Raw genomic sequence first — 53,452 nt, 5'->3', positions numbered from 1 at the left:
TCCATGGCGGTCACCAAGCGGCGCGACACTTCCTTGTTGGCATCTTCCAGCCGTTCGGCGCGGGCTTCGGAATTGTCGAGTTCCTGCGCCAGCCGTGAACGGTCGGCGTTCATGCGCTGCACCTCAGCCTCGGCTTCGGAATAGTCGCGCTCGTGCTCGAGCTTGGCCGCGACGGCGTTTTCCAGCCCCTCGATGGCCTTGCCCAGCCTGTGGATGACTTCCTTGAGTGTGGTTTCGCCGGTCATGGCCTTCGTCCTGTGCCCTGCCCATCACCGAATCGCTTCGCGTTCAGAACGCGTTAACAAGGAAACATTAGGCACCGGGTGAAGGCAACGTCAACAAAGCTCTCGCGACTGTCCCCCGCTAACGCTAATGTAGGTCGCCCCATAAGGTCTCAAAGCCATCACAAGACCGGCAAATGTGCAGCCGATTTGTTGACTAAAAGCCCGTGGCTGCTATGTGTCGCGCACTCTTTCCTGGGCTCTGCCAAGCCCACAAATCCCCACCCCGGAGGTACCATGACGTCGCGTGAACAACATGACCGGATGGCCAATGCGATCCGTTTTCTCTCCATGGACGCCGTCGAGAAGTCCCAGTCCGGCCATCCCGGCCTGCCCATGGGCTGCGCCGACATCGCCACAGTGCTGTTCACCCGCTTTCTGAAATATGATCCGAAGAACCCCCATTGGCCGGACCGAGACCGCTTCATCCTGTCGGCCGGCCACGGTTCTATGCTGCTCTACTCGCTGCTGCATCTGACCGGTTACGAGGACATGACCCTCGACCAGATCAAGCATTTCCGCCAGCTGGGTTCCAAGACTGCCGGCCATCCCGAATACGGCCATGCCACCGGCATCGAGACGACGACCGGCCCGCTCGGCCAGGGTCTCGCCAATTCGGTCGGCTTCGCGCTCGGCGAGCGCATCATGAACGCCGCCTTCGGCAACGACCTCGTCGACCACTACACCTATGTGCTGGCCGGCGACGGCTGCCTGATGGAAGGTGTTTCCCAGGAAGCCATCGCGCTGGCCGGCCACCTCAAGCTCAACAAGCTGATCGTCTTCTGGGACAACAACAACATCTCAATCGACGGTCCGGTTTCGCTTGCAGACAACACCGACCAGGTCGCCCGCTTCCAGGCCTCGGGCTGGAACGCCAGCCACATTGACGGCACCGACCCCGAGGCGATCGCCTACGCCATCGAAGCCGCCCGCCATTCCGACAAGCCGACGATGATCGCCTGCAAGACGACCATCGGCTTCGGCGCCCCGACCAAGGCCGGCACCAACAAGGCGCACGGTTCGCCGCTCGGCGCCGACGAGATCGCAGGCGCGCGGAAATTCTTCAACTGGGACTCGCCGCCCTTCGAAATTCCGGCCGACATTCTCGACTCCTGGCGCACCGCCGGCAAGGCCGGCGTCAAGCCGCGCACCGACTGGGAAGGCCGGCTCGCCAAGGCCAAGCCCGAGCTGAAGGCCGAGTTCGAGCGCCGCCTCGCCGGCAAGCTGCCGTCGAATTTCGATGCCGTCATTGCCGACTACAAGAAGAAGCTGTCGGCCGACAAGCCGAAGGTCGCCACCCGCAAATCGTCGGAAATGGCGCTGGAAGTCATCAACGGCGCGGTGCCGGAAACCATCGGCGGCTCTGCCGACCTGACGGGCTCCAACAACACCAAGACCAGCCAGACCAAGAACATCACGCCGGACGATTACGGCCAGCGCTATGTCCACTACGGCATCCGCGAGCATGGCATGGCGGCCGCCCTCAACGGCCTGACGCTGCATGGCGGCCTCATCGCCTACGGTGGCACCTTCATGTGCTTCTCCGACTATGCCCGTCCGTCGATGCGGCTGGCGTCGCTGATGGGCATCCGCTCGATCTTCGTCATGACCCATGATTCGATCGGTTTGGGCGAAGACGGCCCGACCCACCAGCCGGTCGAGCACCTGGCGGCGCTCCGCGCCATCCCCAACCACAATGTCTTCCGTCCGGCCGACGCGGTGGAAACCGCCGAATGCTGGCAGATTGCCATTGAATCGGAAAAGACCCCGTCCACCCTGGCGCTGACCCGCCAGAACCTGCCGACGGTGCGCACCGAGCACTCGGCCAGGAACCTCTCGAGCCAGGGCGCCTATGAACTGGCCGCGGCGAGCGGCGAAGCGGCGGTGACGATCTTCGCGACCGGCTCCGAGGTCGAGATCGCGCTCGGCGCCCGTGATTTGCTTGAAAAGCATGGGCACCCGACCCGCGTCGTCTCGGTGCCTTGCTTCGAACTGTTCGACCAGCAGAGCGACGCCTATCGCAAGGAGACGATCGGCAACGCGCCGATCAAGATGGCGATCGAGGCCGGCATCCGTCAGGGCTGGGATCACCTGATCGGCTCCGACGGCATCTTCATCGGCATGACCGGCTTCGGCGCTTCCGGCACCATCGAGCAGCTCTACCCGCATTTCGGCATCACCGCCGAAGCCGCGGCCAAGGCGGCGGAAGCCCGCCTGCACGGCAAGTAAGATCAGGGTCAGTCCCGCGCACCTCCAAGGCGGATTCGCGGGGCTGGACCAACCTAATCGATTTAAATTCGGCCTTCTGCGGCTGGATTCTTGTGCCATCCGCCGCTATGAAGCTGCGGACCCATCTGCCGCCTCCAGCTCCCAGGGAGAGTAAAATGACCGTCAGAGTTGCCATCAACGGATTTGGCCGCATCGGCCGCAACATCCTGCGCGCCATCCATGAATCCGGCCGCAAGGACATCGACGTCGTCGCCGTCAACGACCTCGGCCCGGTCGAGACCAACGCGCATCTGCTGCGCTATGACAGCGTGCACGGCCGCTTCCCGCACGAAGTGTCGGTCTCGGGCGACCAGATCACCGTCGGCAAGGAGACCTTCAAGGTCACCGCGATCAAGGACCCGGCGCAGCTGCCGTGGAAGGAGCTCGGCATCGACATCGCGCTCGAATGCACCGGCATCTTCACCGCCCGCGACAAGGCTGCCGCGCATTTGACCGCCGGCGCCAAGCGCGTCGTCGTCTCCGCGCCTGCCGAAGGTGCTGACCTCACCGTCGTCTACGGCATCAACCACGACAAGCTGACCAAGGACCACATCGTCATTTCGAATGCGTCCTGCACCACCAACTGCCTGGCGCCGCTGGCCGCAGTGCTGCACGAGACCGTCGGCATCGAAAAGGGCATGATGACGACGATCCACTCCTACACCGGCGACCAGCCGACGCTGGACACCATGCACAAGGATCTCTACCGCGGCCGCGCGGCTGCCCTGTCGCAAATCCCGACCTCGACCGGTGCGGCCAAGGCGATCGGCCTGGTGCTGCCCGACCTCAAGGGCAAGCTCGACGGCATCTCGATCCGCGTGCCGACCCCCAACGTCTCGGTTGTCGACTTCAAGTTCATCGCCAAGCGCGCCACCACCGTGCAGGAGGTAAACGAAGCGGTGATCGCTGCCTCCAACGGCAAGCTGAAGGGCATTCTCGGCGTCACCCATCATCCGAATGTGTCGATCGACTTCAACCACGATCCGCGCTCGTCGATCCTGGCGCTCGACCAGACCAAGGTCATGGACGGCAACTTCGTTTCGGTGCTGTCCTGGTACGACAATGAGTGGGGCTTCTCCAACCGCATGGCCGACACCTCGGTCGCCTTCGGCAAGACCATCGCCTGATCTGAAGGCATCGTCTCGCAGCTTCGAACGCCCGGCTGTGCCCGGGCGTTTTTCGTCAGCGCGCCGGGCAAGGCGCGCCGAGCCGCCAAACGCCGGAAAATCAGCGGCATAAGGCAAAAAGCCATCCTTGCGCCTTGCACCGGCCATTCCTTCGCCCCACTCTCCCGTGAATCGGTAGAAAGAGGAATTCGAGGGGCAAATCACGGATGGAGCATGCGATCTATCTCGTCACGCTGGTCGGCACAGCGCTAGTCGTCGCCGCAGCGTTCTCGAGCCTGATCGCCTTCCGCTTCGGCGCCCCTTTGCTGCTGCTCTTCCTCTGCATCGGCCTCGCCAGCGGCGTCGATGGTCTCGGTATCGAATTTGACAATGCGCGCGTGGCATATTTTGCCGGCTCACTGGCGCTGGCGGTCATCCTGTTCGATTCCGGTTTCGGCACGCCGCTCAACGCGCTGCGCCAGGCGGCCGGCCCGGCGCTGTCGCTGGCGACCTTTGGCGTAATCCTGACCACTGGCCTGTTCGGCGCCGCCGCCTATTACCTGCTCGACCTCAGCTGGCTGGAATCCTTCCTGCTTGGAGCTGCCGTCGCCTCGACCGATGCGGCTGCGGTGTTCTTCCTGCTGCGCGCCGGCGAAATCAATCTGCGCGAGCGCGTGCGCGCGACACTGGAAGTCGAATCCGGCACCAACGACCCGATCGCCATCTTCCTGACCATCACGCTGGTCGAGATCATCGCCGCCCACGCCAATCCCGAGACCCATGTGCTGGTCACCGACCTGATCCTCGGCTTCCTCCTCAATATGGGGCTCGGCGCCGTCGTCGGCGTGCTTGGCGGGCTCGGCATCGTGCGCCTCGTCGACCGGCTCAACCTCGACCATGGCTTGCTGCCGATCTTCGTGCTGACCCTGTCACTGATGGTGTTCGCCGCCGCCGGCGCCATTGGCGGCTCGGGCTTCCTGGCGGTCTATCTCGCCGGGCTGATTGCCGGCAACTCCGACATCCGCGCCGTCACCATCCTGAAGCGCTTCCAGGACGGCATGTCGTGGCTGGCACAGATCATCATGTTCCTGATCCTCGGCCTGTTCGCGACACCCTCGCAGTTTCCGGCGATCATGGTGCCGGCGGTGCTGCTCGGCCTGTTCCTGATGTTTGTCGCGCGCCCTGTCGCCGTCTGGCTCTGCCTGATCCCGTTCCGCCTGCCGCGTCCCGAGATCGCCTTCGTCTCCTGGGTCGGCCTGCGCGGCGCCGTGTCCATCCTGCTTGCCATCACCCCACTGCTCGGCGGACTGGAGAACGGCCGCACCATCTTCAACGTCGCCTTCATCATCGTGCTGGTATCGCTGGTGGTGCAGGGCTGGTCGGTCGGTCCGCTGGCGCGCCGGCTCGGCCTGATCGTGCCGGCGAGACTCGGGCCGCTCGACAAGGTCGAACTCGAACTGCCGGGCTCCGCCCACCACGAACTGCTCGCCTACCGCGTCGCGCCCGGCAGCCCGGTGGCGCGCGGCGAGCGCATCCCGCGCTGGGCACGGCCCTCGCTGGTGCTGCGCGACGGCCGCTCGATGCGTTTCCAGGACATGGGCCGGCTCGCGGCCGGCGACCAGGTCTACATCTTCGTGCCCGACCGCTATCCGCGCCTGCTTGACAAGCTGTTTGCCAGCCGCGCCGTAGTCGACCCCGAGGATGCCGACTTCTTCGGCGCCTTTGCCGTCGATCCCGCCCGCTCGGCCGCAGAGCTCGAGGCCGCATACACTCCGGGATTGAGCGAAGCCGAGCAGAAGCTCACCGTCGGCGCGCTGGTGACCGCGCGGCTCGGCGGCCATGCCGAATATGCCGACCGGGTGCTGATCGGCCCGATCGAATTGATCGTCCGCGACGTCGACGACAAGGGCAAGATCACCGGTCTCGGCCTGTCCTTCGAGCCGACCGCGCCGGTGGCGCGGGTTCCGGTGTTCCTGAGCGCCGGCGAGATCGGCGATCGGGTCTCCGCCTTCATCCGCAACTGGCACAAGCCGACCGAGACGCAGACTGCAGAGGCGATAGCCAATGAGAAGGCCCTTGAGCCGACGGCGGAAAAGATAACGACCGAAGGCTGACAAGCGATCGGTTCACGCTGACGTCCCGCATCATCACGACAGCCTTCGCCTTGATCTCAAAATTTAGCTCGCACCCCGGCTCAAGCCTTGCATCGTCATCGATGCGAGGTATGGTCCCGGCGATTTTCACGAAAGGTATCAGCATGGCCGCCTTCAAGACACTCGACGATATCGGCAATATCAGCGGCAAGCGCGTGCTGGTGCGCGTCGACCTCAACGTGCCCGTCGCCGACGGCAAGGTCACCGACGCCACCCGCATCGAACGCATCGCACCGACCATCGCCGAGCTGTCCGGGAAGGGCGCCAAGGTCATACTGCTCGCGCATTTCGGCCGCCCGAAGGATGGTCCCTCGCCCGAATTTTCGCTGGAGCCGATCGCCAAGGCTACCGCGGAGGTGCTTGGCCGCCCGGTCGGCTTTGCCGGCGATTGCGTCGGCGACACGGCGGGCAGTGCGGTCGCCGCCATGAACAAGGGCGATGTGCTGCTGCTGGAAAACACCCGCTTCCACAAGACCGAGGAGAAGAACGACCCTGATTTCACAGAGCGGCTCGCCGCCAATGGCGATATCTTCGTCAATGATGCCTTTTCCGCCGCCCACCGGGCGCACTCCTCGACCGAAGGCCTGGCGCGGCTGTTGCCGTCCTATGCCGGCCGCACCATGCAGGCCGAGCTCGAGGCGCTGGAGAAGGGGCTCGGCAATCCGGTCCGCCCTGTCGTCGCCATTGTCGGCGGCGCCAAGGTGTCGACCAAGATCGACCTGTTGATGAACCTGGTGAAGAAGGTCGACGCGCTGGTGATCGGCGGCGGCATGGCCAACACTTTTCTCGCCGCGCGTGGCACCGCTGTCGGCAAGTCGCTGTGCGAGCATGACCTTGCCGCGACCGCCAAGCAGATCATGATCGAGGCCGCCGAGGCAGGCTGCGCCATCATCCTGCCTGTCGACGGTGTCGTCGCCAAGGAATTCAAGGCGGGTGCGGCCAGCGAGACCGTTGCCATTTCGGATGTCCCGGCTGACGGCATGATCCTCGATGTCGGCGAAAAGACCGTGAAGACGATCCGCGAATGGATCGACCGCGCCGCGACCCTGGTCTGGAACGGCCCGCTCGGCGCCTTCGAGATCGAGCCTTTCGACCACGCCACGGTGGCTGCGGCAAAGCACGCGGCGTCCCGCACCAGGGCCGGCAAGCTGGTCTCGGTCGCCGGTGGCGGGGACACGGTGGCCGCCCTCAACCATGCCGGCGTCGCCGACGATTTCACCTATGTCTCGACCGCCGGCGGCGCTTTCCTCGAATGGATGGAAGGCAAGCCGCTGCCCGGCGTCGACGTGCTGAAGAAACAAGCCTGACCGGATTGGGGGGCACAAAAACGGACGCCAGGAACTTTCAACCGATTCGAGCTTTCCGATGCCATTCCTTTGGCGGTAGAGTTCCGTTAAGCGCGGAACAACGCCGTCAAGGAGAAGCAAAATGAGCGAACGTCTCGAAGACATTGCCGCCGCGATGGTGGCCGGCGGCAAGGGCCTGCTGGCCGCCGATGAGAGCTCCGGCACCATCAAGAAGCGCTTCGACGTCATCGGCGTCGAATCGACGGCCGACAGCCGCCGCGACTACCGCGAGATGATGTTCCGCGCCACGGACGCGATGACGAAGTACATCTCCGGCGTCATTCTCTACGACGAGACCATCCGTCAGAAGGCTGCCGACGGCACGCCTCTGGTCGACATCATCAAGGCGGCGGGCGCCATTCCCGGCATCAAGGTCGATGCCGGCGCCAAGCCACTCGCCGGCTTTCCCGGCGATACCGTTACCGAAGGCCTCGACGGCTTGCGCGAGCGGCTCGCAGATTATTACAAGCTCGGCGCCCGCTTTGCCAAATGGCGCGCGGTGATCGACATCGACACCGGCAAGGGCGTGCCCTCGGCCAATTCGATTGCCTCCAATGCCCATGCGCTGGCCCGCTATGCCGCACTTTGCCAAGAGGCCGGCATCGTGCCGATCGTCGAACCGGAAGTGCTGATGGACGGCGCGCACGACATTGACACCTGCTACGACATCTCGAAGGCAACGCTGATCAAGCTCTATGACGAGCTGCATGCGGCGCGCGTTTTGCTGGGAGGCACCATCCTGAAGCCGAACATGGTGCTGGCCGGCAGGAAGTCGGGCAAGGTGAGCAGCCCCGAAGAGGTCGCGGAAAAGACCATAAAACTGTTCCGCGAAACCGTACCGGCAGCGGTGCCGGGCATCGCCTTCCTTTCGGGCGGGCAGTCGGACGAGGAGGCTACCGCCAACCTCAACGCCATCAACGCCATCGGCCCGCATCCGTGGAAGCTGACCTTCTCCTATGGCCGCGCCTTGCAGGCCGCCCCGCAAAAGGCCTGGAGCGGCAAGGCATCGAACGTCGCCGCCGGCCAGGCCGCCTTCACCCATCGTGCCCACATGAACCATCTGGCGGCGCTGGGACAATGGACGGCGAGCCTCGAACAGGCCGCCTGAGCGCAGTCCTCCCGTTGTCATACAACCCGGGCCGATGCGCCCGGGTTTGTTTATGCAAAGCCCGGCTTGGACGGAGTTCGTCCATCCTTATCTCCTTTTCGGCAAAAGCTGACGGCGATGTCGGTTTCTGCCCACCCCAAACGTCCTTGGGTGAACAGACAGGGAGAACTTCATGACTCGCAGCAAGGTGGTTTCGCGTGAAGACTGGTTTGAGGCGCACAAGGCGCATCTGGCGCGCGAGAAGGAATTGACACGGTTGCGTGAGCGCATCGCCGCCGAGCGGCGTGAACTGCCCTGGATGAAAATCCGCAAGGACTATGTCTTCGAGACCGAGCAGGGTCCGAAGAACCTGGCCGGACTGTTCGGCGCCAACAGCCAACTGATCGTCTACCACTTCATGATGACGCCAGGATCGAACCACCGCTGCGAAGGCTGCTCCTTCCTTGCCGACCATATAGACGGCGCCGATCAGCATCTCAGGCACCACGACGTGTCGCTGGTGGTGGTTGCGCGCGCGCCGCTGGCGGAACTGCTGCCTTACAAGCAGCGTATGGGCTGGAAATTCGACTGGGTGTCGTCCTACGCCTCGGATTTCAACTTCGACATGCAGGTCTCCTTCACCGACAAGCAGATCGCGGGCGGCGACACCACCTACAATTTCGAGACGCGTCCGCGCACGTCAAAGGACCTTCCCGGCACCAGTGTTTTCTACAAGGAAGAGAACGGCGACATATTCCTTACCTTTATGTCGCGCGCCCGCGGCGGCGAGGCGCAGATCGGCACTTACGACTATCTCGACATGACACCGAAGGGCCGCGGCGAAAATGGCCCTTATCATAGCCTGATGGACTGGGTGCGGTTGCATGACGAATATCAGGACAAGCAGGCGGACAAGCCGAACTGCTGCGACTAGAAGCTCGTTCACCTCAGGCGAAACTTGCGCTAAGGCTGCCGTTAACCTCTAACGGTATTGCCATGCGCTTCCCGGCCCTTCTTACCTGGCTCGCCTACCCCGTCTATGTCTGGCAGGGCCTCGGCGTGCGCCGCCGCACCACCCGCATGCTGCCGGCACAAGGGCCGGTCATGCACGAAATATCGGGCAAGGCGCCGGCCATCTCGCTGCTGGTGCTGGGCGATTCCTCGGCCGCTTCCGTCGGCATCGGCAATTCCGAGAACGGGCTTGCCGCGCAGCTTGCCGTCATGATCGCGCAACGAACCGGCCTTGCCGTGCGCTGGCGCGCCGCTGGCTTCAACTCGGCAACGTCGGGCCAGATCCGCGACCATGTGCTGCCCAATCTGTCGGCCGATCCGTGGACGCATATCGTGCTCGCCATCGGCACCAACGACACCAAGAATTTCCACTCGGTACCGCGCTTCAAGAAGGAGTTCGGTGGCCTGCTCTACGCCTCGCGTGCCAAATGGCCGGAGGCGCGCGTGGTGTGGTCGCCGGTGCTGGAGTTCACCCGCGCGCCGGCCATGCCGCCGCTGCTCGGCAAGATTCTCGAAATCCGCGCTACCGCAATGAACCGCATGGGCGAGCGCCTCTGTTTCGAGCGCGGCGCCGTGCCGGCGCCACGGCTGCCGATCACCAACCCGGAGGCCGGCTTTGCCTCCGATGGCTTTCATGCCTCGGAAGCCGGTTACCGCGCCTGGGCCGAACATCTGGTCGGATGGGTGCTCGCCGATTGACCTGAGGGGGCACAAGCTCGGACTGGTGGGCTTCAGAGAACTGACATGAGTATTTCCAAATACTGTTGATTGCAGCCTGCTTCCAATGGATCTGAGCCAGAATATCATCCAGCAGCAATGGATGAGCTACGGCCTGGATTCCGAAACCGGCAACGACACCTGCACGCTGACCGGCAACCGCGCCGAATCGAGCAAGCATGTCATTCCGGCCGGCCCGGCCAACGCCACGCCTTTTATTGCGGCGAACCTGCCGGAATTCATGACAACGCGCGGTGGCGATTACTTCTTCGTGCCCAGCCTCAACGCCATCCGGATGATTGCCATGGGAACGGTGGACCCGACCTGACCCTCAAGGCTATGTCCAGTGCCCCAGCGCACCCGCCAGCGCGATGGCCGCCATGGCGATCAGGGCCAGCTTCCAGAAATCGCCGCGCCGCTTCAGGCCCGGCCAGCCGAGCGGCTTGATCAGCTGAATGGCCATCATGCCGATGATGACGAGCGCGAGGAGTTTCGACATGCCCGCCTTTGAGCAGCATCGCGACAGGCTGTCAAAGCGGTTCTTGCATGGTCTCGGTCGACTTGGCCATTCCTGACAAAAGGCTCGTTTCCGAACCGACCGCCAAGCACCTCGCAGCTTTCTTCAACGACCTGACATGCTCCTGACAGACTGCTGTCAGGAGGGGTATGCAATAGTGTCTCCATCAGAGAAGAGGAGATGGTCATGAACAGCTTTGGTATTTTGAACAGCGTACAGCACTATGTCGGCAAGATCCGCACGATGCGCAATGAAGTTCGTACCCAGCGCTTCCTGAACTCCTTGCCCGCGGACATCCGCAAGGACATTGGCTGGCCGGATATGTATGAGGGTCACAGCCGCATTCGCGAGATCTGAGGCGTTTTACATGACAATGCTTGGATGCGAACCCCGCAACGCCCGGATCATTAACATGGCCCCCCGGGCGGCGACCCCTCGGGCTGGCGCAAAAACTTTGGCGCCTGCTACGGACAATGCTGAAGGCTCCTGACAGAATGCTGTCAGGAGCACCATGCCATAAACGTGTCAGGAGACATGAATGGTGAAAAGCTGGAACGACAGGCTGAACACGCCGGGCGTCGGCGTGAAGCCGACGCCACGCACAATGGGCGACGTCGTCGAGGGCCAGCCGATGCTGGTGCCGACGGCCCGTCAGGTCGATGATTTCATCCGCACGATCCCCAACGGCCTCGAGATGGATGTACGCGCCTTGCGCACCGCGCTCGCCATCGAGCATGGGGCGCAAGTGACATGTCCGGTCACCATCGGCTATCATCCGCGAACCGTCGCCGAAGCCGCCAATGAGGATCTCGAACGCGGCATGACGCTGAACGATATCACGCCGTACTGGCGTGTGCTCGACGTGAACACGCCGACAACGAAGAAGTTGTCCTTCGGCGCGGAATTCGTCGCCGTGCAGCGCAAGCGCGAAGGACTTAAACCATAATGGGTGTCGCCCAAAAGTGCGCAGCGGTTTTTGGGAGAACGACAAGCATAAAACAGGACATGGATGTCACCCGGAACCGGTTTTGGGACCATGACATTCATAGACAAGCAGCCGAGGGACCATACTATGCGACGTGCCGACAGGCTCTTTCAGATCGTGCAGCACCTGCGTGGCGGCCGGCTGGTCACCGCCCAGAAGCTCGGCACATGGCTCGAGGTTTCCGAGCGGACCATCTACCGCGACATCGCCGATTTGCAGTCGACCGGAGTGCCGATCGACGGCGAGGCCGGCGTCGGCTACATGATGAGGGAGGGTTTCGACCTTCCGCCGCTGATGTTCACGCGTGACGAAATCGTCGCGCTGGTCGCCGGCGCCCGCATGGTGCGGGCCTTTGGCGGCGCGGCCATGGCGCGTGCGGCCGACGAGGCGCTGGTCAAGATCGGCGCCGTCCTGCCCGACGCCGAGAAGGACCGCATCGCCCGCACCGAGATCCACACGCCCATGTGGGTGGTGAGCGACGCCGCGCGTGAGGCGATCGACGTGATCGAGCGCGCTGTCGAGAAGCGACAGGTGCTGACCATCGACTACCGCGACGAGGCCGGCCGCGGCACCGGGCGTGACATCCGTCCGCTCGGTCTGTGGTTCTGGGGCAAGGTATGGACGCTGGTTGCCTGGTGCGAGATGCGCGACGATTTCCGCGCCTTCCGCATCGACCGCATCGCCTCGGTGGTCATTGCCGGCCGCATCTTCAAGCCTGAGCGCGGCAAGCAGCTCGCCGACTTCTACCGCGCGGTCGAGCGCAGCGAGGATTATGGCATGACGCCGGACCGGGCGGCGCGCAGCTGAGATTTCGACAATCAGTTAAAAAGCCCGCTCGAAGCGGGCTTTTTTGTTGAACTGTCGCAAATCTCACTCGTCGTCCGCATCTTCCTTCTTGGACTTGAGCGCCGAAAGCTTGGCGAACACGGCGTTTGCGTCGAGCTCGGCATCCTCGTCCTTCGGCTTCTCCGGCGCCGGCACCAGGCGCTCGGTCACGGCAGCCGGCAGCAGCGTGTCGCCGACAGGCTGCGCCTGCTCGCGGCCGCGCGAGGCGCGGTTGACTTCCATGTCGAGGTCGATCTGCGAAGCGAGACCCAGCGTCACCGGGTCCATCGGCTGCAGATTGGCCGAATTCCAGTGCTTGCGCTCGCGGATCTGTTCGATCGTCGACTTGGTCGTGCCGACCAGGCGCGAAATCTGCGCGTCCTTCAATTCCGGATGGTTGCGGACCAGCCACAGGATGGCGTTGGGCCGGTCCTGGCGCTTCGACAGCGGTGTGTAGCGGGGACCCTTGCGCTTGGATTCCGGCACCCGCACCTTGGGGTCGGACAGTTTCAGGCGCTGGTTCGGATCCTTCTCGGCGCGCGCGATCTCGTCGCGGGTCAGCTGTCCGGTCATGATCGGGTCCATGCCCTTGATGCCTTGCGCCGATTCGCCGTCGGCGATCGCCTTGACCTCGAGCGGATGCAACCCGCAGAACTGCGCGATCTGCTCGAAGGACAGCGCGGTGTTGTCGACCAGCCAGACGGCGGTCGCCTTGGGCATCAGCAGCGTATTGGCCATTTCAAAAATCCTTCTCGTTCGCCCGCGTTCCCGCGCGGGCGGTGGTTTAGAGCCACCAAAATGGGAAATTCGCGGCCTGTATAACCGCTCCGCTGCCGTTTCGCAATGTTTTTGGCGCAGGGCGCAGCCGCCGGACACCGGACAGCGGGGGAGGCCAGGAGGACCTCGGCTCCGGCGATCATTGATGCCGAGTTGTACAGGGGGTCCAAAACGACAAAACCCGCCGGACAGGGTCCAGCGGGCTCGGAACCGGCGACGGGATACCGTCTGCGGCGGCTCTTGCTTCTGCCGCGTGGTCAGGCCTCACTGGCCGACCATGCTTCGAATTAGATGGCCTTGCGGGCAATCCTCTCGATGTCGCCGCGGCTGATGCCGAGGTCGCTGAGCTGACGGGCGTTGAGCTTGTTCAGCTCGCGCACGGTTTCGTTGTACATACGCCAGTTACGGAAAGCGCGGATCGGGTTCATGGTTGTCCTCCAGTTGTTGGATCAAATCGTTTCGATGACGCTTAGATAGGCAGTGCTGCCCACGAATTGAACAGACGTCTTTGCATAGCCGCAATGCAAATGCTGCATTGCAGCATTAAGCTTCTGTTCATCTTGCCAACAGGCTGAGCGCGGAGCATGGGGCGAGATTCAGGCCAGGCCGAGCCGAGAATGGCGGCTCCCGAGAACCGGCCTACGCCGGCCGTAGCCTTAACTGCCGCAACCCTCATGAGGGCTTCGGCCGGCGAAGGCCGGAAGCGCAGGGAGCCGCCATTCGCAGGCCGGCCTCACCTGAATCTCGCCCCATCTAGCCGACGTCGAGAACGATCTTGCCTATATGCTCGCCCTCTTCCAGGCGCTCATGCGCCCGCCAGGCGTCGGTCAGCGGGAAGATCATGTCCATCACCGGCGCTACCTTCCGGGTGCCGAGCAGCGGCCACACCTGTGCTTCCAGTGCGGCGGCGAGCGCCGCCTTGAACTCGACCGTGCGAGGCCGCAGCGTCGAGCCGGTGTGGGTCAGCCGCTTGACCATGATTTTCGAGAAATCGGCGCTCGCCACCGCGCCGGCCTGGACGGCGATCTGGACGATCCTGCCCTCGACCGCGGCGGCCTCGTAGTTGCGCGCGATATAGTCGCCGCCGACCATGTCGAGAATGACGTCGGCCCCGTTGCCGCCGGTCGCATCCTTGACCGCCGCGACGAAATCCTCCTCGCGGTAGTTGATCGCCCGGTCGGCGCCGAGTTTCAGGCAGGCGTCGCATTTTTCCTTGCTGCCGGCGGTGGTGACGACATAGGCGCCGAAGGCCGACGCCAGCTGGATCGCCGTGGTGCCGATGCCCGATGAGCCGCCATGGACCAGCAGCGTCTCACCCTTTTTCAGGCCGCCGCGCTCGAACACATTGTGCCAGACGGTGAAATAGTTTTCCGGAACCGCGGCCGCCTCCGTGTGGGTGAAGCCGGCGGGCAGCGGCAGCACGCTGCCGGCATGAACCTTGACATATTCGGCATAACCGCCCCCCGGCGTCAGCGCGCAGACCCGGTCGCCGATGCGCCAGCGCGATATCTCGTCGCCAAGGGCGGCCACTTCGCCCGATGCCTCGAGACCGGGCAGGTCGGAAGCGCCGGGCGGCGCCGGATAGGCGCCCTTGCGCTGCTGCACGTCGGGGCGGTTGACGCCGGCCGCACGCACCCGGATCAGGATTTCGCCGGGACCAGGCACCGGCACGTCGCGCGTTTCCGGTTTCAGCACCCGCGGCCCGCCCGGTTGCGAGATTGCAATGGCCGTCATCGTGGCTGGAATTTTATGTCCGCCCGCCATGAAATTTCCCGTCTCGGTCCGCCGGTCTGTCGCCGGCTGCCAGCTTCTTGCCGGCTGTTTGCATCTACGCCCCTGCCCTATGTATGCTGATTGCCGGATCAGGCAAATGGCCAAATCAGCCCAATACTGAATAGGGAGGAGCGACGATGGCGATCTTCGACGACGAACCCAAAAAGAAAGCCCGCCCGCATGAGATCGGACAGGATCTGTCGCTGCTTTCGGTCGGTGACCTTACCGAACGGATCAGCATCCTGCGCGAGGAGATTGCCCGGCTCGAAGCCGAGCTCCAGACCAAGGGCAGCACCAAATCGGCGGCCGAAGCCCTGTTTCGCCGCGGCTAGTTTTCGCGTTAGTTTCGGCGTTGAGCATCCGCCGCCGAAAAGCCCGAATGCGCCTGTCTTCAGACCCCGCCACCGAATCTCCAGACGGATCAAACAATGTTTGCAAGCTACAGGCCGATCCTCTCGCTGCTTCGCGGCACCGCTTTCCTGCTCGCGGCTTCGGGATTGCACGGCCTGTTGTTGCCGTTGCGCGGCCAGCTCGAAGGGTTTTCGACCGCATCGCTCGGTCTGATGGGCACGGCCTGGGCCGGTGGCTTCGTCACCGGCTGCTTCTTCGCACCGCGCCTGGTGCGCCGCGCCGGCCACGTCCGGGCGTTCGGCGCCTTTGCCGCTTCGGGCGCCATCGTGGCGTTGCTTACCGGCCTGATCATCGACGAATATGTCTGGATCCTGCTGCGCGCCTTCACCGGCTTCACCATGGCCGGAGCCTTCATGGTCATCGAAAGCTGGCTGAACGAGAAGGCCACCAACGAGAACCGCGGCACCGTCTTCGGCCTCTACATGATGGTCACCTATGCCTCGATCATGGGCGGCCAGATGATCGTTGCCGGCGGCGACGTCAGATCGGCGTCGCTGTTCATGATCACCGGCATATTGTTCTGCCTGTCACTGATCCCGACCGCGGTGTCGTCGGCTTCGTCTCCCAAGCCGCTGCAGGACGTCAAGCTCGACGTCAAAGGTCTCTACGCCAACTCGCCGGTGTCGGCGATCGCCTGCCTGTTGGTCGGCATCGCCAATGGCGCCTGGGGCACGCTTGGCGCCGTCTACGGCGCCCGTATCGGCATCTCCACCGCCCAGATCGCACTGATGATGAGCCTTGTCGTTATTGCCGGCGCGGCCATGCAGCTTCCGGCCGGACGCCTCTCCGACAAGACCGACCGCCGTTTCGTGCTGGCGGGCGCGGCTTTCGGCGCCGCACTGTTCGCCATCCTGATCTTCCTGTTCGAACCGCGTTCCGCCGTCCTCGTCATTGTCTTCGCCGCCGCCTACGGCGCCTTTGCCTACACGCTCTATTCGATCGCCGTGGCGCATGCCAACGACCACGCCCGATCGGAGGATTTCGTCAAGGTCTCGGGCGGCCTGCTGCTTCTGTATGGCTTCGGAACCATGATCGGGCCCCTGCTGGCTGCCGCCCTGATGGGTTGGCTCCGCCCCGAAGGCCTGTTCCTGGCCACCGCGCTGGCGCATCTCAGCCTCGCCGCCTACACGTTGCTGCGCATCAGCCGCCGCGCGCCGGTGCCGATCGAAGACCGCGATGCCTTCAAGACCCAGCCGGCCGATCGCTCGGTCACCCCTGAAGCACTGCGGCTCAGAAAAGCGGAAGCCGACGGTTGAGATTTGAAAAGCTTTGCCCCACAAATATAGGCATGATCTTTTCTGACGCCTTCATGGCGATTGCCGACCCCAACCGGCGCTATCTTCTGGAAGAGCTCCGGCGTGGCCCGAAAACCGTCAACGAACTGGCTTCGGGCCTTCCAGTCTCCCGCCCGGCCGTGTCCCAGCATTTGAAAGTGTTGCTGGACGCCGGTCTGGTTCAGGCCAGGGCCGAGGGCACGAGGCGCGTCTATACAGTCAGCAGTGCCGGCTTCCTCAAGCTCAATATTTGGCTTGATCAGTTCTGGGAAGCATAGGCCGAGATTCCAGCTCGCCTCCCTGGCTTTCAAGTGTCCGTTGCCAGCGCCTTGCCCAGCGCATCGAGCAGGAATCGGGTACCATGCTCGCGCGATGACGGTGTGTCGTGCCCATCGAGAAACGCGCCCTGCTCGGTGAGCACCAGATGCGTGCCCGTGCCTTCCGGGCGAAGCTCAATTGTCGCCAGCGAAACCGAGATTCTGACATCACCGAACAGCATGTCGTAGCTGTAGACGATGCGCTGGTTGGGCACGATGTCCTGATAGGTGGCGGTATAGGTGTGGATCGGCCCGTCCTTCGGCCCGCCGGCATTGACCTCCTGGCCGCCGACGCGAAAATCCATTTCGTGCCTGTGGGTCATCGGGTTGTCGGGGTCGGCGAACCAGCGCCGCTTGGCGGCCGGATCGCTGAGCGCGAAATAGACTTTCGCCGGTGCAACTGGATAGAGGCGCTCGAGGACGAAGGTGGAGTGGACGACGGATCGTTCGGCCATGGTCAGGTCCTCTTGGTCAGCTTGATGGTTTCTGCGCGACGAAGACGCCGTCGCGATAGGACGCGCCGAAATAGACTTCGACGGCGCGCAACCTGTCGTCATCGAACAGATGCAGTTCGGTGTTGCGGAAGGTCTTTCCGTCCGCCGTCTCGCAGCGATAGAGGACAAAGGCGGCGTCCTCGTCCTCGCATATCCGCTCGATGACCATCGAGCTGAAGGCCGGGCTGTCCGGCCAGCAGCGCTCGAAATAGGTCGCACGGTCGATGGCGTCGTCATAGGGGCTGGTAAAGGTGAAATCGTCCGCGAGCACCGCCGCGACGGCAGCCTTGTTATTCGCCTGGTAGGCGGCAAAATAGCCGCGGATCAACTCCGCTCTGCTTTTGCCGGGCATGGTCATTTCTCCTCTGCTTCAGGTCATTCGGTCCCGGCGAGAAAATCGCCGAGCCGGTCGAGCCGACGCTCCCATGTCAGCCGCCGTTCGTTGATCCAGTGTTCTGCGCTGCGCAGCGCCTGCGGCGCGATCTGGCAGGTGCGCACGCGGCCGAGCTTTTCCGAGCGCACCAGCCCGCTTGCTTCGAGCACGTTGAGATGCTGGACGACGGCCGACAGCGACATCGCCAGCGGTTCGGCCAACTGGCTGACCGAGGCTGGCCCACGCGACAGCCGCTCGACCATGCTGCGCCTGGCCGGGTCCGCGAGCGCCTGGAACATCAGGTCGAGCTGGGCGGGATCGTGCAGCATCGCGATCAGCCGTTATTGTAGGGAAAGAACTTGAAGTAGGGCTGCGCCTCCTCGACCACCCGGGCGAAGGACGGCCGCTTGAGCAGGCGGTCGTGGTAGTGTTTCACGGCCGGATAGCTGTCGCCGAACGGCTCGACCTTGTTGGCGTAGAACAGCGCCGGCGAGGCCGCGCAGTCGGCCATGGTGAAGGTAGGGCCGGCCGCCCAGATTTTCGAACGCATCTCCTCCTCGATGATCGCATAGGCGTTGCGCAGTTGCGCGCGCGCCTCATCGACCCCGAACGGATCGGTCTTGTCCTGCGGGCGCAACCTGTCGCCGACGATCTTCTGCATCGGCGCCTGCACGTAGAAATCGTAGAAACGGTCGGCCTGGCGGACCTGGAGGGCAAGGTCGGCCTCGGCCGGGATGAGCTCGACCGGCCCGGGATAATGCGCCGCCAGATATTCGATGACGACGGTCGATTCCAGCACCGTGCGGTTGCGTGCATCGTCATGCAGCGCCGGCATCTTGCCCGTCGGCGACACTTTCAGGAACGCTGCCCGCGACTGCTCATCGCCGAGGTCGACGATCACCGGCGTGAAGGGCGTGTCGTTCTCGTAAAACGCAATCAGCGGTTTCCAGCAGAACGACGCCAGCGGATGGAAATGGAACGTCAGGGACATTTTTTGCTCGTCTGTTTGTGGTTCGCCGATGCTGGAGCGGTGCCAGCCTGCGCCGACACTGAAGCAATTACTTAACTATTTCCGTGAGGCGAATGTGTCAAGGTTCCAGACTGCCTTCAGGGTTTGGTGTGCGCCACGATGGCGTCGATGATCGTGCCCCAGTCGTCGGGATGCAGTTCGTGGCCACCGCCTTCGACGCGGACAAGCCGCCCGCCGGCAACAGCGTCGGCAAGGGCTGCGCCATGCTCGACCGGAAATATTGGATCCGATGTCCCGTGAATGACGAGCAGCGGAACCTTGATCTCGCGCAGGCGTCCTTTCAGATCCTCGCCGCCCTTCAGCATGAAATGGTTGGTCGCGCTCAGGAAGCCGCCGGATCGGTCGTAGTCCTGTTCAATGAACGCCCGCATCGCCTTCTCGTCGAACGGATGCGCGGTGCTGGCGATCTCACGCGCGTCCTTGACGACGAAGTCGATCACCTGGTCGCGGTTCGACCAGTCGACCCTGGCGCCATCGGCCGAGTGCTCCATATAGGCTTCGGTCGTCCCCGGCAGCTGCGATGTGTCGATCCCCACCGGCGAACTGCTGATTACGGTCAGCGAGATGACACGCAAGGGATGTTTCAACACCAATCGTTGCGCGATCATGCCGCCCATCGACATCCCGATCACATGCGCCTTGCCGATGCCGCAACTGTCGAGGACGCGCACCGCATCGTCCGCCATGTCGTCGAACGTATACGGCGGCTCGCCCGGCGTATATTTGGTCGACAGGCCGGTGTCACGATTGTCGTAGCGGATCACGAAGCGGCCTTCGCCGGCGAGCTTTTTGCAGAGCGCCTCCGGCCCCCACAGCATCGAGGCCATGGCGCCCATGATCAGCAGAACGGTTGGATCGCCGGGATCCCCAAACGTCTGGGAGACGATTTCGGGTGCTGCTGCCCGTGTCATGGGACTCTCCTCGCATGGGCCAATCAAAGGCCAATCAAACTGATTGCGTTTTGCAATCGGTTGCACGATAATAAAACTGATACGATAATGCAACTGGTTTTTGGAGAGAGTCGGATGAAAACCGAACACCGCTCGGGATGCCCTATCAATCTGTCGCTGGAAGTGTTCGGCGATCGCTGGAGCCTGATCATCCTGCGCGACATGATTTTTGGCGGCAAACGCCACTTTCGCGAACTGCTCAACGGCTCGATCGAGGGCATCGCTTCCAATATCCTGGCCGACCGGCTGAAGCGGCTGATGGAACTCGGCATGCTGACCAAGGCCGACGACCCCTCGCACAAGCAGAAGGCGATCTACAGCCTGACCGAGATGGCCATCACGCTGGTGCCGATCATGGCGCATCTCGGCGCTTGGGGCCGCGTCTGGCTGCCGGTGAGCGAGGAGCTTTCGATCCGCGCCGAGCTGCTGGAGAAAGGCGGACCGCCAATGTGGGAGCAGTTCATGGACGAGTTGCGCCACGACCATCTGGGCACGCCTGTCGCCACACCCGCGCAGCCTTCCGTCCGCGCTACATTGCAGGCCGGATATGAGGCGGTGGTAGCCCGCAAGGCGTCGAGCGGCATCGAGGTCCCGGCCGCTTGACCAACTTATTTCCCCATTATCAGGCCGGCTCTGCTATCAAGGGGCTGAAAAACATAATTTACGGGATTGGATAACGCTCTTGGTCGAGAACTCTAAGGATACTGCCCGCGCCAGGGCAGATATGCGTTTCAAGAAGCAGGAAGAGGCAGCCACGGTGCGGCAAAAGGCGATGGCGGAGTATGTCGCCGAGGCCGACGCCCGCCAGGCCAAGACCAACAAGCTCCGGGCATTGCGCCTTGCCAAGGAAGCGGAAGACCTCGCCAACGCCCCTGCCGTTCCGGTCAAGAAAGCGCCCCGAGCCAAGAAAAAATAGCGCGGCCTTCTTCATCGACGCCCGATCTGGATGCCGGCGGATCGTATCCGCCATGTGCCACGATCAGCAATGCCCGCCATTTCCGCTTTCCCACGCGAAGCAATTTCAACCGCAACCGGGATTTCGCATCCCGCATGTCAGGCGATGATTGACGCGTTTTGATCAGGAGACAGCCATGACCGCACTGACCCTCGAAAAAGCCAAGCACATCATCGACGCCGCCTTCGCCAAGGGCGCCGAGCTGAAGCTCAAGCCGCTCGGCGTTTCCGTGCTGGATGCCGGCGCGCATCTCGTCGCCTTCCAGCGTCAGGACGGCGCCTCGTTCCTGCGCCCGCAAATGTCGGCCGGCTAGGCCTATGGGGCGCTGGCCATCGGCATGGGCTCGCGCCGTGTCGAGGCTTTCGCCAAGGAGCGGCCGCATCTCGTCGCCGGCATTTCGGACGTTTCGGGTGGACGCGTATTGCCGGTCGTCGGCGGCGTGTTGATCCGCGACAAGGCAGGCGCCGTCATCGGCGCCGTCGGAATTTCGGGCGATACGTCGGACAATGACGAGGCCGCCGCCATCGCCGGCATCGAAGCGGCGGGCTTCACCGCCGATCCGGGCTGAGGGGGAGCTTCGTCATCCCAGGGCGAAGCAGGAGCGAAACTCCGTCGCGAAGACCCTGGGATGACGACCAGAAAGAGCAGCCACGCCAATCGCGAACGGATGCGACCATCCAACGAAGGCGGCTAGTTCAAATTTATGTCTCTACTCGCCGACCGCATCGACACCGAAAACCCGGCCAGCACATCGAACAGGGCGATCACCATCAGCGTGAAGAAGACGGAGTGCGCCGCGCCCTTCACCAGCAGGAACTCGACCAGGAACGCCACGAAGACCAGCGTCGACAACAGATGGTCCATGATCGAAGCGTTCGTGGTGCGCACCGACTTCACCATTTCGAGGAACAGGAAGATCAGCCCGATCACGACCATCAAGTCGCCGAGCGTCATCGAAAACACTCCGCCCGACATCATGCTGAACGAGAAGATCTCGGTCGCCCACGGATCGTCGCCGCTGCCGAATATTCCGAGGAGTCCGAGATTGTAGGCCACGAAGGGCACGATCAGCAGCGGGATGGCACCGAACATCAGGCGTCTCCTCTAGCAATTCCAGGAAAGCGGTTTCCCAAGGAATTGCCTAAACAATGGGGGCACCTTCTGTAGAATGCCCCGCAGGCACGCCGTCAAGATTTTTCGCTAGCGCCCGCAAACACGGAAAAAGACCGCGCGAAACAACCCTGTCAGCCACAGTTGCCCCGGCTGACCACCGACACGCCGGGATTCAGCGCTTGAACTGGCCTGTCCGCACGGCGGCGCCGATAGCGTTGAGGATGAAAAGGCCGGCGGTCATCGAGGTGATCTCGTTGACGTCGCGCGCCGGCGCGATCTCGACGATGTCGATGCCGACGACACGTCCCTTGGCGAACAGGCCCTTGATCAGTTCGATCGTCTGCCGGTAGCTGATGCCGCCAGGCGCCGGCCCTTCGACCGCCGGCATGACAGCGGGATCGAGACCGTCGGCATCGATGGTCAGGTAATAGCGGCCACGGTCCGGGATGCGCTTGAGCAGCGCCGCCGTACCGATATCCTGCCATTCATTGGCGGTGACGATGTTGGAGCCGTAGGCGCGGGCCGCCTCGACCTCCTCGAGCCGGGCGCTGCCCTGGCCGCGGATGCCGAGCTGGAAAATCCCGGCTATATGCGCCATCTCCGAAGCGCGGCGGATGGGGCTGGAATAGCCTTCCCTGACCCCGTTGACATTGTCGCGCCAGTCGAGATGGGCATCGATCTGAACCAGGGTGATCGGCCCTTCGTCGTCAAGCGCCCGCAGGATCGGGATTGGAATGCCGTGATCGCCGCCAATGGTGATCGGCAAGGCGCCGGCGACGCGGATCTTGCGGATCGCCGTTTCGGCCAACCTATAGTGGCCGCCGGCGGCATCGCCGGGAACATCGCCGACATCGACCACCTTGACGTCCTGCCCGTCGAACAGGGTTCCGCCAATGTCGAAATCATAGCGGTCGAGCCCGAGGCTGATGCGCTGCGAGGCGCGCCGCACCGCGGTCGGCGCGTTGGTCTGGTCGTTGACCAGCTCGTCGATCGTGTAGGGACTGCCGTAAGGCATGCCGATGATGGCGACATCCGCCTTCAGCGCATCGAGGTCCTCGACCAGCGGGAAGTTCATGAAGGTCTGGAAGACATCGCGGGGTGCTGTGGTGAGCTTGGTCATGCGGTCCCTCTGAAGCCGGTCGATCATCGCGCGGAAGCGCCGCGACAAGGCATGCGGACTCAATACAGCACCGCCGCCGCAGCTTGTATCGCCACGGACGCCCGGTCTTTGGCATAGTTGGCGGCGCGGCGCACCAAACGCAAAAAAAACCGGCCAATGGCCGGTTCTTTTGGCATTCAAACCCTTCGAAAGCTGGTCTCAGCTTTCCTTGGGCGTCAGCACCTGGCGACCGCGATACATGCCGGTCTTCAGGTCGATATGGTGCGGGCGGCGCATTTCGCCGGAATTCTTGTCCTCGACATAGGTCGGGGCCTTGAGAGCGTCGGCCGAGCGGCGCATGCCGCGCTTGGACGGAGAGGTTTTTCGTTTCGGAACGGCCATGGATATGCTCCACTACATGGTCAAAATGCCCCGATAGCCCTCGTGAAAGGGCCGCGTCAGGGCCATAATCTGAGAAAGTCGGGTGCCTATACACGCCCTGCGCCGTTTTGGCCAGCACCGTGGCGATTTTTTTTGAACTGGCAGCGGTTCTACCTAATCAAGACAACCGACATACGCGCCCGAACGGCCGGCGCGGCGTTCGATCAGCGACGCCAGCCGCCGCAGACCCGGACCGGGCTTGGCCGGATTGCGGGCGATCGGATTGGGCAGCGAGACGGCCAGCAATGCCGCCTGCCGCCGCGACAGCTGTTTGGCCGAAACGCCGAAATGGTGCTGCGCCGCCGCCTCGATGCCGTAAATGCCCGGCCCCCATTCGGCGATGTTGAGGTAGATCTCCATGATCCGCCGTTTCGACATCACCGCGTCGAAATAGACGGCCAGCGGCAGTTCGACCACCTTGCGCACCGAGCCCAGCGGCCGCGACCACAGGAAAAGGTTCTTCACCGTCTGCATGGTGATGGTCGAGGCGCCGCGCGTCGCCTCGCCGGCCAGCGCATCGTCGACGACGCCGCGCAATTCGCCGAGATCGATGCCGCGATGGAAGCAGAATTGCCCGTCCTCCGACATGATCACCGAATTGGCCAGCACCGGGGACACATCGTCGATCGACACCCAGCGCCGGTCGTAACCGGAGAAGGTCGCGAGGTCTTTGACCATCAAGGTCGATATCGGATGCACGAAGGACGGCAGATAGAGGAAGGTCAGCACAATGGGTATCGCCGCCAGCACGACGGCGACGACCAGGCCGCGCCGTGCCAGGCGCTTCAGACCGGCGCGGTTCACGCGCCTTGGTCGCGCCATCTCAAACCCTTCGGTTTCATGATCGACGATCGGTTCCGTCAAGCCGCCCCCACCCGCGCCACTCTCCCGCCTCCGGCATAATGGCGCGAGGCTTCTTGCGCAACGTCTGAGTGTCGGCTACCGCTCCCGGCCATGACGAAAGACGAGCAATTGGCCTTTGAGGCCGCACTTCTGGGGCGGGCGGCGGCGATCGAGGCCGGGCTCAGGCTGCTGCTCGACGGCCGCACGCTTGCCGGCGAGATCGCCCGACCGGAGCGTCTGATGGCGGCCATGCGCCATGGCGTGCTGAACGGCGGCAAGCGGCTGCGCCCCTTCCTGGTCATGGAAAGTGCCGCCCTTTTTGGCGCCGATGGCGAGGCGGCGATGCGCGTGGCGGCGGCGCTCGAATGCGTGCATTGCTATTCGCTGATCCATGACGATCTGCCTGCCATGGACGACGACGATCTGCGCCGCGGCCAGCCGACCGTGCACAAGGCCTTCGATGAAGCTACCGCCATACTTGCCGGCGATGCGCTTCTGACGCTTGCCTTCGATGTCCTCGCCGATGAGGCGACGGCGCTGCCGGCGGAGCGCAGGGCGGCGCTGGTGCTGGCGCTGGCGCGCGCGGCTGGCACCGGGGGCATGGTTGGCGGGCAGACGCTCGACCTCGAAGCCGAGCGCAACAGGCCGGACGAAGCCGGCATTATCCGGCTGCAGGCGATGAAAACCGGCGCGCTGATCCGCTTCGCCTGCGAAGCCGGCGCGATCATTGCCGGCGCCGCACCGCAGGACCGCGACCGGCTGGCCGAATTCGGCTCGGCGGTCGGGCTTGCCTTCCAGCTTGCCGACGACCTGCTCGACCTGACCGCCGATGCCAGCCAGATGGGCAAGGCGACCGGCAAGGACGCAGCCGCCGGCAAGGCGACGCTGGTGGCGCTGCATGGCGCGAACTGGGCGCGCAGCCAGCTCCATGGGCTGGTCAAGCAGGCCCATGAATTGCTCGAGCCTTACGGCGGACAGGCAGCCTTGCTGAAGGCAGCGGCAAGCTTCGTTGCAATCCGCAACAACTGAGGTTTGGGCGATCGGATGCCGAACCGTTTTCGGAATTTGTCGGCCTTGCGCTGCCTTGCTTTGGTGTCTCTCAAATGCCCCAAAGCAACTGGGCGCGCTATCTGACCTTGACGACGACCTTGCCCTTGGCGCGTCCTGTTTCGACGTAAGCCAGCGCCTCATTGGTCGCTTCAAAAGGAAAGACCCTGTCGACGACCGGGCGAATCGCCCCATCTTCGATGAGGGACGTGATTTTGCTCAGTTGCTCACCTTGCGCCGACATGAACAGGAACGAAAATCCCACGCCCCGGCGCTTGGCTTTGGTCCTGATACCACGGCTCAGCAGCCGCAGCAGCAGCCTTAGCACCACGTTCAGTCCCTGTTTCGTGGCAAATTCGGGATCCGGAGGACCGGAAATCGAGATGAGCTTCCCACCCGGTTTCAGCACAGTCAGGGATTTCTCAAGCGCCTTGGCGTCCTGGCTGTTCAGGACGACGTCGTAGCCCGACAGGATTTTCTCGAAGTCGTCCTTCCTGTAGTCGACGACGACATCGGCGCCGAGATCCCTGACCAGATCGTTGCTTGCCGCGCCCGCTGTTGTCGCAACGATCGCGCCGAGGTGCTTTGCCAACTGGATGGCGAATGTCCCCACGCCGCCGGAGCCAGCCTGGATGAAGATCTTCTGGCCTGTCTTCAGACCCGCCCTCTCGATGAGAGCCTGCCAGGCGGTCAGACCGACCAGCGGGATCGAGGCCGCCTCTTCCATGCTGAGGTTCGCCGGCTTCAGCGCCACGTCGGCTTCATCGATTGCGATGAATTCGGCGAATGTCCCGATCCGGCCGTCGCGCGGCCGCGCATAGACGGCGTCGCTGGGTTTGAATTTGCGGACTTTCGAGCCCACCCTGACAACCCTCCCGGCAACGTCGTGACCGAGGATGAAGGGCCGGCGATAGGGAAGGACGAGTTTGAATTCGCCGGTCCTGATTTTGGAATCCAGCAGGTTCACCCCGGCGGCATGGACCTCGACCAGGACGTCATTGTCCAGCAGCTCCGGCTCCGGCATCTCGGCCAGCCGCAAAATGCCTTTCTTGTTATATTTATCGACAACGAATGCCTTCATGGCAGTGACTTTCTGAGAGTGTCCGTTGGTGTGCCGTTTGTGTGTGAAATTCTCCGTCCCACCGTTGTTCAGACCGGCAGGCGGAACTGCTTGCGCAAGGTCTTGTCGAACATCCCCGCGGGGGCGAAGCGGCGCAGCAGGCTGACCTGGCGCGCTGCCTTCCCTGCGGTATAGCGCCGTCGCGGACGGGCGTCGGTCGCTGCCTTGACGACCACATCCGCCACCACTTCCGGCCGATCGGCTTTGGGCATCACATCGGCAAGCAGCGCCTTGAGACCGGCGCGCGCCTGATCGTAGTCCTTCAACAGGGAATCCGGCTCGATGCCGTTCTGGTCGAAGACGGTGCGCACGAATGCCGGCTCGATGACCGAGACGCGAATGTTGAAGGCGCGAACCTCATGATCGAGCGATTCCGAATAGCCCTCCAGCGCGTGCTTGACCGCCGAGTAGTGCGCTGAGTATGGCGCAGGCACCAATCCTAGAATCGAGCCGATGTTGACGATGCGCCCTTGGCCGCGGCGCCGCATCGACGGCAACACCGCATTGGTCATGCGCATGACGCCGAACAGATTGACGTCGAACAGAACCTGCACCTGTGCGACCGAAGATTCCTCGGCGCCGCCAAGCAGGCCGACACCGGCATTGTTCACCAGCAGATCGATACGACCGGTCTGGGCCAGCACGGTTGCAACGAGGGCGCTGACGGACTCCCCGTCGGTCACGTCGCAGGTCAGCATGGACACCTTAGCCGGGCCGTTGCCGGCCTTGCTGCGGCTTGTCCCGAAGACGGTATACCCCGCCCGCGCCAAGGCCTCGGCAGTGGCGCGGCCGATGCCCGAAGAGGCTCCGGTCACGACTGCGGTTCTTCCCGAAAGGGTACTCATTTGATACTCCACAGACATGAGGGCTAGCTTTTTGCCGTTGATTGAGTTATGATCGTAATATCACATTACACCTATAATGCAATAGCAGAAAGGAAGAGCGCCATGCGCTACGAAAAGGGCCGAAAGGAAGCCTCTCGCGATCGCATCGTCGAGGTCGCAGCCCAGCGTTTTCGCGGTGACGGCATCGCCGCGTCCGGACTGGCAGCCATCATGGGCGACGCCGGACTGACGAACGGAGCCTTCTATCCGCATTTCCAGTCCAAGGCGGAGCTTGTGCGTGAAAGCCTTGTAGCGGCACTGGAGAGCCAGTCGCAGCAACTGCAGGAGGTATTGGCAGCCGGTGGTCCGGAGATGGGCATAGCGGCGTATCTGTCAGCTGAGCACCGGGACAATCCGGGAGCCGGCTGCGCGTCGGCCGCCCTGTTGCCGGAACTCGCGCGTCAGCCGCCCGAAACGCGCCAAGTCTATACCGAACGCTTGCTGGTTCTGGTGCGCCAGTTGTCTGCAGTACTTCCGCAGACCAAGGACCCGGAAGCCGCCGCCCTGGGCGTTTTTGCGACCCTCATAGGCACGCTTCAGCTGGCCCGCGCGGCAGCGGGGACGGAATTGTCGGATCGCATCCTTGCGGCAGGAGCAGACGCCGCGCGCAGCCTGATCCAGCCACGTGACGGCGAGAAGGCATCCTAGAGGTCGGTGGCGGCAGCGGCAAAGGGCCCTGACATCGTCCTGCGGGTCGCACACAGGAAAGGCCGGCCTTTGGAGGCAGGCCGAACCGCTATTTCGCCCGATTCAATCTCAGGTCTAGTGCAGATGCCTGAGCTTGTCGGGATTGCGCATGACATAGACGGCCGCGATCTTGCCGTCCTCGATGTCAAGCGCGGTGGTCTGCAATTCGCCATCGGCCTCCCGCGTGACGAACCCCGGCAGGCCATTGACGAAGCCGACGCGCACCAGCGTCGAGCGATTGTCGCGCAGCCAGGCCGCGACTTGCGCGTATTGCTTCATGACGGCGTCGAAGCCCAGCACCGGCGCCAAAGCCGCCGGACGCTTGCCGCCGCCATCGGCATGAGCGCTGACATCTTCCGTCAGCAGCGCGCCGAGCGCCTGCATGTCGCCGCTGCGCGATGCCGCGTAAAAGGCTTCGGCGATCTCCAGGCCACGCTGCTTCTCCACCTTGAAGCGGGGCCGCGCCTCGCGGACATGGCCCCGTGCGCGAGCGGCAAGCTGGCGGCAGGCGGCTGAATCGCGCTCGATGGCGGTCGCGACCTCCTCGAATTCCAGCCCGAACACATCGTGCAGGAGAAAGGCCGCCCGCTCGAGCGGCGAAAGCCGCTCCAGCGCCAACATCAGCGGCAAGGTGACATCTTCAAGATCGTCCTCTTCGACGATCGGCTCGGGCAGCCAAGGGCCGATATAGGTCTCGCGCTGGCGCCGCGTGGATTTGAGCTGGTCAAGGCAAAGCCGCGTCACCGTGCGGCGCAGGAACGCTTCTGGCTCACGAACCTGCGAGCGGTCGGTCCCCATCCAGCGGATGAAGGCATCCTGCACGACATCCTCGGCGTCGCTCACCGAGCCCAGCATGCGATAGGCGACCCGCATCAGCTTCGGACGCAGCGGGCCGAAGCCCGCTGCCGCGTCGTCGGGTGCCGTCGCCGTCATCAGGCCGCCTTGGCGCTGGCGCGTATCGTTGCTGCGTCGGTGTAGAGCCCGAAGCCAACGGCGATGCGGTTCCAGCCATTGATGATGTTGATCAAAACGGTGAGCTTCACCTGCTCCTCCTCGGTGAAATGCGCCTTAAGATCATCATAGGCGCTTTCGCGGTCCTGTCCTTCCGAGAGGCGCGTCAGCGCATCGGTCCAGCCGAGCGCAGCACGCTCGCGGTCGCTGTAGCAGGGCGCTTCGCGCCAGGCCGGCAGCAGATAGATGCGCTGCTCGGTCTCGCCATTCTCGCGCGCTTCGGTGGCATGCAGATTGATGCAGTTGGCGCAGCCATTGATCTGCGACGCCCGAAGCTTCACCAGCTCGTTGAGGCTGTGCTCGAGCCCGGCGGCGACGGAGAGTTCGGTCGATGCGCGCTGCCACTGCTTGATCAGCGCAGGGGCGGCGGCGAAGAGGTCGATTTTGGCAGTCATGATTGCAGTCCTTGTGTTGGGTACGCCATCATGACGAGGCAGGTCCGGCCGGTGTGACATTCAGGCTGGATTTTTTCGAAGGTGCTTTCCCGGCGCGTTCAATCGTCTTTGATCAGCACGATCTTCGCCGGATCGAAATCGATCCCGACCATCGTCCCTTCCGCCACGGCGGGTGTGACATCAGGCGATGTCGCGAACAGTTCGACCGCTGGATCGCTGATCGCGATGCGGTATTCCATGTGGTCGCCGAGATACGAGCTCTTGACCACCTGGCCCTTCATGGTGCCCGCTGGCTGGCCGGGCAAGATTCGCACGGCATTCGGGCGCACAGCGAGCATCGCCGGTCCCGGAGCGTTACCGCGACCCGGCATGTCGAGCAGCAAGGGTCCGACCTTGACCCTTGCACTGGTCGCATTGCTGGAAAGCACCTCGACGTCGAGCAGATTGGCGTCGCCCATAAAGTCGGCGATGAAACGGTTGGTCGGCTCGTTGTAGAGGTCGCGCGGCGTGCCGTCCTGGGCGACGCGAGCGGCGTTCATGACGATGATGCGGTCGGAGACGGCGAGCGCCTCTTCCTGGTCATGCGTGACATAGACCATGGTCAGCGCCAGATCTTGCTGCAGGCCGCGGATTTCGTCGCGCACCCGCCGGCGCAGCTTGGCGTCGAGATTGGACAGCGGCTCGTCGAACAGCAGCACCTTCGGCTCCAGTACGATGGCGCGCGCCACCGCGACGCGCTGCTGCTGGCCGCCGGACAATTCGCTCGGCTGGCGCTTCTCGTAGCCGGACAGGCCGACAAGCGACAGCTTTTCGGCGGCGCGCTCGGCTGCCTGCGCCTTGCCAAGCCCCATCGCCCGCAGGCCGTAGCTAACATTCTCCATCACGTTCATATGCGGAAACAGCGCATAGGACTGGAACACCATGGAGACATCGCGCTCGGCGGCGGACAGCAAGGTGACGTCCTTGTCGTCGATCAGGATGCGCCCGGTGCTGGTCTGTTCCAGCCCGGCGATCAGCCTGAGCGTCGTGGTCTTGCCGCAACCCGAGGGCCCGAGCAGCGTCACCAGGCTGGCCGGCGCGATGTCGAAGCTGACGTTGTCGACGGCGATCACCGCGCCATATTTCTTGGTGACGCCCTCGAACCGCACCGCTGGCCTGTCCGTCGCAACCGGGGCAGCAGTCTTCGCCGTCTGATCCACGCCGCTTCTCCCCATCAGATTGCTGCCACAACGGCTTCCGGACCAGGCCGGCGCCGGCCGAGCCGGCGTTCGCCGACCAGCAGCTGGATGCCGATCAGGATGACCATCATGACGACGATCATCACCGCCGAATAGACAATCGCGATGCCGTATTCGCCGACATCTGCGCGCCCGACAATGTAGACCGTGGCAAGGTTGAACCGGCCGCTCGCCAGGAAGATGACGGCGCTGACCGCCGTCACCGCGCGCACGAAACTGTAGATCATCGCGGTCACGATCGCCGGCTTCAGGATCGGCAGGATCACCCGCCGCAAGGTAGCAAAAGACCGCGCCCCAAGCGTCAGCGATGCCTCGTCCAGGCTCTTGTCGATCTGGCCCAGATTGGCGAGCCCGGCACGGATCGCCACTGGCATGTTACGGAAGATGAAGGAGATGACGATGATCAACCCGGTACCGGTCAACTGCACCGGCGGCACGTTGAAGGCAAGGATATAGCTGACGCCGATCACCGTGCCGGGAATGGCGAAACTCATCATGGCCAGGAACTCGAACATGGTACGCCCGGCGAAACGCTGCCGGTCGAGCAGATAGGCCGTCAGGATGCCGAGCGCCGCGGTGAACGGCATCGCCACCAGCGCAAGGCCGATGGTCATCAGCAGCGACGGCCAGGCCGAGCCGCTGAAAAACCAGCCATTGACGCCTTTCTCGATCGAAAAGGCGGTGAGGAAATATTGGAGCGTCGGCGTGTTGTCGCGCCCGATCGATTGCACGAAACCGCCGCCCAGGATGATGCCGTAGACCACGATGGTCAGAACCAGCCACGGAACGACGGCGGCGTAGCAGCCGATCCGCAAGGCCTTGGGCAGCGTCGCCGGTACGCCGCCATCGCCCTTGCCTGCGACGGTGACGTAGCTGCGGCTGCCGATCCAGCGGCGCTGGATGACGAAGGCTGCCAGCGTGAACATCAACAGCACGATCGCCAGCACCGCCGCGCGACCCTGGTCGTGCGCCGCGCCAACCACCGCGAAGAATATATCGGTCGACAGCACGTTGAAATTGCCTCCCAGCACCAGCGGATTGGCGAAATCGGCCATGCTCTCGATGAACGAGATCAGGAAGGCGCTGGCCAGGCCCGGCCGGATCAACGGCCAGGTGACGGTGCGAAACGTCCGCCAGCGGCTGGCGCGCAAGGTCTGCGACGCCTCCTCCATGCTCGGGCTGACCCCTTGCAGCACGCCGACCAAAACCAGGAAGGCGATCGGCGTGAAGGCCAGCACCTGCGCGATGGTGATGCCGGCCATGCCATAGATCCAGCGGCTGCGCGGAATGCCGAGATGCACCGACATGAGGTTGGTGACGATGCCGGCGCGGCCGAACAGCAGGATCAGCGCCAGGCCGATGACGAAGGGCGGCGTGATGATCGGCAGGATGGACAGGCCGCGCAGCAACCATTTGGCCGGCAGCTTGGTGCGTAGCGCGATCAGCGCCAGCGCTAGGCCGAGCGCCGTGCAGAAAAAGCCGACGAGGACTGCGATCGCCACCGTGTTCCAGGCCACGCCGCAGGAGCCCTCGCCATAGAGGCAGCGCAGGCTCCATATGTTGGCGCTAAAGATCTTATCGAAGAACAGCGCCGGCACGACATTGCCGTCATTGTCCTTGATGGCCGAGGTGAGGATCGACAGCAGCGGATAGGCGACGAACAGGATCAGCGAAGCAATCACGATTGAGAGCGAGCCGACGACGAAACGGTCGCCCTTGCACCATCCCCGCGCAGCGAGCGCCTCGGCGATGAACATCAGCATCGCCACGGCATAGAGCGCCGCACCCCAGCCGAGCCCCGGCTGTATCGGTCCCGGCGTGCCGGCGACCTGGGTAAGCAAGCCAAATCCCCAGCCCGAATGGATGATGGAAAAGCCTTCGATGGCCAGCCACAGCAGGCCCGCCGCGCCTGCAACCGCCAGGCTCTTGGGGTTGTTGCGCGCCACCAGCCAGCTCGCCAGCAGAAGCGGCAGGATAATCGGCAACAGCCAGGGCCGGCCACCGAGCGCCAGCATGATGGCCGGCGTCGCATCCGCCGGCTGTGCCAGCCAGTCGAACGAAAGGAAGCCGCCTTCGACCTTGTACCAAGGCAAGAGCACGAAGCTCGCCCACGCGGCCATTACCCAGGGGAGCGCGCTGCGTCCAGGAGCGGAACTGACCATGGAACCGGCCGCGGCCATTCAATGTCTTTCTGTTGCCAAAGGACGGTGCGCCAGCTGCCGCGAAGGGCAGCCGGCGATCAGATGCTAGAGTGAGCGCGAAAGAACGCGCTCAGCCGCCATTGCGGACCTCGTCGGTGAACTTCTTCAACAGCCGCTTGCGTTCGGCCGACGAGCCGTATTTGGCGAAGTCGTAGTCGATCAGCTTGATCTTCGAGAGGTCCGGCGCCTCGGGCGGCACCGGCGTGGCGGTGTTCGACGGGATCTGGAAGCTGCCGTTCGGCGCCGCGAGCTTCTGCGCGTCCGGGCTCAGCGCCCAGTCGTAGAATTTCTGCGCCTCTTCGGCATGCTTGGCGCCCGTCACGATGCTCATCGAACCGATCTCGAAGCCGGTGCCTTCGCAAGGCGACACCACCTTCACGGCAGGGTTCTGTTTCGCGGCATTGATCACGTCGTGCTGGAAGGAGATGCCGATCAGCGTCTCGCCCTTGCCGACGGCGAGCGCCGGCGCAGCCCCTGCCTTGGTGTATTCGGCGATGTTCTTGTTGAGCTGCTTGAGATAGTCGAATGCCTTGTCCTCGCCCATCAGCTGGACGATGGTGGCAAGCATGGTCCAGGCCGTGCCCGATGAATTCGGGTCGGCCATCTCGATCTCGCCCTGGAATTCCGGCTTGACCAGATCGGCCCAGCACGCCGGCGCGGTCAGCCCGCGCTGCTTCAGATCTTCCTCATTGTAGCCATAGCCGAGCGCACCGAGATAAATGCCGACCGTGCGGTTCTTCGACCTGTCGGCCTGCTTCAGCGCCCAGTCGCGCAAGTTTGCCAGTTGCGGCGACTTGTATTCCTGGGTGAGGCCCTCTTCCGCCGCCTGCAGATGCGGGTCGCCGGTGCCGCCCCACCAGATATCGGCTTGCGGATTGTCCTTCTCGGCCCGGAGGCGGGCGTAGATTTCGCCGGCGCTCATGCGGGTCATGTCGACGCTGACGCCCGTCTCCTTCTGGTAGGTGGTCGCCATCGCCCGGCACCAGGCCTCGTCGACGGCGCAATACATTGTGAGGCTGCGGTCGGCCGCCTGGGCGGCACCCGCCAATCCGAACATGGCCAGCGCCGCGCCAAGGCCAAGCCAGGCGGCGCGCAAGCCTTGCTTACTGTCAAATGTCTTCATCGATATTCCTCCCTGTCTTCTCACTGGAAACGATCTACCCGTCGTCGAGCGGCACTCCGATCACCTGGGACAATGTCGCCGCGACACCGGGTGCTGCCGCAAGCACGGGATTGCCCTTCGCCATGCCGTCGCCGTCGAGGAACCGGTTCACCCGGCCGCCTGCCTCCTCCACCAGCAGCAATCCGGCCAGGCAGTCCCACGAATTGATGTGCAGCTCGGCATAGGCATCCGAGCGGCCGTCGGCCACATAGGCCAGCCCAAGCGCTCCGGAGCCGGAGCGGCGTACATTGGCGCCGAGCGCCCACACCAGGCTCACCTTGTCGAGATACTCACGGTTCGGAATCCTCGGCGACCAGCCGAACTCCACAAAGGCACGGTCGAACGCTTGCGTCGGCGAAACATGGATCGGCGCGCCATTGCGTGTCGCGCCTTGCCCGCGACGGGCAAAATACGTTTCGCCGATGGCCGGATTGGCAATGCCGCCGATCTCGCTGCGGCCGTCCTCGACGAAAGCTATCGAAATGCAGAAATGCGGAATACCGCGCATGAAATTGGAGGTGCCGTCGATGGGGTCGACGACCCACATGCGGGCAGAGCCGATGCCACCGCCTTCCTCGCCCAAAAACCCGTCCTGCGGAAAAGCGTCTGCCAGCGTCGCGCGGATGTGCTCCTCGACCTTACCGTCGGTTTCAGTGAGAAAATCCTGCGGGCCTTTCATCGCCACCGGCTGGACGGCGCCCTGCCGGGCATAGCCTTCCATCGCCAGTTGCCCGGCCGTGACAAGCAGTTTCCGGCAGACCTCGGCACGCCTGTCCATCTCGGCCTCGGACAGCCGGTCCGCCTTCGGATGCGCCGCCGCCCTGCTCATGCAGCCGGTCCGGACAGTCGCGCCCTCAATGCCGTCTTCGGCGAAATGGACAGGGTATTCCTCCGATGCCACTCTTGAGCCGGCTTGTATTGCACGGCTGTGCAAAGCTGTTGCATTCCGCCATGCCTGTCAAGTGCGGTGGGTGGCAATGGCAGAAGAGTTGCATTACATTGCACGGGCGTGCAAAGAATTACGAAAACAGCAGCGAGAGCGTTCGCTTGACGGTTCCGAGAATCCGCACCGGTTTTTCCAGCGCCCAGCAGGTTGCCGACCTCGCCGGGGTTTCGCGCTCGGCCGTGTCACGTACCTTCACGCCCGGCGCTTCCGTTTCCGGGGAAACCCGCGAGCGGGTGATGCTGGCGGCCGAGCAACTCGGCTATCACGTCAACCATCTGGCTCGCGGCCTGATGCGGGCTTCGACCGGCATCGTCTGCCTCATCGTTGCCGACGGCGACACGCCCTATCATGCCCGCCTGCAGAAGGCGCTGACCCAACATCTGCGGGACGCCGGCAAAATGGCCATGGTGTTCAACACCTCCGGCCCCAGCCACCATGTCGACCAGGCGCTGCGCAACACGCTGAACTATCGCGCCGATGCGAGCATCGTTCTGTCCGGCTCGCCGCCGCAGTTGCTGATCCGCACCTGTCTTGAGAACGGCCAGCGGCTGGTGCTGATCAATCGCGATGACCGCTTCGACGGCCCGCACAATATCGGTGTCGACAACGCTGCAGCCGCAGAGGCAGCGCTGCATGCCTTCATCCGGGCCGGCTGTACCCGCCCCGCTTTGGTGACCTCGGCTGCCGGCACGCCCAGCCTGCTCTCCCGCGAAACCGCCTTCCTTACCGCCGCGCAGAAGGAAGGGCTGGAGGTGACCGTGTGGCGCGAGGGCCGCACCGGCTATGCCACCGGAGCCGATGGCGCCAGGCGACTCTTTTCCGGCCGGCAGCGGCCGGATGCGGCGTTCTGCGTGACCGACCTGATTGCGTGCGGCTTTCTCGATGCGGCCCGCCACGAGTTCGGCATCAACGTACCCCGCGATCTCTGCGTCATCGGCTTTGACGACATTGAACAGGCCGACTGGGCCTCTTACCGGCTGACGACGTTCTCGCCGCCGATCGAGGAGATCGCCAGGCGCGCCGTGCGGCTCGCGACCGGCGCGCGGGAGGAGGCTGGCAGCCGCCTGATCTGCCATGCGCCCATGGTCTGGCGCAGCACGGTGAGGCCGGGCCAGGGCTGATGCGAAACATGTGTCGGTCAAGACGGGAAACGTACTGATGTCCAAGAAAAAGGCCAGGAAGACCCGCCAGGCGGCAAGACCGGTGGAGATAGCTGTAGGCCCCGAAATCCGGAGCATGATGCGCAAGTTCGGCCTGACCGAGGAAGAAGCACTGCGCATGATGCGCGAATGCGATGCCACCCTCTATGGCGCCAACTCCGGGCACGTGCAGCCAGGATCTTGACGGCCCGCCAGGCGCGAACGGAATTTTAATGTAAATCAAGCGTAATCCCGACCGTTAAAATGATGCGTATGTGTTGGGGTTGCGCATGCCGGAATATTCTTTCTTCATCCGCTCGATCCGGATCCGCTACATCTCGGGATTGCTCATCTTTGCGCTGGCTTCCACCGCGGTGATGTTTGCGCTCAATCGCGTCAATTCCTTCCGCCACGACATCGACGCGCTGAGCAGCAATCTCGTCGTCTTCACCCGCGACCTGCGCAACGCCTCCAGCTTTGCCGAAACCGCCAGCACGACCTGGCGCACCGAAACCCGTGACGGCCTTGCCGCCGCAGCGCGCGGCCATTCGCAACGCCTGACCAGCGAGATCGAAACACTGTCCGCGGAGTTGGCCGCGATCAAGCCGAGCCTGTCGGCCAAAACGCTGGACGAACTCTCGTCGGCCGCCGTCAACGGCGACCTGTTCTGGTCGTCGCGCGACATCGTGCGCAACTTCAACCTGATGTCGGCGGCGCAACAGACCGACGAATGGAGTTCGCGCGAAATCCTCAACCAGAACGACCTGTTCGTCCAGCCGATGCTGGTGCGTGTGCGTACCGCCATGGATGGCGAACGCCATCTGGCCGACGCCTCCAGCGACAGGCTGCTGTTGTGGGCAAGCGGCCTTCTGTTCGCGGTTCTTGCCATCGTTGCCCTCTGGATCTTCCGGCCGATGGAAAATGCGATTCGCCGCGCCTTCACCGAATCCGCCGCATCCTTGTTCAATGCCGAAGCGGCCGACCGCGCCAAATCGGAATTCCTGGCCAATATGAGCCATGAGATCCGCACGCCGATGAATGGCGTGCTGGGCATGGCCGAACTGCTCGCCAAGACCGAGCTTAACGCGCGCCAGAAAACCTTCACCGAAGTCATCGTCAAGTCCGGCAATGCGCTGCTCACCATCATCAACGACATCCTCGATTTCTCCAAGATCAATGCCGGTCAGCTGACGCTCGATCCTGCACCCTTCCGGCTTGCCGAAGCGGTCGAGGACGTGGCCACACTGGTGTCGGCGCGCGTCGCCGAAAAGAACCTCGAGCTGATCGTGCGTGTCGACCCGCGCCTGCCTGCCCATGTCGTCGGCGATGCCGGACGGTTCCGTCAGATCGTCACCAATCTGCTCGGCAATGCGGTGAAGTTCACCGAGAAGGGCCATGTGCTGATCGATGTCGGCGGCGAGGTGGTCGACGGCATGGTCCAGCTCAAGGTCCGCGTCGAGGACACAGGCATCGGCATTCCTGCCGAGAAGCTCGAGAACGTGTTCGAGAAATTCGCGCAGGTCGACGGCTCGTCGACGCGCCGCCATGAAGGCACCGGCCTCGGCCTTGCCATCGCCGCCCGCCTCATCGACCTGATGGGCGGCAAGATCGGCGTCGAAAGCGAGATCGGCCGCGGCTCGGTGTTCTGGTTCGCCGTGCCGCTGCCGGCGCATCAGCAGGACACGCGCAACGAGATCGTGCCGGTCGATGTCACCGGCGCCCGCGTGCTGGTCATCGACGACAACCCGGTCAACCGCGAGATCTTGCTGGAACAGCTCAGAAGCTGGAGCTTCGACTGCGCGGCCGCCGAAAGCGGCGCCGTTGGCCTCGCCTTTCTAGACCGGGCCAGCCAGCTCGGTGCTGCGGTCGACTGCATCATCCTCGACTACCAGATGCCCGGCATGAACGGCGCCGATGTCGCCAAGGCGATTTCCGCCGACAGCCGTCTCTCCGCCATCCCGGTGGTGCTGCTGACCTCGGTCGATCAGGTCGATTTCGGCAAGATGGTCATCGATTTCGGCATCGCCGCGCATCTCACCAAGCCGGCGCGCTCGGCCATCCTGCTCGGCACCGTCATCTCGGCCATCCAGAAAGCGCGGGCCCAGATCGGCAAGGCCCAGTTCGTTCGCGAGCCTGTTGTTCCGCAGGCGGCACCCGTGACGCCACCCGCCTTCACCGTCATTCGCGGCCCGGCAATTCCGGCGGCCACAGTGCCTGAATCGATCGCCACGCCAAAGGGCCCGATCGATATTCTGATCGCCGAGGACAATGACGTGAACCAGCTGGTGTTCGGCCAGATCCTCAATGGGCTTGGCCTCAGCTACCGCATCGCCAGCAATGGCCGCACGGCCGTCGAGATGTACCGGGCGCTGCGGCCGAAGCTGATCCTCATGGACGTCTCCATGCCGGAGATGAACGGCTACGAGGCGACCCGCGTCATCCGGGCGGCGGAGGCAGCGAGTGGCAATCACACACCAATCATCGGCGTCACCGCGCACGCACTGAAGGGCGACCGCGACAAATGTATCGAGTCCGGCATGGACGACTATCTACCCAAGCCGGTGTCGCCCGACCGTCTCGGCAGCAAGATCGGCACATGGCTCAGCGAAACGGTGGCGGTAAAGAGGGCTTGATCAAATCGCCGCGTCCAGATGATAGCGGCGCATCCAGTCGAGGCTGATTTCATCCGAGAGCTTGGCGACGCCCGGCTTTACGTCGGCGGCATTCGGCGCCGGAACGTCCAGGGCCTTGCAGATGGATGCCAATGCCGCTGCCGGATCGGCTGACAGGCGCTCATAGCCGATTCGCAGCGGGACGATCCCCTGCTCCGCGAACCAGACGTTCCAGGCCCCGTCATAGGCTTCGAGTTCGGCAAGCTCGCGCTGGATCCGCTTGAAATCGTAGCGGGGTTCCTGCGGCGGTGCGACTCGTTCGATCTCGGTTCCGTCGGGCGCGATGTGCCAAAGCCCGGTCTGCTCGGCCTTGATCAGCGACACCGCCTGCGCCAGCTTGTTTTCGCGCGAAAGATGGATGTAGAGGACCCGCCCGAAGGCCTTTTCAAAGCGTGCTTTGTCCGATGGCAGGTCTGGGTAGATCCGGTCGAGGATGGCCGAGAGTTCACCCAGGTTCTCCCGCATCAGGCGCAAGCCGAAGACGGCTGTTCCGCCCTTTCCCGCGCTGATTGCCGCCTTGAGGTAGGCGACATCGAAGTCATGCGCGCTCATCGTCTCGGGATGCGGCAATTTCCACTCTTCGGCCCATTCCGCCTTGTCCTCCCGCCTATAGAAGGAGTGCGGATCGCCGGCTGTTTTCATCGATGCCAGCAGACCGCACAGCAATGTGCTTCCGGTTCTCGGCGTGCCGCAGATTATGTAGCCGTCACGCATCTGGGGGCTCTGTCGCTTGTCATGGATTGGGCTACCTCGCCAGGCGCGGTGACACGCGCGGTTCGCTAATGGATCCAGTCTAGCCGCGCCGGAAGGGATAGAGGAATTGCTGCCAGTATCCGTTCGGAACGGGATGTCCGTGAATGCCGTAGCCGTTCGGCCAGCGTCCTTCAGGCATATGGTGGGTACCGAACAGCCGGTCGAGCAGCGGGAAATGGATGGCGAAGTTTACGTCGATCGCTTCTTTCTCGAGGCCGTGATGCCAGTGGTGGTAACGCGGCGACACCAGCACCTTTTCGACTGGACCGAAACTGGTTCCGATGTTGGAATGGATGAAAGACGAATAGACGTAGACGATCAATATATACGTCTGGATAGCCGATTCATCGAACCCCAGCACGAACATCGGGGTTGCCGTCAGGCTGCGCAGCACGATAATTTCCAGGAAATGCATGCGCGCACCGGCAATCCAGTCCATCGACTTGGCGGAATGGTGCACGGCATGGAACTTCCACAGCCAGGGAATGCGATGAAAGGCCCGATGCACCCAATACTGGGCAAAGTCGGTCAGGAACATTACCGCCAGCAGTTGCACCAGCCACGGCAAGCCGTGGACCCAGGCGCGCACCGAACCAAGGGCGCCCTGCGCATTGACGAAGTTGGACGGCGCCAAGGTCAGGTAGGTCAAAATCTGCACCAGCAGCGATGAGACCAGATAGTAGAACAGGTCCTCGCGCCATTCGTCGCGGAACACGGTCTGATCCTTGTTGCGCGCGAAAAGACGTTCGAGCGGGACGAACAGCACACCCATGAACAAGGCGTTCAGGATGAAGAAATCGAGCCCGAAGAACACCCCGTCTATGTGCAGTTGATGGCGCACCGGAAGCATGCCGACCAGCGACGCCAGCAGCACAGTGAACATGGCTGCCGCGCCGAGCGTCTTTTGCCTGCGCAGCGTCATGCTGAGGATCGCCAGGATATAGCCGGAGATGAGGACGAAATAGAGCACCGGCTTGAAGAACAGCATCTGGTGGATGGGGGCCAGATCCGGCATCGATGTAAGCGACGGGTAGCGCAGCACGATGACCATCAGCAGGGCGGTGACCCCGGCAAGCAAGCCAATCGAGCCGGACAGCCAGCCAGAACCGAACGGCCGTTTGGCGCGCGGCGTTTCAAGTTCACCGACGACGCGTCTAAGGAAATTTGTCACCGGCATGATGTTCCCCCGTTAACGGCCCCAAAGGTCTCGCCAGAAATTTCGACCCGTCTTACTACAGCAAGGCTCATAAATATTAATCGACACGACTTTGCAGGCCAGAGACGGCTATCTGCGTTTTGGGCAATTGGTAAAAGCTGCGATCGTGTCAAAGACACCGGCCACTATAGTCGGAATCTTTCCTGGATGCGACGGGCGCATTCAAGCGGCGTCAGCAGGCTGGTGTCGACTTCGAGGTCGTAGTCCATGCCGTTGTGGACGCGTCCATATTGCCAGCGCGCCAGGCCAAGCAGCCTGTCGGCGCACGCGGCCTCGCGCGCTTCCAGCACCTCCAGCGGCGCCATGACGCCGACCAGATGCAGGTCAAAGCTCGACAGCAACTCGACATACTCCGCTATCTCTTATTGAAGATCACGTCGTCGACGATGAGATTGTTGCCTTGCCCGGCCATGGCGGCGATGGCATGGCGCATGCCGCGCATGGCTCGCGCGCCGACCGGCCCGCTCCTGATCACCACCGACGGCTTGCCGTCTTCCAGCACGGTCTCAAAGGAAAACCCGTCGGCATGATCCTGCAGCGCCGGCGGCAGCATGTCGATGAAAGCATCCATCTGGACATGCAGGAAGGGCTCGGTGGCGATTGTTTGCAGCGCCCTGGCGATCAAGCTTTTGCCGGCGCTGCCGACGCCATTAAGCAGGACGATTTTGGCCGTCATGTCGCCCCCTATCGGTTGCGCACGACGATACAGGCGCCGCCGACGCTTTGCAGTTTCTGGCAGATGACGTTGGCGGCGGCGCGGTCGTCGACGCCGATCCTGACGGCGTAGATGCCGCGTCGGCCGATCGGCGTGCGCACCCGGCTGACCACCGGGTCACGACCGGAAAGCAGCGCCGGAAACCGGCTCCTGACCCTCAGCCACTGATTGATCGCCGCGCCCCTGCGGAAATTGCCGGCCACCTGGACGCCCCATGGCTTCACATTGATCGACGCCATCGCCACGGTTCTCGACATGATCACCGGCAGCTTGCGGCAGGCGACGGCAAAGCTGGTTTTCGCGTCGAGCGGCTCGACCGTCCCGGTGTAAGCGCTGTCGGAAAACTTGTCGACGGGTTCGCCCATGACGTCGAAGACATAGCTCTCTGTCTCCATCGGCAGGAAGCCGCCCGAACCCAGCCAGCGCGACACCCGGTTCTCGCCGGCATTGTAGGCGGCCGCCGCCAGGCCGAGATTGCCGTAGGCGAGCTTCATCTCGCCGAGATATTTCGCCGAAGCCGGGATCGCCTGCTCGATGTCGAAAGGATCGGCCAGCCCGCGCATTTTGGCGGTGCCCGGCATGAACTGGGCGATGCCTTCGGCGCCCACCGGGCTAACCGCATTGGGATCGAAGCGGCTTTCTTTCCAGATCAGCCGGGCGAAGTAATCCTTCGGCAGGCCGTTCCGCTCGGCATGCGTCTCGATCAGGTCACAGACACGGCCGATCAATCGTTTCGCCGCCGAGCGCGATTGCGGTGGATCGGCAAGTGCCTGTCCGGCACTCAGCCCGCAGAGCAGGATCACCCCGGCTTTGAGCAGCCCCCGCATGGCTCATTCGGCCGCGGCTTTGCCGTGCTGGCCAAACCGCCGCTCGATATAGTCGGCAACCATTTTTTCGAAATCGGCGGCGATCGACGGACCGCGCAGCGTCGCCGACTTCTTGCCGTCGACGAAGACGGGTGCGGTCGGCGTCTCGCCGGTGCCGGGCAGCGATATGCCGATATCGGCGTGCTTGGATTCGCCGGGGCCGTTGACGATGCAGCCCATCACCGCGACCTTGAGGTTCTCGACGCCGGGATATTTCTCCCGCCAGACCGGCATGTTCTTGCGCAAATCGGCCTGGATGTTCTGGGCGAGCTCCTGGAACACGGTGGAGGTCGTGCGGCCGCAGCCGGGGCAAGCGGCGACGATCGGCACGAACTGACGGAAGCCCATGGTCTGCAGCAGTTCCTGCGAGACCTGCACCTCGCGCGTGCGGTCGCCATTCGGCTCCGGCGTCAGCGAGATGCGGATGGTGTCGCCAATGCCTTGCTGCAAGAGGATGCCCATGGCAGCCGACGAGGCGACGATGCCCTTGGATCCCATGCCGGCTTCGGTGAGGCCAAGATGCAGCGCATGGTTGGAGCGCGTGGCAAGCTCGGCATAGACGGCGATCAAATCCTGCACGCCGCTGACCTTGGCCGACAGGATGATCTTTTCGCGGGCGAGGCCTATCTCTTCGGCCATTTCGGCCGACAGGATGGCCGACTGCACGATCGCTTCGCGGGTTACTTCCTGCGCCGTCAGCGGAAAGCCTTGGCGCTGGTTTTCGTCCATCAGCCGGGTGAGCAGCTCCTGATCGAGCGACCCCCAATTGACGCCGATGCGCACCGGCTTGTCATGCCTGATCGCCATTTCGACGATCGCGGCGAACTGGCGGTCCTTCTTGTCCTTGAAGCCGACATTGCCAGGATTGATGCGGTATTTGGCCAGCGCCTCGGCGCAGGCTGGATGGTCGGCCAGCAGCTTGTGGCCGATATAGTGGAAGTCGCCGACCAGCGGCACATTGATGCCGAGCCGTTCGAGCCGTTCGCGGATGCGCGGCACGGCGGCGGCGCTCTCGTCCCGATCGACGGTGATGCGCACGATCTCGGAGCCGGCGCGATGCAAAGCCGCAACCTGCGCGACGGTCTGGTCGATATCGGCCGTGTCGGTGTTGGTCATCGACTGCACCACGACCGGCGCGCCGCCGCCGACGACCACGCCGCCGACATCGACGCCGACCGATGTCCGGCGCGCAAAGGGGGAGGAAAAATACCCGGTCATGCCGGCAGCCTCTTGATCACCCGAGCGACATACGTCCACGTCGACGCACGCTCAAACAGCTATCAGCGCATAGCGCTGAGGTTCGGGCATGAGGTGGAGGAGCAAAGATGGCTTGTCAATGGCGACAGACAAGCAGAGCCGCCAAATCGCAGCAGCGCGGCGACCCCACAGACGGGTTTCGCCGGCCAACAGTATCGGAATCAGTAGCAAAAACAGGCCTCCGGCGGCATGTCGCCACCGGAGCGATAGTCACGCGCCAAGGCGGCGCGTCTAATCCTGGAAGGGCGTCAGTGTCTCGTCGGTTTCGCCTTCAGTTTTTCAATCTCGTCCTTGAGTGCCAGCTTGCGTCGCTTTAGATTCACGATTTCGAGGTCGTCGACCGATGGATGGTTCATCGCATCGTCGATCTCGCGTTCGATATCACCGTGTTTCCGCTGCAACTCATCAAGATGGGATGCAAGAGACATGATTGGTTCTCCCTTTCATGGTTTCCTCGATTGCAGCCGTCAAAGGCACGTCCACCGCAGGTCGCATCTGTGACGGCACCATGACAGTCTGCCACCATCCGGCTGCGATGTCGAATGCTGCGTGGTAGCATTCCACGACAATGTGATATGTGATATTGGCTGCGCGCCGGCGGCAATTGATGCCGCCCCCGCCCAATCATGCCCATTGCCGGGCGCCGCAGACATGCAGACGGTAGAGAATGTCCGACCAGGAAAAGGCCGATGTCCGCCTCGAATTTTCCCGCCTGAAGCAGGAGCATGCCGATTTCGACGCGGCCATCAATGCGATGATCGCCATGGGCTGCGACCCCTTGCAGATCCAGCGCATGAAGAAGAAGAAGCTTTTCCTCAAGGACCGGCTGATGGCGCTGGAAGACAAGATCATTCCGGACATCATCGCTTAGCCGACGGCCTCGGGGCCTAACTGCTCACCCCGCTATCGACAGCCGCGCCGCGCGATGGCGCAGCAACGTCAGCAATTCGTCGGTCTTCTCCGCTGAAGTGTCGATCGGCACCACCAGGCACATCGTCGCCTCGACCTTGCCGGCGGCCGCGAAGACAGGGGCGGCCAGGCATTTGGTGTAGGCGTCGACCAGCCCCGAAGTGATGCAATAGCCGGTCGTTCTGGCCGTCGCGATATCGGCAATGAAGTCGTCGAACTGCAGCCTGCGGCCGTCGGGCAGCAAAAGGTCGTCTTCCGAGACCATGTCCTGGATGGCGGCCCTTTCCAATCCGGCCAGAAGCAGCCGCCCCGATGCCGTCCATGGCAGCGGGATCTGCAGGCCGGTGGCCGAGCTGATGCGGAACGGCCTGGTGCCGGGGCTGGAATGGACGATGGTATAGCGCCCGCTTTGCAGCATGCACAATTCGGAGGTCTCGCCGGTCTCGCGCGACAGATTGTCGACCTCCTGCCGGCCCCGCCTAAGCAGGTCGTTGCCCCTCACATAGTCCATTCCATAGAGGTAGAGCTTCTTGCCGAAATAGACCCGGTTGCCGTCGCCCTCCATCTCCAGGAGACCCGCATCGACCAGCGAACGCACCAGCGTATAGGTGGTGGAGCGCGGCGCATTCACCCCCTTGGCGAGATCGCCAATGCCGATGGCGCGCTGCGTAGCATGCAGGAAGTCCAGGATCTCCAGCACCCGGTTGAGGCCCTTCTCGCGCGAGCCGGAGGTCTTGTCGGGCGTCGGGCTCTCGGCTGGACCAAGCTCCGCCCGATCCGTGAGTCCATTGCTATCTTGCATAACTGATTCCTGATGTTAGTATCTGTCTTGTATAGGATACATATGTCTATTGTAAGAGACAATTCAGGTCGGCGACACGTGTGTCTGTAGGGGAACTCAAACAACAGGAGGTCGCAGTGAACGACGCATCCAAGCGAGATTTTCTGAAACTGGGCATGGCCGGGCTTGCAACGGCGGGCGTGATGACCGCTGTCAGCGCCGAAAAGGCGGCGGCACAAGCCGCATCCGACAGCGTTCTGCGCACCTCGCTTGACCGCGGCAAGCTGATCGTCGGCACCGGCAGCACCAACGCGCCATGGCATTTCGAAAACGATGCCGGCGAGCTGGTCGGCATGGACATCACCATGGGCCGCATCCTGGCCAAGGGTCTGTTCGACGATCCGAGCAAGGCCGAGTTCGTCATGCAGGATCCGGCGCAGCGCATCCCCAATGTCACCACCAACAAGGTCGACATTACCATCCAGTTCATGACCATGACCGCGCAGCGCTCGCAGCTGATCCACTTCTCCAGGCCATACTATGTCGAGGGCGTCGCCCTGCTGACGCTGCCGACGGCGGAAAACAAGACCTTCGACAAGCTGCTCGCCGGTGGTTCGGCGACGCGCATCTCGATCCTGCAGAATGTAGATGCCGAAAGCTCGGTCCATTACGCCCTGCCGGAGGCGCAGGTGCTGCAGATCGACACCCAGGCCAATGTGCTGCAGGCACTGGAATCGAAACGCGCCGATGCCGCCGCTGTCGATCTTTCAACCGTGCGCTGGCTGGCCTCGCGCAACCCCGACAAATATTTCGATGCCGGCAAGAGCTGGTACTCGATGCTCTACGGCGCGGCGGTCAGGCAGGGCGACCTGGACTGGCTGACCTTCGTCAACCAGACCTTCACCATCGCCATGTTCGGCCATGAGACCGCACTCTACGACGCCGCCTTCAAGGACTATTTCGGCCAAGAGCCCCCGGCCCGCCATCCCGGTTTCCCGGTTGTCTGACAAGCGCTGGCGGAAGGGTTAGCCCTTCCGCCTTCTAGTTCGCATCCCCTTGGTTATTGCGGGAGACGCATGGGCTATACGCTCAACTTCAACCTGATCTGGCGCCATTTCGACAAGCTGTGGGGCGGCCTTCTGCTCAGCCTCGAGCTTGCCGTGATTTCGATTGCCATCGGCGTCGTCATCGGCCTGGTGCTGGCGGTCTGGTATGTCTCGGCCGGACGCGTGGTGCGCGCCATCATTGCGGCTTACGTCGAATTCATCCGCAACGTGCCGCTGATCCTGCTCGTCTATCTTGTCTTCTACGGCCTGCCGACGGTGATCGACGTCGCCTACGACGCGCCGACCTCGTTCGTGCTGACGCTGTCGATCTATAGCGGCGCCTATCTGGTCGAGGTGTTCCGCTCCGGCCTGGAAGCCGTGCCGCGCGGCCAGCTCGATGCCGGCAAAGCCATCGGCCTGACGCCCTGGCAGCGGCTGGTTCATGTGCGCCTGCCGACCATGCTGCGCATCACGCTGCCGGCGCTGTCCAACACCTTCATCTCGCTGTTCAAGGACACGTCGATCGCCTCGGTGATCTCGGTGCCCGAGCTCACCTTCGGCGCCCAGTGGATCAACTTCAACACCTTCCGCATCGTCGAGGTCTATCTGGTGACGACGGCGATGTATCTGGTGACCGGTTACACCCTGCTGTTCGGACTGCGGCTGGTCGAACGCCGGTTCAGGGCTGCGCGCTGACATGCTGAGCCAGATCCTCTACGCCGTACCGTTCCTCGCCCAGGGCTTCGCCATCACTTTGTGGGTGTCGCTGCTGGTCGTGGTGCTGTCGCTGATTGCCGGCGTCGCGCTCGGCGTCGGCCTGGTCTACGGCCCGGCGCCGCTGCGCTGGGCCGTGCGCATCTTCTCCGACACCATCCGCGGCATCCCGATCCTGGTGCTGATGTTCTTCGTCTATTACGGCCTGCCGGCCATCGGCCTGCATCTGCAATCCTTCTCGGCGGCGGTGCTGGCGCTCACCTTGTTCAAGACCGCGCAGGTCATTGAGTATCTCCGCGGCGCCGTCGGCTCCATTCCCAAAGGGCAGTCCGAGGCGGCGATGGCGATTGGGCTGACCTTCCGCCAGCGGCTCACCTACGTCATCTTTCCGCAGGCCTTCCGGCGCTTCCTGCCGCCCTGGATCAACGGCGTCACCGATGCGGTCAAGGGCAGCGCCCTGGTCTCGCTGCTCGGCATCACCGACCTGATGCAGGCGATCAACCAGGTCATCGGCCGCACCTATGAGGCGATGCCGCTCTACATCCTCGGCGCCTTGATCTATTTCGCCGTCAACTATGCGCTTTCCTACGCCAGCCGGCGGCTGGAACGGCGCTTTGCCTTCATCCGGGACTAGCACGATGGCCACAAGCTCGAACGACAATGCTGCCCTTCTCGACATTGCCGGGGTCTCGAAAGCCTTTGGTTCGGTCGAGGTGCTTCGCTCGGTCAGCCTCAAGGTGGACAGGGGCGAGGTGGTCACCGTCATCGGCCCTTCCGGCAGCGGCAAAACCACCCTGCTGCGCTGCGTCAACTTTCTCGAAAGCTACGACTCAGGCTCGATCCGCATCAACGGCAAGGAGGTCGGTTTTCGTGAGGCCGGCGCGCGCCAGCGGCGCAGCGAGCGCGACCTTGCCAATATGCGCGCCGAAACCGGCATGGTGTTCCAGAGCTTCAACCTGTTTCCGCACCTCACCGCCGCCGGCAACATCATGCTCGGCCTCACCAAGGTGCGCGGCAAGAGCAAGGCCGAGGCGTGCCAGATCGCCGAGCATTGGCTGAGCCGCGTCGGCCTGGCCCACAAGGCCGACAGCCTGCCGGCGGAACTCTCCGGGGGCCAGCAGCAGCGCGTCGGCATAGCGCGGGCAGTCGCCATGGAGCCGAAGATCCTGCTGCTCGACGAGATCACCTCCGCGCTCGATCCCGAATTGGTCGGCGAGGTGCTGGCCGTTGTGCGCAGCCTGGCCGAAGACGGCATGACAATGGTGATGGTCACGCACGAGATGGCCTTCGCCCGCGACGCTTCGAGCCGCATTGTCTTCATGGCCGATGGCGGTGTCAGCGCTGTTGGCCCGCCGAAGGAGATCCTTGCCGAAGAGACCACCAATGAGCGCCTGCGCTCTTTCCTGGCGCGCTTCCGCGCCTCCCATTTCTGACATGGGCGACCCAAAGCAATTCCAGGAAAAGTGTAAGCGGTTTTCCCGGGAAAAGCGCGAAGCGCTTTCCCTTGGGAATTGCGTAAAACAACAGGCCGGCCCAAGGAGAATTCTTCCATGACGCCTTACATCCGGCTCGCCGAACTCGGCCTGACGCTGCCCGAGCCGCCGACGCCGATCGCCAATTTCGTCACCTATGCCGAGAGCGGCCGGCTGATCTTTCTTTCGGGTCAAGGGCCGCTGCGCGCCGACGGCACGCTGTGCACCGGCAAGGTCGGCGAGGACGTCACCGTCGAGCAGGCCTATGAGCATGCCCGCCTCACCGGCCTCAACCTGCTCGCCGTCATGCACGCCGCCGCCGGCGATCTCGGCCGCATCGTGCGCGTCGTCAAATTGCTCGGCTTCGTCAATGCGACGCCGACCTTCAGCGACCACCCGAAAGTGGTCAATGGCTGCTCGGACCTGTTCGCCAGCGTCTTCGACAAGATCGGCGGCCATGCCCGCTCGGCGATCGGGGTCGGCTCGCTGCCTGGAAACATCACCGTCGAAATCGAAGCGGTCGTCGAGATCGCCGCCTGACCGTCAAGGGATTGCTGAACATGAAAACCTATTCCGACACCGGCTCCAACACCACGATCCGTGAACGGCTGGGACTGCGGCCGATCATCAACGTCTCCGGCACGATGACGACGCTCGGCGCCTCGATCATCGTTCCCGAGGCGATCAGCGCCATGGCCGAGATCGCCTCGCAATGGGTGGAGATGGACGATCTGCAGCGCGCCGCAAGCGTGATCACCGCCCGCCTCACCGGCGGCGAGGCCGGCTTCATCACCGCCTGCTGCGCCTCAGGCATCACAATGGCGATCGCCGGGGCGATGACCGGCACCAATTTGCTGGCGATCGAACGGCTGCCCGACGATACCGAAGGGCTGAAGTCCGAAGTCGTCATCCAGCTCGGCCATATCGTCAATTACGGCGCACCGATCGACCAGTCGATCCGCGTCGCCGGCGCCAAGGTCATTCCGGCCGGCACGGTCAGCGTCACGCAGGATTATCATGTGCGCGAGGCTATCAACGAGCGCACGGCGGCGGCGCTCTACGTCGTGGCGCACCACACCGTGCAATACGGCATGCTTTCCCTTGAGGAATTCTGCGATATCTGCCACGCCAGGGGCGTGCCGGTGATCGTCGATGCGGCTTCCGAATATGACCTGCGCAGCTTCCTGGCGCGCGGCGCCGACATCGTCGTCTATAGCGGCCACAAATTCCTTTCGGGGCCGACCAGCGGCATCGTCACCGGTCGCAAGGATCTGGTCCGCGCCGCCTATCTGCAGAACCGCGGCGTCGCCCGCGCCATGAAGGTCGGCAAGGAAAGCATCGCCGGCACCATCGCGGCGCTCGAAGCCTGGGAAAAGCGCGACCATGCCGGCATCCGCCGACGCGAGGAAGCGGCGCTCCATCTATGGAGGGATTCGCTGCAGGGAATACCCGGCATCGTCGCAAACATCATTCCCGACCCGACCGCCAATCCGCTCGACCGGCTGCAGATCTTCGTCTCCCCCGAAAGCCGCTTCAGTGCCGCCGGCCTCGCCTCGGCATTGGCGGCCGGATCGCCGCCCATCATCGTGCGCAACCACGAAGTCGAGCGTGGCCATTTCTTCCTCGACCCGTGCAACCTGCACCCAGGCGAGGCCGAGATCGTCGCCGAACGCCTCCGCGCCGTGCTCACCGCGGCCGACAGGCCGGCGGATGCGATGAGACAGCCGCGAAAGGATTCATCCGGCGCCCTGCGCTGGCCGGACTAGGCTGCGGCGGCCGCCATCCTTGCGGGCCAGCCCGAATTCCGCTAAGGCGCGCCTTTACCGCCGGGAGCATGCGCTTGACCGACCACCGCGCCGACGTCGCCATCATCATGGGCAGCCAGTCCGACTGGGCGACGATGCGCCACGCCGCCGAAACGCTGGAGGCGCTGGGCATTCCGCACAAGCGGCTGATCGTCTCCGCCCACCGCACCCCGGACCGCCTCTATGATTTCGCCAAAGGCGCCAAGGCGGCCGGCTACAAGGTGATCATCGCCGGCGCCGGCGGCGCCGCCCACCTGCCCGGCATGACGGCGGCGATGACGCCGCTGCCGGTGTTCGGCGTGCCGGTCGAATCGAAGGCGCTGTCAGGCCAGGATTCGCTGCTCTCCATCGTCCAGATGCCGGCCGGCATTCCGGTCGGCACGCTTGCCATCGGCAAGGCGGGTGCGGCCAACGCCGCCCTTCTGGCGGCCGCCGTGCTGGCGCTGAACGACGAAGAAATTGCCGCCCGCCTGGATGCCTGGCGCGCCGCCCAAACCGCCAGGGTCGCCACCGAACCGACGGATGCGCCGTGAGCCTGCCCGCGGGATCGAGCATCGGCATTATCGGCGGCGGCCAGCTCGGCCGCATGCTGGCTGTTGCCGCAGCGCGCCTCGGCTACCGCACAATTATCCTCGAACCGCAGGCCGATTGCCCGGCGGCTCAGGTCGCCAACCGCCAGATCACCGCCGCCTATGACGATGCGGACGCCCTTGCCGAACTGGCGGCAGTCAGCGCCCTCGTCACCTACGAATTCGAGAATGTGCCGGTGGCGGCCGCCGGCGCACTTGCTGCCAAGGTCCCGGTTTATCCGCCGCCGCGAGCGCTGGAAGTTGCCCAGGATAGGGTGGCGGAGAAGCTATTCCTGAACGGCATCGGCATCAGGACAGCGGATTTCCGCTCCGTCGACAATGACGACGAGCTGACGGCGGCGCTGAGAGAGTTCGGTGGCAGCGGCATCTTGAAAACCCGCCGCATGGGCTATGACGGCAAGGGCCAGCGCGTCTTCCGCAACATGGAGACGGGCGGCTTTGCCGGCACATGCGAGACCATGGGCAATGTGCCGCTGATCCTCGAATCCTTCGTCGCTTTCGAGCGCGAAATCTCGGTCATCGCCGCGCGCGGGCTGGACGGCGCGGTCGCCGCCTACGATCCGGCCGAAAACGTCCACCGCGACGGCATCCTGCATACCTCGACCCTGCCGGCCCAGATCAGGCTGGAGACGGCGGCGACGGCACAGGGGTCGGCAGCGAAAATCCTGTCGGCCCTCGACTATGTCGGCGTCATCGGCGTCGAGTTCTTCGTTCTTGCCGATGGCACGCTGCTGGCCAACGAAATGGCGCCGCGCGTGCACAATTCCGGCCACTGGACGGAAGCCGCCTGCATCGTTTCGCAGTTCGAGCAGCATATCCGCGCCATTGCCGGCCTGCCGCTGGGCAACCCTGGCCGGCATTCAAACTGCATCATGGAAAATCTGATCGGCGACGATGTGCTGCGGGTGCCCGCTTTGCTCGCCGAGCCCGATCTGATGCTGCATCTCTACGGCAAGGCGGAAGCGCGCCCAGGCCGCAAGATGGGCCATTTCACGCGCATCAGCCGTAGCTAAGCCATTCCAGCACTTTGCGTGAGGGCGTGGATCGAGCCCTATTGCAGCTCGTCGTTCAGGTCCCCGTCCTCGTCGGGGCTGGCGCAACTCGCATCGCCTTCCCTACAATTGGCGCCCGCGGTGAGCTGTTTGATGCGCTGGTCAGTCAGTTGGGTCAGGCATTGTGAAACCTCCATCGGATGGATGGATCCGCCCTCGCTGTCTGTCGTCGTATAGGCGCATTCGGCGTCGCGGAAGGCGATCCAGGCGCGTTGCGCGACCTGCAGCAGCTTCCTGCTCTTGTCGTCGTTGTGACCGACGAGATCCTTGTAGGCCTGGTTGAGCTTGGCATCTGCCGCCTGATAGTCCTCGCCGGCGCAGATGTTCATCATCTGCTGGCTGTCGTCGTTGCGGTCGCATTCCTGCGCCTGCGCGATGGAGGCGGCTGCCAGAACGGCAAGGCTCGCGGACACAAACAACAGGCGCATAGAGGTCTCCAAATCGGCTTGCGGGTGCCGCACCATTCCAGCCCGCCTTCGGCCGCGCAATGGCGTGGAGCCAAGATGGCGGATATTTAATGGCCAAAGCCATTCTCGGCCTCTATCCAGCACGCTTGCGGTTGACACGGGCAAGGCTCCTCGTTTATGAGCCACCGCAAGTTCAAAGGCGCGCTTTTCAGGCGCGCCTTAATAATTCGGCCCGGACAGGGCCCAGACCGACGGGCAAGACCATGAAGATCAAGAATTCGCTCAAGGCGCTGAAGGCGCGTCACCGCGACAACCAGCTGGTTCGCCGCAAGGGCCGCGTCTACATCATCAACAAGACCGCTCCACGCTACAAGGCGCGCCAGGGCTGAGTGTTCGGCCGGAGGCTCGTTGCCTCCGTCCATACGATGGTAATTGCCTGGTTCCAGGCACTTTCACGCTAATTTCAGTTTGACGATCCGCGGTCCGGGGTTAGATTCCGGCGATGCGGGTTCTTTTTGCATTTTTGGCCACCCTCTTTCTTTTCGGCGTCGCTCCGGCGTCGGCGGACGATCCGCCGGCAAAGCCGCCGGTTGCCCTGACCAGGGAAGCCAGGCTCGACCAACTGTTTGCCGAGCTGAAGCGCGAGCGCAACGAAAAGGCGGCCGAGCGCATCGCCGGGCGCATCTGGGGCGAATGGTTCCAGTCCGGCAGCGCCTCGATCGACCTGATGATGCAATGGTCGCAAAAGGCGATGGACGACCAGAAGTTCGACGTCGCCCTCGACTTCCTCGACCAGGTCGTCATCCTGCAGCCAAAATATGCCGAAGGCTGGAACCGGCGCGCCACCGTCCATTACATGATGAAGAATTTCGGGAAGTCGATGTCCGACATCGACCAGACGCTGCAGCTGGAACCACGCCATTTCGGCGCGCTTTCCGGCCTGGCCCAGATCATGGCCGCCACCGGCCACAAGCAATCGGCGCTCGAAGCCTGGCAGAAGGTGCTTACCATCTATCCGATGATGCGCAGCGCCCAGGACCAGGTCGCGGCAATTTCGGAAGAGCTTGCCGGCGAAGGAATTTGATTAGGCAGTAGGAATTAGGGATTAGTCAGTAGTCAGTAGAGAAGATTGGTCGAGACGCCACCTCCCTACTCCCTACTCCCTACTCCCTACTCCCTACTCCCTACTCCCTACTCCCTACTCCCTACTCCCTACTCCCT

General features: G+C 63.4%; 63 protein-coding genes and 1 pseudogene (1 of these 64 cut by a window edge). 33 read left to right on the top strand and 31 right to left on the bottom strand.

All coding sequences use genetic code 11. The features are described 5' to 3' along the window. Positions 1 to 245, bottom strand: the 5' portion of a protein-coding gene (locus NKI37_RS08865) for a DUF4164 domain-containing protein (protein WP_023670128.1). The gene continues 28 nt to the left of window position 1, outside the view; only the first 245 of its 273 coding nucleotides appear in the window; it begins with the start codon at positions 243 to 245; the stop codon falls past the left edge of the window. Between the two features lie 273 nt (positions 246 to 518). Here NKI37_RS08865 and tkt point away from each other — a divergent pair, with 273 nt between their 5' ends. The 8 genes from tkt (at position 519) to NKI37_RS08825 (ending at position 10,297) form a co-directional block, all read left to right on the top strand. After that, positions 519 to 2,510 (top strand): transketolase, encoded by a 1,992-nt coding sequence (tkt, locus tag NKI37_RS08860; RefSeq protein WP_023832011.1) that lies wholly within the window; start codon positions 519 to 521, stop codon positions 2,508 to 2,510. A 155-nt stretch (positions 2,511 to 2,665) separates the two neighbouring features. Continuing rightward, a complete protein-coding gene (gene gap, locus NKI37_RS08855) occupies positions 2,666 to 3,676 on the top strand; it encodes a type I glyceraldehyde-3-phosphate dehydrogenase (RefSeq protein ID WP_023748339.1) in 1,011 nt (336 codons plus the stop codon). A 206-nt stretch (positions 3,677 to 3,882) separates the two neighbouring features. Beyond that, positions 3,883 to 5,769 carry a potassium/proton antiporter gene (locus NKI37_RS08850; RefSeq protein ID WP_023696439.1) on the top strand — a complete coding sequence of 629 codons (1,887 nt, stop codon included), beginning with the start codon at positions 3,883 to 3,885 and terminating at the stop codon, positions 5,767 to 5,769. Between the two features lie 143 nt (positions 5,770 to 5,912). Then, positions 5,913 to 7,115, top strand: coding sequence for a phosphoglycerate kinase (locus tag NKI37_RS08845; protein ID WP_352790742.1), 1,203 nt, complete (start codon positions 5,913 to 5,915; stop codon positions 7,113 to 7,115). Positions 7,116 to 7,236: 121 nt separating this feature from the next. Continuing rightward, complete coding sequence (locus NKI37_RS08840; protein WP_352790740.1) at positions 7,237 to 8,262, top strand: class I fructose-bisphosphate aldolase; 1,026 nt, start codon at positions 7,237 to 7,239, stop codon at positions 8,260 to 8,262. Positions 8,263 to 8,434: 172 nt separating this feature from the next. After that, a complete protein-coding gene (locus NKI37_RS08835) occupies positions 8,435 to 9,175 on the top strand; it encodes a DUF899 domain-containing protein (RefSeq protein WP_023737389.1) in 741 nt (246 codons plus the stop codon). Positions 9,176 to 9,237: 62 nt separating this feature from the next. Further along, on the top strand, positions 9,238 to 9,951 hold the full coding sequence (locus NKI37_RS08830) for an SGNH/GDSL hydrolase family protein (RefSeq protein WP_023737388.1): 714 nt from the start codon (positions 9,238 to 9,240) through the stop codon (positions 9,949 to 9,951). 85 nt (positions 9,952 to 10,036) lie between these two features. Further along, positions 10,037 to 10,297 carry a hypothetical protein gene (locus tag NKI37_RS08825; protein ID WP_023690085.1) on the top strand — a complete coding sequence of 87 codons (261 nt, stop codon included), beginning with the start codon at positions 10,037 to 10,039 and terminating at the stop codon, positions 10,295 to 10,297. A 9-nt stretch (positions 10,298 to 10,306) separates the two neighbouring features. Here NKI37_RS08825 and NKI37_RS08820 read toward each other — a convergent pair whose 3' ends face one another. After that, positions 10,307 to 10,468, bottom strand: a complete 162-nt coding sequence (locus NKI37_RS08820; protein ID WP_023670137.1) for a hypothetical protein — start codon at positions 10,466 to 10,468, stop codon at positions 10,307 to 10,309. Between the two features lie 204 nt (positions 10,469 to 10,672). Here NKI37_RS08820 and NKI37_RS08815 point away from each other — a divergent pair, with 204 nt between their 5' ends. The 3 genes from NKI37_RS08815 (at position 10,673) to NKI37_RS08805 (ending at position 12,278) form a co-directional block, all read left to right on the top strand. Then, on the top strand, positions 10,673 to 10,843 hold the full coding sequence (locus NKI37_RS08815) for a hypothetical protein (RefSeq protein ID WP_023670139.1): 171 nt from the start codon (positions 10,673 to 10,675) through the stop codon (positions 10,841 to 10,843). A 181-nt stretch (positions 10,844 to 11,024) separates the two neighbouring features. Further along, positions 11,025 to 11,432 carry a hypothetical protein gene (locus NKI37_RS08810; protein WP_352794408.1) on the top strand — a complete coding sequence of 136 codons (408 nt, stop codon included), beginning with the start codon at positions 11,025 to 11,027 and terminating at the stop codon, positions 11,430 to 11,432. Positions 11,433 to 11,558: 126 nt separating this feature from the next. Then, entirely contained in the window at positions 11,559 to 12,278 is a 720-nt protein-coding gene (locus NKI37_RS08805) for a helix-turn-helix transcriptional regulator (RefSeq protein WP_023683994.1), read from the top strand. 63 nt (positions 12,279 to 12,341) lie between these two features. Here the strand turns inward: NKI37_RS08805 and NKI37_RS08800 are convergent, their stop codons facing one another. From NKI37_RS08800 to NKI37_RS08790, 3 genes are all read right to left on the bottom strand, one after another. Next, positions 12,342 to 13,034 carry a DUF1013 domain-containing protein gene (locus NKI37_RS08800; protein ID WP_023670142.1) on the bottom strand — a complete coding sequence of 231 codons (693 nt, stop codon included), beginning with the start codon at positions 13,032 to 13,034 and terminating at the stop codon, positions 12,342 to 12,344. A 326-nt stretch (positions 13,035 to 13,360) separates the two neighbouring features. Continuing rightward, a complete protein-coding gene (locus tag NKI37_RS08795; RefSeq protein WP_023670143.1) occupies positions 13,361 to 13,501 on the bottom strand; it encodes a DUF1127 domain-containing protein in 141 nt (46 codons plus the stop codon). Positions 13,502 to 13,826: 325 nt separating this feature from the next. After that, positions 13,827 to 14,837: an NAD(P)H-quinone oxidoreductase gene (locus NKI37_RS08790; protein WP_352790736.1), complete on the bottom strand. Its 1,011-nt coding sequence runs from the start codon at positions 14,835 to 14,837 to the stop codon at positions 13,827 to 13,829. Between the two features lie 146 nt (positions 14,838 to 14,983). Between NKI37_RS08790 and NKI37_RS08785 the strand changes: the two genes are divergently transcribed. From NKI37_RS08785 to NKI37_RS08775, 3 genes are all read left to right on the top strand, one after another. Next, positions 14,984 to 15,178: a DUF1192 domain-containing protein gene (locus NKI37_RS08785; protein ID WP_023670145.1), complete on the top strand. Its 195-nt coding sequence runs from the start codon at positions 14,984 to 14,986 to the stop codon at positions 15,176 to 15,178. Positions 15,179 to 15,274: 96 nt separating this feature from the next. Then, the gene (locus NKI37_RS08780) at positions 15,275 to 16,513 is read left to right on the top strand and encodes an MFS transporter (protein WP_023683997.1); all 1,239 of its coding nucleotides are present in this window, start codon (positions 15,275 to 15,277) and stop codon (positions 16,511 to 16,513) included. A gap of 32 nt (positions 16,514 to 16,545) precedes the next feature. Beyond that, a complete protein-coding gene (locus tag NKI37_RS08775; protein WP_023690079.1) occupies positions 16,546 to 16,809 on the top strand; it encodes an ArsR/SmtB family transcription factor in 264 nt (87 codons plus the stop codon). Positions 16,810 to 16,838: 29 nt separating this feature from the next. Here NKI37_RS08775 and NKI37_RS08770 read toward each other — a convergent pair whose 3' ends face one another. The 5 genes from NKI37_RS08770 to NKI37_RS08750 form a co-directional block, all read right to left on the bottom strand. Beyond that, positions 16,839 to 17,303, bottom strand: coding sequence for an SRPBCC family protein (locus NKI37_RS08770; RefSeq protein WP_352790734.1), 465 nt, complete (start codon positions 17,301 to 17,303; stop codon positions 16,839 to 16,841). Between the two features lie 16 nt (positions 17,304 to 17,319). Beyond that, positions 17,320 to 17,694, bottom strand: a complete 375-nt coding sequence (locus NKI37_RS08765) for a nuclear transport factor 2 family protein (RefSeq protein ID WP_352790732.1) — start codon at positions 17,692 to 17,694, stop codon at positions 17,320 to 17,322. Positions 17,695 to 17,717: 23 nt separating this feature from the next. Next, on the bottom strand, positions 17,718 to 18,044 hold the full coding sequence (locus NKI37_RS08760; protein WP_023699361.1) for an ArsR/SmtB family transcription factor: 327 nt from the start codon (positions 18,042 to 18,044) through the stop codon (positions 17,718 to 17,720). 5 nt (positions 18,045 to 18,049) lie between these two features. Next, entirely contained in the window at positions 18,050 to 18,706 is a 657-nt protein-coding gene (locus NKI37_RS08755) for a glutathione S-transferase family protein (protein WP_352790730.1), read from the bottom strand. Positions 18,707 to 18,822: 116 nt separating this feature from the next. After that, positions 18,823 to 19,656 (bottom strand): alpha/beta fold hydrolase, encoded by an 834-nt coding sequence (locus NKI37_RS08750; protein ID WP_352790728.1) that lies wholly within the window; start codon positions 19,654 to 19,656, stop codon positions 18,823 to 18,825. Positions 19,657 to 19,770: 114 nt separating this feature from the next. Here NKI37_RS08750 and NKI37_RS08745 point away from each other — a divergent pair, with 114 nt between their 5' ends. From NKI37_RS08745 to NKI37_RS08735, 3 genes and pseudogenes are all read left to right on the top strand, one after another. Continuing rightward, positions 19,771 to 20,298, top strand: a complete 528-nt coding sequence (locus NKI37_RS08745) for a winged helix-turn-helix transcriptional regulator (protein WP_352790727.1) — start codon at positions 19,771 to 19,773, stop codon at positions 20,296 to 20,298. A gap of 79 nt (positions 20,299 to 20,377) precedes the next feature. Beyond that, positions 20,378 to 20,611, top strand: coding sequence for a hypothetical protein (locus tag NKI37_RS08740; protein ID WP_023684002.1), 234 nt, complete (start codon positions 20,378 to 20,380; stop codon positions 20,609 to 20,611). 175 nt (positions 20,612 to 20,786) lie between these two features. Beyond that, a pseudogene (locus NKI37_RS08735) lies at positions 20,787 to 21,218 on the top strand (GlcG/HbpS family heme-binding protein). A 122-nt stretch (positions 21,219 to 21,340) separates the two neighbouring features. Here the strand turns inward: NKI37_RS08735 and NKI37_RS08730 are convergent. From NKI37_RS08730 to NKI37_RS08715, 4 genes are all read right to left on the bottom strand, one after another. After that, the gene (locus NKI37_RS08730) at positions 21,341 to 21,742 is read right to left on the bottom strand and encodes a hypothetical protein (RefSeq protein WP_023670154.1); all 402 of its coding nucleotides are present in this window, start codon (positions 21,740 to 21,742) and stop codon (positions 21,341 to 21,343) included. Between the two features lie 193 nt (positions 21,743 to 21,935). Beyond that, positions 21,936 to 22,883 (bottom strand): agmatinase, encoded by a 948-nt coding sequence (locus NKI37_RS08725; RefSeq protein ID WP_023693659.1) that lies wholly within the window; start codon positions 22,881 to 22,883, stop codon positions 21,936 to 21,938. A 198-nt stretch (positions 22,884 to 23,081) separates the two neighbouring features. Next, positions 23,082 to 23,264 (bottom strand): 50S ribosomal protein L32, encoded by a 183-nt coding sequence (gene rpmF, locus NKI37_RS08720; protein ID WP_008834724.1) that lies wholly within the window; start codon positions 23,262 to 23,264, stop codon positions 23,082 to 23,084. 153 nt (positions 23,265 to 23,417) lie between these two features. Beyond that, entirely contained in the window at positions 23,418 to 24,125 is a 708-nt protein-coding gene (locus NKI37_RS08715; protein ID WP_050587122.1) for a biosynthetic peptidoglycan transglycosylase, read from the bottom strand. 132 nt (positions 24,126 to 24,257) lie between these two features. Between NKI37_RS08715 and NKI37_RS08710 the strand changes: the two genes are divergently transcribed. Then, entirely contained in the window at positions 24,258 to 25,175 is a 918-nt protein-coding gene (locus NKI37_RS08710; RefSeq protein WP_023693656.1) for a polyprenyl synthetase family protein, read from the top strand. A 97-nt stretch (positions 25,176 to 25,272) separates the two neighbouring features. On the opposite strand, the gene NKI37_RS08705 is transcribed toward NKI37_RS08710, so the two are convergent. Next, positions 25,273 to 26,274, bottom strand: a complete 1,002-nt coding sequence (locus NKI37_RS08705; protein ID WP_352790725.1) for an NADP-dependent oxidoreductase — start codon at positions 26,272 to 26,274, stop codon at positions 25,273 to 25,275. Between the two features lie 68 nt (positions 26,275 to 26,342). After that, a complete protein-coding gene (locus tag NKI37_RS08700; protein WP_023715037.1) occupies positions 26,343 to 27,158 on the bottom strand; it encodes an oxidoreductase in 816 nt (271 codons plus the stop codon). 102 nt (positions 27,159 to 27,260) lie between these two features. Here NKI37_RS08700 and NKI37_RS08695 point away from each other — a divergent pair, with 102 nt between their 5' ends. Then, entirely contained in the window at positions 27,261 to 27,845 is a 585-nt protein-coding gene (locus NKI37_RS08695) for a TetR/AcrR family transcriptional regulator (RefSeq protein ID WP_023702758.1), read from the top strand. A 114-nt stretch (positions 27,846 to 27,959) separates the two neighbouring features. On the opposite strand, the gene NKI37_RS08690 is transcribed toward NKI37_RS08695, so the two are convergent. The 6 genes from NKI37_RS08690 to NKI37_RS08665 all read right to left on the bottom strand — a co-directional run bounded on the left by NKI37_RS08690 (position 27,960) and on the right by NKI37_RS08665 (position 34,720). Further along, positions 27,960 to 28,817, bottom strand: a complete 858-nt coding sequence (locus NKI37_RS08690; protein ID WP_023702759.1) for a sigma-70 family RNA polymerase sigma factor — start codon at positions 28,815 to 28,817, stop codon at positions 27,960 to 27,962. Further along, the gene (locus NKI37_RS08685; protein WP_023673089.1) at positions 28,817 to 29,290 is read right to left on the bottom strand and encodes a carboxymuconolactone decarboxylase family protein; all 474 of its coding nucleotides are present in this window, start codon (positions 29,288 to 29,290) and stop codon (positions 28,817 to 28,819) included. The genes NKI37_RS08690 and NKI37_RS08685 overlap by 1 nt, the downstream gene beginning before the upstream one ends. Positions 29,291 to 29,388: 98 nt before the next feature. Next, the gene (locus NKI37_RS08680; RefSeq protein ID WP_023715038.1) at positions 29,389 to 30,489 is read right to left on the bottom strand and encodes an ABC transporter ATP-binding protein; all 1,101 of its coding nucleotides are present in this window, start codon (positions 30,487 to 30,489) and stop codon (positions 29,389 to 29,391) included. Between the two features lie 14 nt (positions 30,490 to 30,503). Then, positions 30,504 to 32,708, bottom strand: coding sequence for an ABC transporter permease (locus tag NKI37_RS08675; RefSeq protein WP_245275331.1), 2,205 nt, complete (start codon positions 32,706 to 32,708; stop codon positions 30,504 to 30,506). A gap of 91 nt (positions 32,709 to 32,799) precedes the next feature. Next, positions 32,800 to 33,825 (bottom strand): ABC transporter substrate-binding protein, encoded by a 1,026-nt coding sequence (locus NKI37_RS08670; protein ID WP_023711637.1) that lies wholly within the window; start codon positions 33,823 to 33,825, stop codon positions 32,800 to 32,802. A gap of 61 nt (positions 33,826 to 33,886) precedes the next feature. Next, entirely contained in the window at positions 33,887 to 34,720 is an 834-nt protein-coding gene (locus tag NKI37_RS08665; protein ID WP_352790722.1) for an inositol monophosphatase family protein, read from the bottom strand. Positions 34,721 to 34,938: 218 nt separating this feature from the next. On the opposite strand from NKI37_RS08665, the gene NKI37_RS08660 reads away from it, so the two are divergent. From NKI37_RS08660 to NKI37_RS08650, 3 genes are all read left to right on the top strand, one after another. Next, a complete protein-coding gene (locus NKI37_RS08660; protein WP_031195645.1) occupies positions 34,939 to 35,958 on the top strand; it encodes a LacI family DNA-binding transcriptional regulator in 1,020 nt (339 codons plus the stop codon). 37 nt (positions 35,959 to 35,995) lie between these two features. Continuing rightward, on the top strand, positions 35,996 to 36,181 hold the full coding sequence (locus tag NKI37_RS08655; RefSeq protein WP_023684018.1) for a hypothetical protein: 186 nt from the start codon (positions 35,996 to 35,998) through the stop codon (positions 36,179 to 36,181). A gap of 85 nt (positions 36,182 to 36,266) precedes the next feature. Beyond that, positions 36,267 to 38,609, top strand: a complete 2,343-nt coding sequence (locus NKI37_RS08650) for a response regulator (protein WP_352790720.1) — start codon at positions 36,267 to 36,269, stop codon at positions 38,607 to 38,609. On the opposite strand, the gene NKI37_RS08645 is transcribed toward NKI37_RS08650, so the two are convergent. From NKI37_RS08645 to NKI37_RS08615, 7 genes are all read right to left on the bottom strand, one after another. Then, complete coding sequence (locus tag NKI37_RS08645; RefSeq protein ID WP_352790718.1) at positions 38,610 to 39,362, bottom strand: Stf0 family sulfotransferase; 753 nt, start codon at positions 39,360 to 39,362, stop codon at positions 38,610 to 38,612. Between the two features lie 79 nt (positions 39,363 to 39,441). Beyond that, a complete protein-coding gene (locus NKI37_RS08640; protein WP_352790716.1) occupies positions 39,442 to 40,578 on the bottom strand; it encodes a sterol desaturase family protein in 1,137 nt (378 codons plus the stop codon). A gap of 164 nt (positions 40,579 to 40,742) precedes the next feature. Beyond that, positions 40,743 to 40,958: a phosphotransferase-like protein gene (locus NKI37_RS08635; protein WP_352790714.1), complete on the bottom strand. Its 216-nt coding sequence runs from the start codon at positions 40,956 to 40,958 to the stop codon at positions 40,743 to 40,745. A gap of 14 nt (positions 40,959 to 40,972) precedes the next feature. Further along, positions 40,973 to 41,293: a phosphotransferase-like protein gene (locus NKI37_RS08630; RefSeq protein ID WP_352790712.1), complete on the bottom strand. Its 321-nt coding sequence runs from the start codon at positions 41,291 to 41,293 to the stop codon at positions 40,973 to 40,975. Between the two features lie 8 nt (positions 41,294 to 41,301). After that, complete coding sequence (locus NKI37_RS08625; protein WP_352794406.1) at positions 41,302 to 42,159, bottom strand: transglycosylase SLT domain-containing protein; 858 nt, start codon at positions 42,157 to 42,159, stop codon at positions 41,302 to 41,304. Between the two features lie 3 nt (positions 42,160 to 42,162). Continuing rightward, on the bottom strand, positions 42,163 to 43,416 hold the full coding sequence (ispG, locus tag NKI37_RS08620; RefSeq protein WP_023690059.1) for a flavodoxin-dependent (E)-4-hydroxy-3-methylbut-2-enyl-diphosphate synthase: 1,254 nt from the start codon (positions 43,414 to 43,416) through the stop codon (positions 42,163 to 42,165). A 287-nt stretch (positions 43,417 to 43,703) separates the two neighbouring features. Beyond that, positions 43,704 to 43,883, bottom strand: coding sequence for a YdcH family protein (locus tag NKI37_RS08615; protein ID WP_023684024.1), 180 nt, complete (start codon positions 43,881 to 43,883; stop codon positions 43,704 to 43,706). A gap of 239 nt (positions 43,884 to 44,122) precedes the next feature. Between NKI37_RS08615 and NKI37_RS08610 the strand changes: the two genes are divergently transcribed. Continuing rightward, positions 44,123 to 44,326 carry a YdcH family protein gene (locus tag NKI37_RS08610; RefSeq protein WP_023673103.1) on the top strand — a complete coding sequence of 68 codons (204 nt, stop codon included), beginning with the start codon at positions 44,123 to 44,125 and terminating at the stop codon, positions 44,324 to 44,326. Between the two features lie 24 nt (positions 44,327 to 44,350). Here NKI37_RS08610 and NKI37_RS08605 read toward each other — a convergent pair whose 3' ends face one another. Beyond that, positions 44,351 to 45,166 carry an IclR family transcriptional regulator gene (locus NKI37_RS08605; protein WP_352790707.1) on the bottom strand — a complete coding sequence of 272 codons (816 nt, stop codon included), beginning with the start codon at positions 45,164 to 45,166 and terminating at the stop codon, positions 44,351 to 44,353. A 155-nt stretch (positions 45,167 to 45,321) separates the two neighbouring features. On the opposite strand from NKI37_RS08605, the gene NKI37_RS08600 reads away from it, so the two are divergent. From NKI37_RS08600 to NKI37_RS08565, 8 genes are all read left to right on the top strand, one after another. Next, positions 45,322 to 46,152 (top strand): transporter substrate-binding protein, encoded by an 831-nt coding sequence (locus NKI37_RS08600; RefSeq protein WP_352790749.1) that lies wholly within the window; start codon positions 45,322 to 45,324, stop codon positions 46,150 to 46,152. A 69-nt stretch (positions 46,153 to 46,221) separates the two neighbouring features. Beyond that, on the top strand, positions 46,222 to 46,887 hold the full coding sequence (locus tag NKI37_RS08595) for an amino acid ABC transporter permease (RefSeq protein WP_352790706.1): 666 nt from the start codon (positions 46,222 to 46,224) through the stop codon (positions 46,885 to 46,887). Position 46,888: 1 nt separating this feature from the next. Further along, positions 46,889 to 47,539: an amino acid ABC transporter permease gene (locus NKI37_RS08590; protein WP_023684027.1), complete on the top strand. Its 651-nt coding sequence runs from the start codon at positions 46,889 to 46,891 to the stop codon at positions 47,537 to 47,539. Between the two features lie 4 nt (positions 47,540 to 47,543). Beyond that, positions 47,544 to 48,338: an amino acid ABC transporter ATP-binding protein gene (locus tag NKI37_RS08585; protein WP_352790704.1), complete on the top strand. Its 795-nt coding sequence runs from the start codon at positions 47,544 to 47,546 to the stop codon at positions 48,336 to 48,338. A 117-nt stretch (positions 48,339 to 48,455) separates the two neighbouring features. Further along, the gene (locus NKI37_RS08580) at positions 48,456 to 48,917 is read left to right on the top strand and encodes a RidA family protein (protein WP_352790702.1); all 462 of its coding nucleotides are present in this window, start codon (positions 48,456 to 48,458) and stop codon (positions 48,915 to 48,917) included. 20 nt (positions 48,918 to 48,937) lie between these two features. Further along, positions 48,938 to 50,143 carry an aminotransferase class V-fold PLP-dependent enzyme gene (locus tag NKI37_RS08575; RefSeq protein WP_031197096.1) on the top strand — a complete coding sequence of 402 codons (1,206 nt, stop codon included), beginning with the start codon at positions 48,938 to 48,940 and terminating at the stop codon, positions 50,141 to 50,143. 74 nt (positions 50,144 to 50,217) lie between these two features. Beyond that, positions 50,218 to 50,715: a 5-(carboxyamino)imidazole ribonucleotide mutase gene (purE, locus tag NKI37_RS08570; protein WP_023822296.1), complete on the top strand. Its 498-nt coding sequence runs from the start codon at positions 50,218 to 50,220 to the stop codon at positions 50,713 to 50,715. Continuing rightward, a complete protein-coding gene (locus NKI37_RS08565) occupies positions 50,712 to 51,785 on the top strand; it encodes a 5-(carboxyamino)imidazole ribonucleotide synthase (protein ID WP_352790700.1) in 1,074 nt (357 codons plus the stop codon). Before purE ends, NKI37_RS08565 begins: the two co-directional genes overlap by 4 nt. Before the next feature lie 38 nt (positions 51,786 to 51,823). Here NKI37_RS08565 and NKI37_RS08560 read toward each other — a convergent pair whose 3' ends face one another. Next, on the bottom strand, positions 51,824 to 52,252 hold the full coding sequence (locus NKI37_RS08560) for a lysozyme inhibitor LprI family protein (RefSeq protein ID WP_352790747.1): 429 nt from the start codon (positions 52,250 to 52,252) through the stop codon (positions 51,824 to 51,826). Between the two features lie 242 nt (positions 52,253 to 52,494). Between NKI37_RS08560 and ykgO the strand changes: the two genes are divergently transcribed. Both ykgO and NKI37_RS08550 read left to right on the top strand, forming a co-directional pair. Further along, a complete protein-coding gene (ykgO, locus tag NKI37_RS08555) occupies positions 52,495 to 52,620 on the top strand; it encodes a type B 50S ribosomal protein L36 (protein WP_006327841.1) in 126 nt (41 codons plus the stop codon). 113 nt (positions 52,621 to 52,733) lie between these two features. Further along, positions 52,734 to 53,315: a tetratricopeptide repeat protein gene (locus NKI37_RS08550; RefSeq protein WP_352790698.1), complete on the top strand. Its 582-nt coding sequence runs from the start codon at positions 52,734 to 52,736 to the stop codon at positions 53,313 to 53,315. Positions 53,316 to 53,452: the final 137 nt, after the last annotated feature.

The organism is Mesorhizobium sp. M0626 (assembly GCF_040320665.1).
Classification (GTDB): domain Bacteria; phylum Pseudomonadota; class Alphaproteobacteria; order Rhizobiales; family Rhizobiaceae; genus Mesorhizobium.
This window is presented reverse-complemented; position numbering and strand designations above follow the sequence as displayed.

Excerpts from the sequence above, each read along its gene's own strand:
- NKI37_RS08650 (WP_352790720.1), top strand. The coding sequence starts at position 36,267 with ATGCCGGAATATTCTTTCTTCATCCGCTCGATCCGGATCCGCTACATC.
- tkt (WP_023832011.1), top strand. The coding sequence starts at position 519 with ATGACGTCGCGTGAACAACATGACCGGATGGCCAATGCGATCCGTTTT.
- NKI37_RS08770 (WP_352790734.1), bottom strand. The coding sequence starts at position 17,303 with ATGGCCGAACGATCCGTCGTCCACTCCACCTTCGTCCTCGAGCGCCTC.
- NKI37_RS08755 (WP_352790730.1), bottom strand. The coding sequence starts at position 18,706 with ATGTCCCTGACGTTCCATTTCCATCCGCTGGCGTCGTTCTGCTGGAAA.
- rpmF (WP_008834724.1), bottom strand. The coding sequence starts at position 23,264 with ATGGCCGTTCCGAAACGAAAAACCTCTCCGTCCAAGCGCGGCATGCGC.
- NKI37_RS08840 (WP_352790740.1), top strand. The coding sequence starts at position 7,237 with ATGAGCGAACGTCTCGAAGACATTGCCGCCGCGATGGTGGCCGGCGGC.
- NKI37_RS08695 (WP_023702758.1), top strand. The coding sequence starts at position 27,261 with ATGCGCTACGAAAAGGGCCGAAAGGAAGCCTCTCGCGATCGCATCGTC.
- NKI37_RS08585 (WP_352790704.1), top strand. The coding sequence starts at position 47,544 with ATGGCCACAAGCTCGAACGACAATGCTGCCCTTCTCGACATTGCCGGG.
- NKI37_RS08790 (WP_352790736.1), bottom strand. The coding sequence starts at position 14,837 with ATGGCGGGCGGACATAAAATTCCAGCCACGATGACGGCCATTGCAATC.
- NKI37_RS08575 (WP_031197096.1), top strand. The coding sequence starts at position 48,938 with ATGAAAACCTATTCCGACACCGGCTCCAACACCACGATCCGTGAACGG.
- NKI37_RS08705 (WP_352790725.1), bottom strand. The coding sequence starts at position 26,274 with ATGAAGGCATTCGTTGTCGATAAATATAACAAGAAAGGCATTTTGCGG.
- NKI37_RS08550 (WP_352790698.1), top strand. The coding sequence starts at position 52,734 with ATGCGGGTTCTTTTTGCATTTTTGGCCACCCTCTTTCTTTTCGGCGTC.
- NKI37_RS08610 (WP_023673103.1), top strand. The coding sequence starts at position 44,123 with ATGTCCGACCAGGAAAAGGCCGATGTCCGCCTCGAATTTTCCCGCCTG.
- NKI37_RS08615 (WP_023684024.1), bottom strand. The coding sequence starts at position 43,883 with ATGTCTCTTGCATCCCATCTTGATGAGTTGCAGCGGAAACACGGTGAT.
- gap (WP_023748339.1), top strand. The coding sequence starts at position 2,666 with ATGACCGTCAGAGTTGCCATCAACGGATTTGGCCGCATCGGCCGCAAC.
- NKI37_RS08835 (WP_023737389.1), top strand. The coding sequence starts at position 8,435 with ATGACTCGCAGCAAGGTGGTTTCGCGTGAAGACTGGTTTGAGGCGCAC.
- NKI37_RS08780 (WP_023683997.1), top strand. The coding sequence starts at position 15,275 with ATGTTTGCAAGCTACAGGCCGATCCTCTCGCTGCTTCGCGGCACCGCT.
- NKI37_RS08725 (WP_023693659.1), bottom strand. The coding sequence starts at position 22,883 with ATGACCAAGCTCACCACAGCACCCCGCGATGTCTTCCAGACCTTCATG.
- NKI37_RS08625 (WP_352794406.1), bottom strand. The coding sequence starts at position 42,159 with ATGCGGGGGCTGCTCAAAGCCGGGGTGATCCTGCTCTGCGGGCTGAGT.
- NKI37_RS08630 (WP_352790712.1), bottom strand. The coding sequence starts at position 41,293 with ATGACGGCCAAAATCGTCCTGCTTAATGGCGTCGGCAGCGCCGGCAAA.
- NKI37_RS08805 (WP_023683994.1), top strand. The coding sequence starts at position 11,559 with ATGCGACGTGCCGACAGGCTCTTTCAGATCGTGCAGCACCTGCGTGGC.
- ispG (WP_023690059.1), bottom strand. The coding sequence starts at position 43,416 with ATGACCGGGTATTTTTCCTCCCCCTTTGCGCGCCGGACATCGGTCGGC.
- NKI37_RS08830 (WP_023737388.1), top strand. The coding sequence starts at position 9,238 with ATGCGCTTCCCGGCCCTTCTTACCTGGCTCGCCTACCCCGTCTATGTC.
- ykgO (WP_006327841.1), top strand. The coding sequence starts at position 52,495 with ATGAAGATCAAGAATTCGCTCAAGGCGCTGAAGGCGCGTCACCGCGAC.
- NKI37_RS08590 (WP_023684027.1), top strand. The coding sequence starts at position 46,889 with ATGCTGAGCCAGATCCTCTACGCCGTACCGTTCCTCGCCCAGGGCTTC.
- NKI37_RS08820 (WP_023670137.1), bottom strand. The coding sequence starts at position 10,468 with ATGTCGAAACTCCTCGCGCTCGTCATCATCGGCATGATGGCCATTCAG.
- NKI37_RS08580 (WP_352790702.1), top strand. The coding sequence starts at position 48,456 with ATGACGCCTTACATCCGGCTCGCCGAACTCGGCCTGACGCTGCCCGAG.
- NKI37_RS08815 (WP_023670139.1), top strand. The coding sequence starts at position 10,673 with ATGAACAGCTTTGGTATTTTGAACAGCGTACAGCACTATGTCGGCAAG.
- NKI37_RS08560 (WP_352790747.1), bottom strand. The coding sequence starts at position 52,252 with ATGCGCCTGTTGTTTGTGTCCGCGAGCCTTGCCGTTCTGGCAGCCGCC.
- NKI37_RS08750 (WP_352790728.1), bottom strand. The coding sequence starts at position 19,656 with ATGACACGGGCAGCAGCACCCGAAATCGTCTCCCAGACGTTTGGGGAT.
- NKI37_RS08600 (WP_352790749.1), top strand. The coding sequence starts at position 45,322 with ATGGCCGGGCTTGCAACGGCGGGCGTGATGACCGCTGTCAGCGCCGAA.
- NKI37_RS08760 (WP_023699361.1), bottom strand. The coding sequence starts at position 18,044 with ATGCTGCACGATCCCGCCCAGCTCGACCTGATGTTCCAGGCGCTCGCG.
- NKI37_RS08825 (WP_023690085.1), top strand. The coding sequence starts at position 10,037 with ATGGATCTGAGCCAGAATATCATCCAGCAGCAATGGATGAGCTACGGC.
- NKI37_RS08655 (WP_023684018.1), top strand. The coding sequence starts at position 35,996 with ATGTCCAAGAAAAAGGCCAGGAAGACCCGCCAGGCGGCAAGACCGGTG.
- NKI37_RS08765 (WP_352790732.1), bottom strand. The coding sequence starts at position 17,694 with ATGCCCGGCAAAAGCAGAGCGGAGTTGATCCGCGGCTATTTTGCCGCC.
- NKI37_RS08850 (WP_023696439.1), top strand. The coding sequence starts at position 3,883 with ATGGAGCATGCGATCTATCTCGTCACGCTGGTCGGCACAGCGCTAGTC.
- NKI37_RS08690 (WP_023702759.1), bottom strand. The coding sequence starts at position 28,817 with ATGACGGCGACGGCACCCGACGACGCGGCAGCGGGCTTCGGCCCGCTG.
- NKI37_RS08800 (WP_023670142.1), bottom strand. The coding sequence starts at position 13,034 with ATGGCCAATACGCTGCTGATGCCCAAGGCGACCGCCGTCTGGCTGGTC.
- NKI37_RS08810 (WP_352794408.1), top strand. The coding sequence starts at position 11,025 with ATGGTGAAAAGCTGGAACGACAGGCTGAACACGCCGGGCGTCGGCGTG.
- NKI37_RS08605 (WP_352790707.1), bottom strand. The coding sequence starts at position 45,166 with ATGCAAGATAGCAATGGACTCACGGATCGGGCGGAGCTTGGTCCAGCC.
- NKI37_RS08700 (WP_023715037.1), bottom strand. The coding sequence starts at position 27,158 with ATGAGTACCCTTTCGGGAAGAACCGCAGTCGTGACCGGAGCCTCTTCG.
- NKI37_RS08675 (WP_245275331.1), bottom strand. The coding sequence starts at position 32,708 with ATGGCCGCGGCCGGTTCCATGGTCAGTTCCGCTCCTGGACGCAGCGCG.
- NKI37_RS08645 (WP_352790718.1), bottom strand. The coding sequence starts at position 39,362 with ATGCGTGACGGCTACATAATCTGCGGCACGCCGAGAACCGGAAGCACA.
- NKI37_RS08785 (WP_023670145.1), top strand. The coding sequence starts at position 14,984 with ATGGCGATCTTCGACGACGAACCCAAAAAGAAAGCCCGCCCGCATGAG.
- NKI37_RS08685 (WP_023673089.1), bottom strand. The coding sequence starts at position 29,290 with ATGACTGCCAAAATCGACCTCTTCGCCGCCGCCCCTGCGCTGATCAAG.
- NKI37_RS08730 (WP_023670154.1), bottom strand. The coding sequence starts at position 21,742 with ATGTTCGGTGCCATCCCGCTGCTGATCGTGCCCTTCGTGGCCTACAAT.
- NKI37_RS08845 (WP_352790742.1), top strand. The coding sequence starts at position 5,913 with ATGGCCGCCTTCAAGACACTCGACGATATCGGCAATATCAGCGGCAAG.
- NKI37_RS08640 (WP_352790716.1), bottom strand. The coding sequence starts at position 40,578 with ATGCCGGTGACAAATTTCCTTAGACGCGTCGTCGGTGAACTTGAAACG.
- NKI37_RS08710 (WP_023693656.1), top strand. The coding sequence starts at position 24,258 with ATGACGAAAGACGAGCAATTGGCCTTTGAGGCCGCACTTCTGGGGCGG.
- NKI37_RS08745 (WP_352790727.1), top strand. The coding sequence starts at position 19,771 with ATGAAAACCGAACACCGCTCGGGATGCCCTATCAATCTGTCGCTGGAA.
- NKI37_RS08665 (WP_352790722.1), bottom strand. The coding sequence starts at position 34,720 with ATGAGCAGGGCGGCGGCGCATCCGAAGGCGGACCGGCTGTCCGAGGCC.
- NKI37_RS08795 (WP_023670143.1), bottom strand. The coding sequence starts at position 13,501 with ATGAACCCGATCCGCGCTTTCCGTAACTGGCGTATGTACAACGAAACC.
- NKI37_RS08775 (WP_023690079.1), top strand. The coding sequence starts at position 16,546 with ATGATCTTTTCTGACGCCTTCATGGCGATTGCCGACCCCAACCGGCGC.
- NKI37_RS08595 (WP_352790706.1), top strand. The coding sequence starts at position 46,222 with ATGGGCTATACGCTCAACTTCAACCTGATCTGGCGCCATTTCGACAAG.
- NKI37_RS08715 (WP_050587122.1), bottom strand. The coding sequence starts at position 24,125 with ATGGCGCGACCAAGGCGCGTGAACCGCGCCGGTCTGAAGCGCCTGGCA.